General features: G+C 65.0%; 51 protein-coding genes, 1 tRNA gene and 7 pseudogenes (1 of these 59 only partly in view). 30 read left to right on the top strand and 29 right to left on the bottom strand.

The features are described from left to right. Positions 1-203 precede the first annotated feature (203 nt). Positions 204-479, bottom strand: coding sequence for a metal-sensitive transcriptional regulator (locus ALC15_RS20685; RefSeq protein WP_050402729.1), 276 nt, complete (start codon positions 477-479; stop codon positions 204-206). A 63-nt stretch (positions 480-542) separates the two neighbouring features. On the opposite strand from ALC15_RS20685, the pseudogene ALC15_RS20690 reads away from it, so the two are divergent. After that, a pseudogene (locus ALC15_RS20690) lies at positions 543-2,935 on the top strand (heavy metal translocating P-type ATPase). 56 nt (positions 2,936-2,991) lie between these two features. On the opposite strand, the gene ALC15_RS20695 reads toward ALC15_RS20690, so the two are convergent. From ALC15_RS20695 to trxB, 3 genes and pseudogenes are all read right to left on the bottom strand, one after another. Then, the gene (locus ALC15_RS20695) at positions 2,992-3,906 is read right to left on the bottom strand and encodes a 4-hydroxy-tetrahydrodipicolinate synthase family protein (protein WP_050628847.1); all 915 of its coding nucleotides are present in this window, start codon (positions 3,904-3,906) and stop codon (positions 2,992-2,994) included. A gap of 497 nt (positions 3,907-4,403) precedes the next feature. After that, positions 4,404-5,324: a LysR family transcriptional regulator gene (locus ALC15_RS20705; protein WP_028344089.1), complete on the bottom strand. Its 921-nt coding sequence runs from the start codon at positions 5,322-5,324 to the stop codon at positions 4,404-4,406. A gap of 2 nt (positions 5,325-5,326) precedes the next feature. After that, positions 5,327-6,290: pseudogene (trxB, locus tag ALC15_RS20710) on the bottom strand (thioredoxin-disulfide reductase). A 282-nt stretch (positions 6,291-6,572) separates the two neighbouring features. Here trxB and ALC15_RS20715 point away from each other — a divergent pair. Continuing rightward, complete coding sequence (locus ALC15_RS20715) at positions 6,573-7,052, top strand: Lrp/AsnC family transcriptional regulator (protein WP_050628849.1); 480 nt, start codon at positions 6,573-6,575, stop codon at positions 7,050-7,052. 274 nt (positions 7,053-7,326) lie between these two features. On the opposite strand, the gene ALC15_RS20720 is transcribed toward ALC15_RS20715, so the two are convergent. The 5 genes and pseudogenes from ALC15_RS20720 to ALC15_RS20740 form a co-directional block, all read right to left on the bottom strand. Then, entirely contained in the window at positions 7,327-7,722 is a 396-nt protein-coding gene (locus ALC15_RS20720) for a DoxX family protein (RefSeq protein WP_050628910.1), read from the bottom strand. A gap of 352 nt (positions 7,723-8,074) precedes the next feature. Then, positions 8,075-8,547 (bottom strand): annotated as a pseudogene (gene greA, locus ALC15_RS20725) (transcription elongation factor GreA). A gap of 197 nt (positions 8,548-8,744) precedes the next feature. Next, positions 8,745-12,209, bottom strand: a complete 3,465-nt coding sequence (gene carB, locus ALC15_RS20730; RefSeq protein ID WP_050628850.1) for a carbamoyl-phosphate synthase large subunit — start codon at positions 12,207-12,209, stop codon at positions 8,745-8,747. A 328-nt stretch (positions 12,210-12,537) separates the two neighbouring features. Continuing rightward, a tRNA-OTHER gene (locus ALC15_RS20735) sits at positions 12,538-12,613 on the bottom strand. Between the two features lie 77 nt (positions 12,614-12,690). Further along, positions 12,691-13,380 carry a class I SAM-dependent methyltransferase gene (locus ALC15_RS20740; RefSeq protein WP_128089543.1) on the bottom strand — a complete coding sequence of 230 codons (690 nt, stop codon included), beginning with the start codon at positions 13,378-13,380 and terminating at the stop codon, positions 12,691-12,693. A gap of 125 nt (positions 13,381-13,505) precedes the next feature. Here ALC15_RS20740 and ALC15_RS20745 point away from each other — a divergent pair, with 125 nt between their 5' ends. Further along, positions 13,506-14,045, top strand: a complete 540-nt coding sequence (locus tag ALC15_RS20745) for a Dps family protein (protein WP_050628851.1) — start codon at positions 13,506-13,508, stop codon at positions 14,043-14,045. Between the two features lie 99 nt (positions 14,046-14,144). Here ALC15_RS20745 and ALC15_RS20750 read toward each other — a convergent pair whose 3' ends face one another. From ALC15_RS20750 to ALC15_RS20760, 3 genes and pseudogenes are all read right to left on the bottom strand, one after another. Further along, on the bottom strand, positions 14,145-17,333 hold the full coding sequence (locus ALC15_RS20750) for an efflux RND transporter permease subunit (protein WP_050628852.1): 3,189 nt from the start codon (positions 17,331-17,333) through the stop codon (positions 14,145-14,147). Continuing rightward, positions 17,330-18,317: pseudogene (locus ALC15_RS20755) on the bottom strand (efflux RND transporter periplasmic adaptor subunit). Before ALC15_RS20755 ends, ALC15_RS20750 begins: the two are co-directional and overlap by 4 nt. A gap of 105 nt (positions 18,318-18,422) precedes the next feature. Further along, positions 18,423-18,731: an ArsR/SmtB family transcription factor gene (locus ALC15_RS20760; RefSeq protein ID WP_200914679.1), complete on the bottom strand. Its 309-nt coding sequence runs from the start codon at positions 18,729-18,731 to the stop codon at positions 18,423-18,425. 105 nt (positions 18,732-18,836) lie between these two features. Here ALC15_RS20760 and ALC15_RS20765 point away from each other — a divergent pair, with 105 nt between their 5' ends. From ALC15_RS20765 to ALC15_RS20780, 4 genes are read left to right on the top strand one after another with little or no spacing between them, the layout of a single operon-like run. Then, positions 18,837-20,123, top strand: coding sequence for an NAD(P)/FAD-dependent oxidoreductase (locus ALC15_RS20765; RefSeq protein ID WP_050628854.1), 1,287 nt, complete (start codon positions 18,837-18,839; stop codon positions 20,121-20,123). After that, positions 20,120-20,563 carry a thioredoxin TrxC gene (gene trxC / locus ALC15_RS20770; RefSeq protein WP_050628855.1) on the top strand — a complete coding sequence of 148 codons (444 nt, stop codon included), beginning with the start codon at positions 20,120-20,122 and terminating at the stop codon, positions 20,561-20,563. The genes ALC15_RS20765 and trxC overlap by 4 nt, the downstream gene beginning before the upstream one ends. Before the next feature lie 29 nt (positions 20,564-20,592). Further along, complete coding sequence (locus tag ALC15_RS20775) at positions 20,593-20,796, top strand: YgaP family membrane protein (protein ID WP_050628856.1); 204 nt, start codon at positions 20,593-20,595, stop codon at positions 20,794-20,796. Between the two features lie 15 nt (positions 20,797-20,811). Further along, the gene (locus tag ALC15_RS20780) at positions 20,812-21,201 is read left to right on the top strand and encodes a DUF302 domain-containing protein (protein ID WP_050628857.1); all 390 of its coding nucleotides are present in this window, start codon (positions 20,812-20,814) and stop codon (positions 21,199-21,201) included. Positions 21,202-21,354: 153 nt separating this feature from the next. On the opposite strand, the gene ALC15_RS20785 is transcribed toward ALC15_RS20780, so the two are convergent. The 4 genes from ALC15_RS20785 to carA form a co-directional block, all read right to left on the bottom strand. Next, positions 21,355-21,879 (bottom strand): hypothetical protein, encoded by a 525-nt coding sequence (locus tag ALC15_RS20785; protein ID WP_050628911.1) that lies wholly within the window; start codon positions 21,877-21,879, stop codon positions 21,355-21,357. A 70-nt stretch (positions 21,880-21,949) separates the two neighbouring features. Continuing rightward, complete coding sequence (locus tag ALC15_RS20790) at positions 21,950-23,050, bottom strand: mandelate racemase/muconate lactonizing enzyme family protein (RefSeq protein ID WP_050628858.1); 1,101 nt, start codon at positions 23,048-23,050, stop codon at positions 21,950-21,952. A 126-nt stretch (positions 23,051-23,176) separates the two neighbouring features. Next, on the bottom strand, positions 23,177-23,674 hold the full coding sequence (locus ALC15_RS20795) for a PaaI family thioesterase (RefSeq protein WP_050628859.1): 498 nt from the start codon (positions 23,672-23,674) through the stop codon (positions 23,177-23,179). Positions 23,675-23,820: 146 nt separating this feature from the next. Further along, on the bottom strand, positions 23,821-25,014 hold the full coding sequence (carA, locus tag ALC15_RS20800) for a glutamine-hydrolyzing carbamoyl-phosphate synthase small subunit (RefSeq protein ID WP_050628860.1): 1,194 nt from the start codon (positions 25,012-25,014) through the stop codon (positions 23,821-23,823). Positions 25,015-25,175: 161 nt separating this feature from the next. Between carA and ALC15_RS20805 the strand changes: the two genes are divergently transcribed. From ALC15_RS20805 to ALC15_RS20845, 9 genes are all read left to right on the top strand, one after another. Then, complete coding sequence (locus ALC15_RS20805) at positions 25,176-25,877, top strand: alpha/beta fold hydrolase (RefSeq protein WP_050628861.1); 702 nt, start codon at positions 25,176-25,178, stop codon at positions 25,875-25,877. A gap of 58 nt (positions 25,878-25,935) precedes the next feature. Then, positions 25,936-26,391, top strand: a complete 456-nt coding sequence (locus ALC15_RS20810) for a GatB/YqeY domain-containing protein (RefSeq protein WP_050628862.1) — start codon at positions 25,936-25,938, stop codon at positions 26,389-26,391. Positions 26,392-26,406: 15 nt separating this feature from the next. Then, complete coding sequence (locus ALC15_RS20815; protein WP_050628863.1) at positions 26,407-26,874, top strand: hypothetical protein; 468 nt, start codon at positions 26,407-26,409, stop codon at positions 26,872-26,874. A gap of 65 nt (positions 26,875-26,939) precedes the next feature. Continuing rightward, entirely contained in the window at positions 26,940-28,460 is a 1,521-nt protein-coding gene (locus ALC15_RS20820) for an FAD-dependent oxidoreductase (protein ID WP_050628864.1), read from the top strand. 57 nt (positions 28,461-28,517) lie between these two features. Next, positions 28,518-30,128, top strand: a complete 1,611-nt coding sequence (locus ALC15_RS20825; RefSeq protein WP_050628865.1) for an acyl-CoA synthetase — start codon at positions 28,518-28,520, stop codon at positions 30,126-30,128. 32 nt (positions 30,129-30,160) lie between these two features. Then, complete coding sequence (locus tag ALC15_RS20830; protein WP_050628866.1) at positions 30,161-30,631, top strand: MarR family winged helix-turn-helix transcriptional regulator; 471 nt, start codon at positions 30,161-30,163, stop codon at positions 30,629-30,631. Between the two features lie 83 nt (positions 30,632-30,714). After that, positions 30,715-31,083 carry a nuclear transport factor 2 family protein gene (locus ALC15_RS20835; RefSeq protein ID WP_050628867.1) on the top strand — a complete coding sequence of 123 codons (369 nt, stop codon included), beginning with the start codon at positions 30,715-30,717 and terminating at the stop codon, positions 31,081-31,083. 3 nt (positions 31,084-31,086) lie between these two features. Further along, entirely contained in the window at positions 31,087-31,521 is a 435-nt protein-coding gene (locus tag ALC15_RS20840) for a hypothetical protein (RefSeq protein WP_050628868.1), read from the top strand. Between the two features lie 99 nt (positions 31,522-31,620). Further along, positions 31,621-32,424: a DUF2189 domain-containing protein gene (locus ALC15_RS20845; RefSeq protein WP_050628869.1), complete on the top strand. Its 804-nt coding sequence runs from the start codon at positions 31,621-31,623 to the stop codon at positions 32,422-32,424. Positions 32,425-32,427: 3 nt separating this feature from the next. On the opposite strand, the gene ALC15_RS20850 is transcribed toward ALC15_RS20845, so the two are convergent. From ALC15_RS20850 to ALC15_RS20865, 4 genes are read right to left on the bottom strand one after another with little or no spacing between them, the layout of a single operon-like run. Then, positions 32,428-32,943, bottom strand: a complete 516-nt coding sequence (locus ALC15_RS20850) for an SRPBCC family protein (protein ID WP_050628912.1) — start codon at positions 32,941-32,943, stop codon at positions 32,428-32,430. Positions 32,944-32,975: 32 nt separating this feature from the next. Further along, on the bottom strand, positions 32,976-33,443 hold the full coding sequence (locus tag ALC15_RS20855; protein WP_050628870.1) for an SRPBCC family protein: 468 nt from the start codon (positions 33,441-33,443) through the stop codon (positions 32,976-32,978). Then, positions 33,436-33,900, bottom strand: a complete 465-nt coding sequence (locus ALC15_RS20860; protein WP_050628871.1) for an SRPBCC family protein — start codon at positions 33,898-33,900, stop codon at positions 33,436-33,438. The genes ALC15_RS20855 and ALC15_RS20860 overlap by 8 nt, the downstream gene beginning before the upstream one ends. Beyond that, positions 33,893-34,207: an ArsR/SmtB family transcription factor gene (locus ALC15_RS20865; protein ID WP_028343393.1), complete on the bottom strand. Its 315-nt coding sequence runs from the start codon at positions 34,205-34,207 to the stop codon at positions 33,893-33,895. Before ALC15_RS20865 ends, ALC15_RS20860 begins: the two co-directional genes overlap by 8 nt. Before the next feature lie 120 nt (positions 34,208-34,327). Here ALC15_RS20865 and ALC15_RS20870 point away from each other — a divergent pair, with 120 nt between their 5' ends. The 3 genes from ALC15_RS20870 to ALC15_RS20880 all read left to right on the top strand — a co-directional run bounded on the left by ALC15_RS20870 (position 34,328) and on the right by ALC15_RS20880 (position 37,157). After that, complete coding sequence (locus ALC15_RS20870) at positions 34,328-35,770, top strand: LVIVD repeat-containing protein (RefSeq protein WP_050628872.1); 1,443 nt, start codon at positions 34,328-34,330, stop codon at positions 35,768-35,770. Positions 35,771-35,778: 8 nt separating this feature from the next. Beyond that, complete coding sequence (locus ALC15_RS20875) at positions 35,779-36,312, top strand: hypothetical protein (protein ID WP_050628913.1); 534 nt, start codon at positions 35,779-35,781, stop codon at positions 36,310-36,312. A 227-nt stretch (positions 36,313-36,539) separates the two neighbouring features. Beyond that, entirely contained in the window at positions 36,540-37,157 is a 618-nt protein-coding gene (locus ALC15_RS20880) for a LysE family translocator (RefSeq protein WP_050426284.1), read from the top strand. Positions 37,158-37,247: 90 nt separating this feature from the next. On the opposite strand, the gene ALC15_RS20885 is transcribed toward ALC15_RS20880, so the two are convergent. The 3 genes from ALC15_RS20885 to ALC15_RS20895 are packed head-to-tail and all read right to left on the bottom strand — an operon-like array spanning position 37,248 to position 41,508. Beyond that, complete coding sequence (locus tag ALC15_RS20885; protein WP_050628873.1) at positions 37,248-38,171, bottom strand: FAD binding domain-containing protein; 924 nt, start codon at positions 38,169-38,171, stop codon at positions 37,248-37,250. After that, entirely contained in the window at positions 38,168-40,849 is a 2,682-nt protein-coding gene (locus ALC15_RS20890) for a molybdopterin-dependent oxidoreductase (RefSeq protein ID WP_050628874.1), read from the bottom strand. Before ALC15_RS20890 ends, ALC15_RS20885 begins: the two co-directional genes overlap by 4 nt. Beyond that, positions 40,846-41,508 (bottom strand): TetR/AcrR family transcriptional regulator, encoded by a 663-nt coding sequence (locus tag ALC15_RS20895; protein WP_050628875.1) that lies wholly within the window; start codon positions 41,506-41,508, stop codon positions 40,846-40,848. Before ALC15_RS20895 ends, ALC15_RS20890 begins: the two co-directional genes overlap by 4 nt. Before the next feature lie 170 nt (positions 41,509-41,678). On the opposite strand from ALC15_RS20895, the gene ALC15_RS20900 reads away from it, so the two are divergent. Together ALC15_RS20900 and ALC15_RS44850 are read left to right on the top strand one after the other, a co-directional pair. Next, positions 41,679-41,912 (top strand): DUF6894 family protein, encoded by a 234-nt coding sequence (locus tag ALC15_RS20900; RefSeq protein ID WP_050628876.1) that lies wholly within the window; start codon positions 41,679-41,681, stop codon positions 41,910-41,912. Positions 41,913-41,921: 9 nt separating this feature from the next. Then, a complete protein-coding gene (locus ALC15_RS44850) occupies positions 41,922-42,089 on the top strand; it encodes a hypothetical protein (RefSeq protein WP_167350157.1) in 168 nt (55 codons plus the stop codon). An 18-nt stretch (positions 42,090-42,107) separates the two neighbouring features. Here ALC15_RS44850 and ALC15_RS20905 read toward each other — a convergent pair whose 3' ends face one another. The 3 genes from ALC15_RS20905 to ALC15_RS46365 form a co-directional block, all read right to left on the bottom strand. After that, entirely contained in the window at positions 42,108-42,800 is a 693-nt protein-coding gene (locus ALC15_RS20905) for a response regulator transcription factor (RefSeq protein WP_244486178.1), read from the bottom strand. A 114-nt stretch (positions 42,801-42,914) separates the two neighbouring features. After that, on the bottom strand, positions 42,915-44,609 hold the full coding sequence (locus ALC15_RS20910; RefSeq protein ID WP_050628878.1) for a PAS domain-containing sensor histidine kinase: 1,695 nt from the start codon (positions 44,607-44,609) through the stop codon (positions 42,915-42,917). Then, entirely contained in the window at positions 44,606-45,190 is a 585-nt protein-coding gene (locus ALC15_RS46365; RefSeq protein ID WP_050628879.1) for an RrF2 family transcriptional regulator, read from the bottom strand. The genes ALC15_RS20910 and ALC15_RS46365 overlap by 4 nt, the downstream gene beginning before the upstream one ends. Positions 45,191-45,476: 286 nt before the next feature. On the opposite strand from ALC15_RS46365, the pseudogene ALC15_RS20920 reads away from it, so the two are divergent. The 5 genes and pseudogenes from ALC15_RS20920 (at position 45,477) to ALC15_RS20940 (ending at position 49,760) form a co-directional block, all read left to right on the top strand. Next, a pseudogene (locus ALC15_RS20920) lies at positions 45,477-46,423 on the top strand (helix-turn-helix transcriptional regulator). Positions 46,424-46,520: 97 nt separating this feature from the next. Beyond that, positions 46,521-46,856 carry a hypothetical protein gene (locus ALC15_RS20925; RefSeq protein ID WP_050628880.1) on the top strand — a complete coding sequence of 112 codons (336 nt, stop codon included), beginning with the start codon at positions 46,521-46,523 and terminating at the stop codon, positions 46,854-46,856. 106 nt (positions 46,857-46,962) lie between these two features. After that, positions 46,963-48,167 (top strand): annotated as a pseudogene (locus ALC15_RS20930) (NAD(P)/FAD-dependent oxidoreductase). 239 nt (positions 48,168-48,406) lie between these two features. After that, positions 48,407-49,570: a PepSY-associated TM helix domain-containing protein gene (locus tag ALC15_RS20935; RefSeq protein ID WP_050628881.1), complete on the top strand. Its 1,164-nt coding sequence runs from the start codon at positions 48,407-48,409 to the stop codon at positions 49,568-49,570. A 7-nt stretch (positions 49,571-49,577) separates the two neighbouring features. Continuing rightward, entirely contained in the window at positions 49,578-49,760 is a 183-nt protein-coding gene (locus ALC15_RS20940) for a hypothetical protein (protein WP_050628882.1), read from the top strand. A gap of 53 nt (positions 49,761-49,813) precedes the next feature. On the opposite strand, the gene ALC15_RS20945 is transcribed toward ALC15_RS20940, so the two are convergent. Continuing rightward, on the bottom strand, positions 49,814-51,589 hold the full coding sequence (locus ALC15_RS20945; protein ID WP_244486179.1) for an adenylate/guanylate cyclase domain-containing protein: 1,776 nt from the start codon (positions 51,587-51,589) through the stop codon (positions 49,814-49,816). Between the two features lie 96 nt (positions 51,590-51,685). Beyond that, positions 51,686-52,483, bottom strand: a complete 798-nt coding sequence (locus tag ALC15_RS20950; protein WP_050628884.1) for an N-formylglutamate amidohydrolase — start codon at positions 52,481-52,483, stop codon at positions 51,686-51,688. A gap of 104 nt (positions 52,484-52,587) precedes the next feature. On the opposite strand from ALC15_RS20950, the gene ALC15_RS20955 reads away from it, so the two are divergent. The 3 genes and pseudogenes from ALC15_RS20955 to ALC15_RS20965 all read left to right on the top strand — a co-directional run bounded on the left by ALC15_RS20955 (position 52,588) and on the right by ALC15_RS20965 (position 54,808). Further along, positions 52,588-53,490, top strand: coding sequence for a transglutaminase family protein (locus tag ALC15_RS20955; protein ID WP_050628914.1), 903 nt, complete (start codon positions 52,588-52,590; stop codon positions 53,488-53,490). Between the two features lie 2 nt (positions 53,491-53,492). Next, positions 53,493-54,305 carry a transglutaminase-like domain-containing protein gene (locus tag ALC15_RS20960; protein ID WP_050628885.1) on the top strand — a complete coding sequence of 271 codons (813 nt, stop codon included), beginning with the start codon at positions 53,493-53,495 and terminating at the stop codon, positions 54,303-54,305. A 105-nt stretch (positions 54,306-54,410) separates the two neighbouring features. Continuing rightward, a pseudogene (locus ALC15_RS20965) lies at positions 54,411-54,808 on the top strand (gamma-glutamylcyclotransferase family protein). 117 nt (positions 54,809-54,925) lie between these two features. Here the strand turns inward: ALC15_RS20965 and ALC15_RS20970 are convergent. Continuing rightward, positions 54,926-55,480, bottom strand: coding sequence for a chlorite dismutase family protein (locus ALC15_RS20970; RefSeq protein WP_050628886.1), 555 nt, complete (start codon positions 55,478-55,480; stop codon positions 54,926-54,928). A 167-nt stretch (positions 55,481-55,647) separates the two neighbouring features. Between ALC15_RS20970 and dnaG the strand changes: the two genes are divergently transcribed. Continuing rightward, positions 55,648-56,032, top strand: partial view of a DNA primase gene (gene dnaG / locus ALC15_RS20975; RefSeq protein ID WP_050628915.1) — the 5' end (the start) only. 1,628 nt of this gene lie beyond the right edge of the window; the window shows 385 of its 2,013 coding nt (coding positions 1-385); its start codon is at positions 55,648-55,650; its stop codon lies beyond the right edge, outside the window.

The following is a 56,032-nucleotide window of genomic DNA, read 5'->3' on the forward strand; positions in this document are numbered from 1 at the left end:
GCTCTCGTCTCCATCAGTAGCGGGTGAACTGAACCCTGCGTTGTTCCACGTCTCCCGGGCAAGCGCAGCGCGACCCGGGACCATAACCACAGGGCACAGTTCTTGCGCGACCTGTGGCCCCAGCTCGCTCTATCCTAACGTCCGGTAGTTATGGGTCCCTGCTTTCGCAGGGACGACACCGAGTATGCGGTAGCTCTGACGCGTCACCGATCCGCGCGGCCGATCACATCCATCAGCTCGGCGATCTTGCGCCGCTGGTCGGCCTTGTCGCCGGACGAGATCGCATGTTCGACGCAATGCGCCACGTGATCGCGCAGCACCTCTTCCTCGACGCGGCGCAGCGCCGCGCGCGCCGCGGCGATCTGCGTCACGACGTCGATGCAGTAGCGATCTTCCTCGACCATCGTGGCGAGCCCGCGGATCTGACCCTCGATCCGTTTGAGCCGTTTTAAACAGGATGTCTTGACCTCGTCTCTCATACGCCTCATATACCCCCCTAGGGTATGTAAATCAAGAGGCCGGATACGGCCGGGAAGAGTTTCGTGGCACAGGCAAAGCACGACCATTCGCACGCAGATCATCACCATCATGGCGCGGCCGCGCATTCCTGCTGCGGCGGCAAGCATGAGCACGACGCCGCGCCGGCCGAGGCGGCGTTCGCGATCGATCCGGTCTGCGGCATGAAGGTCAACCCGGCGACCGCCAAGCACCGCTTCAGCTACAACGGCGAGGAGTACCTGTTCTGCAGCGGCCGCTGCCGCGAGCGCTTCGAGGCCGAGCCGGAGAAATATCTCAAGCCGCGCGAGCCCGAGCCGCCAATGCCGGCCGGCACGATCTACACCTGCCCGATGCATCCCGAGGTGCGCCAGGTCGGTCCCGGTAGCTGCCCGATCTGCGGCATGGCGCTGGAGCCCGAGCAGGTCTCGCTCGACGACGGACCGGATCCCGAATTGATCGATATGACGCGCCGGTTCTGGATCGGCTTGACGTTGACGCTCCCGGTGTTCGTGCTCGAGATGGGCAGTCATCTCGGGCTGATGCATCTGGTGCCGCAATCCACCTCGAACTGGATCTCGTTCGTGCTGGCGACGCCGGTCGTGCTTTGGGCGGGCGCGCCGTTCTTCGTGCGCGGCTGGCAGTCGCTGGCCACCCGCAATCTCAACATGTTCACGCTGATCGCGATCGGCACCGGCGTCGCCTATGCCTACAGCGTGGTCGCCACGCTGGCGCCGCAGCTGTTCCCGCCGGCGTTCCGCGAGATGCATGGCGCGGTCGCGGTGTATTTCGAGGCCGCGGCGGTGATCACGGTACTGGTGCTGCTCGGTCAGGTCCTGGAGCTGCGCGCCCGCGCGCAGACCTCGGGCGCGATCCGCGCGCTGCTTGGGCTGGCGCCGAAGACCGCGCGGCGCATCACCGATCACGGCGACGAGGACATCGACATCGATGCGATCAAGGTCGCGATCGCCTGCGGGTACGCCCCGGCGAGAAGGTGCCGGTCGATGGCGTCGTGGTCGAGGGCCGCGCCGTCATCGACGAATCCATGGTGACGGGTGAATCGATGCCGGTCACGAAGGCGGAAGGCGCCAGCGTGATCGGCGGCACCGTCAACCAGAGCGGCGGCCTCGTGATGCGCGCCGAGAAGGTCGGCCGCGACACCATGCTGTCGCGCATCGTCGACATGGTGGCGAAGGCGCAGCGCTCACGCGCGCCGATCCAGCGGCTCGCCGATCGCGTCGCCGGCTGGTTCGTGCCGGCGGTGATCGCCGCGGCGGTGCTCGCCTTCATCGCCTGGACGGTGTTCGGGCCCGAACCGCGCCTCACCTTTGCGCTGGTCGCAGCCGTCACGGTGCTGATCATCGCCTGCCCCTGTGCGCTCGGATTGGCGACGCCGATGTCGATCATGGTCGGCGTCGGCCGAGGCGCGCATTCCGGCATCCTGATCCGCGACGCGCAGGCGCTGGAGCGGATGGAGGCGATCGACACGCTGGTCATCGACAAGACCGGCACGCTCACCGAAGGCAAGCCGAAGGTGGTGCGCATCATTGCCGCCGAAGGGTTTGACGAGGGCGACCTGCTGCGCCTTGCCGCCGGCGTCGAGCAGGGCAGCGAGCATCCGCTGGCGCAGGCGATCATCGCGGCAGCCAAGGAGCGCAAGCTCGCATCGTCGGCCGTCAGCAACTTTGCCTCGCCCTCCGGCAAGGGCGCGACCGGCACGGTCGAAGGCAGGCAGGTCGCGCTCGGCAATGCGGTACTGATGGCCGAACTGAAGATCGCGACGACAACGCTGGATCAGGCGGCCGAAGCCGCGCGGCGGGACGGCGCTACCGCGATCTATCTCGCGGTCGATGGCAGCATTGCCGGCGTGATCGCGATCGCCGATCCGGTCAAGCCATCGGCTGCGAATGCATTGCAGGCGCTGCGTGCAGAAGGCCTGCGCATCGTAATGCTGACCGGCGACAATGAGACCACCGCGCGCGCGGTAGCGAAAACGCTCGGCATCGACGAGGTCGAGGCCGGCGTGCTGCCGGAGCGCAAGAGCGAGGTCGTGCAGCGGCTGCGCGGCGAGGGCCGCACCGTCGCGATGGCCGGCGACGGCGTCAACGACGCGCCGGCGCTGGCCGCGGCCGATGTCGGCATCGCGATGGGCGGCGGCACCGACGTCGCGATCGAGAGCGCCGGCATCACGCTGCTCACCGGTGACCTGATGGGCCTGGTCCGCGCGCGGCGATTGTCGGTCTCGACCATGCGCAACATCCGCCAGAACCTGGCGTTCGCGTTCGCCTACAACGCCGCCGGCGTGCCGATCGCAGCCGGCGTGCTGTATCCGCTGTTCGGCATCCTGCTGTCGCCGATGCTCGGCGCAGCCGCAATGGCGCTGTCGTCGGTCAGCGTGATCGGCAACGCGCTGCGGCTGTCGCGGGTGAAGCTGGATTGAGCCGTCTTACCTCTTCCCGCAAGAGCGGGGCGAGGGACCAGAGCACGGCACAGCGGCTATGCCGGCAGCAGCAGCTGCGCGCGGCGCTCCATCTCGGCATCGAGCCAGGTTGCGAGATCCTCGCTCACCTCGACCATCGGCAGCCGCACCTCGGGGCTGTCGATCAGGCCCTGCCGCCACAGCCAATGCTTGGCCGGCGCGGGGCTGGGTTCCGCGAACAGCAGCCGGGTCAGCCCGACCACACTCTGCCAGGCCGCCAGTGCCGCGTCGCGCTTGCCCTGCCGCAGCAGCGTGCGGATCGACGCGAAGGTGTCGGTCTCCAGATGTGCGGACAACAGGATCGCGCCGTCGGCGCCGTCCGAGAGCGCATCGAATGTCTGCGCATCCTCGCCGGTCAGCACGCGGAAGCCGGCCGGCCGCCGGTTCAGGAAGTCGATCGACTGCGCGCGGTCGGCGCAGCAATCCTTCATGCCGGCGATGTTGGGATGTTCCGCGAGCGCCAGCAGCGTCTCGTTGGTGAGGTTCACCGCCGTGCGATAGGGAATGTTGTAGAGCACGATCGGCCACGACGCATGATCGGCGAGTGCGTTGAAATGCTGCACGAGACCGCGCTGCGAGGGCCTGATGTAATAGGGGCTTGCGATCAGATAGCCGTTGATCGGCCAGTCGGCGGTGTCATCCAGCGCTTCCTTCATCCTGGCGGTGGAAGCGCCGGACAGCCCGAGCACGACTGGCAGATGGCGGGAGCTGGCAGCGAGCTCGTCGAGCACGACACTGACCAGCCCCTCCAGCTCGTCGGTGCCGAGCGCCATGCCTTCACCGGAGGTTGCGCCGAGAATGAAGCCGTCGACGGGGCCGCCGGCATAGTGTCGCACCAGGCGGCGCAGCGACGTGGCGTCGAGTTCGCCGTCGCGGAACGGCGTGATCAAAGGCAGCCAGAGGCCCTGCAATTGCTGGTGTAGCTCAGTCATGTTCCATCTCCTCAGGGGACAAGCCGGAGACGGGACCAACAAAAAACCCCGTCCAAGCGGCGGGGTTTCGGGATCGTTGAATGCGAAGGTGATCTTATCGCGCGCGATCTCGTGTCCCCGGGAGGGGAGCTTTTTTCGACGAGAGAGCGGCGCACGAAGTCGTGATCATTCAACAATGATGCTGCGCTGCGAGGTTGTTGTCAATGCACATGCTGACCGTGACGTGCGGCACGATGGCTATGAAAAAAAGCCGGGCTCTGATGAGCCCGGCTTAAGGTATTGGCCACGTGAGGCCGACACAATCACCTTCCAAGAGGGATTACTGAACTTCCGCGCCACTGGAGGAGGGGGACATATGCGCGACGCGACCGCTCAGCGTGTAAACACTATGATCCCCATCGACGGCATGCAGCAACTATCCAGGCCGCATGTCAGTCATGCGGAGACCGGGGGCAGCGCGGATATCCCTATAAACCAGCCCCATAAGGCCGGCTTAATCAGGACGGCCAGCGCTGCGCCTTGCTGACCACGAAGTCGCGGAACACCTGCACCCGGGCCACTGTCTTCAGCTCTTCCGGATAGACGAAGTAGGTGTCGAGCGCGATCGAGTCGGACTCGCCGAACAGCTGCACGAGGTTGTTCTGTTCGACCAGATAGTCCGGCAACGCGGCGATGCCGAGGCCTTGCTGGCAGGCGCGCACCAACCCCAGGATGTTGTTGACCTTGAAGTAGGGCTCGCGCGGACCGGAGCCGTTGCGGCCGGCGTCGATCAGCCAGCTGCGGTTCTGCAGATGCGGCGGTACCTGCGAGTCGCCGAGCATGATGATGCGGTGCGAGTCGAGATCATCCAGCGTCCGCGGTGTGCCGAAGCGCTTGATGTATTCCGGCGAGCAATAGGCGTGGAAGCCGATCGAGAACAGCTTGCGCTGGATCAGGTCCGGCTGGGTCGGCTTGCGGGTGCGGATCGCAACGTCGGCCTCGCGCATCGACAGATCGAGGTCCTCGTCGGTGACGATCAGCGAGATCCGGATGTCCGGATAGAGCGCGGTGAACTCGTCGAGCCGCGGGATCAGCCAGTTGATGCCGAGCGCCGGTGGTGTCGTGATCTTGAGGTCGCCGCTCGGCCGCTCGCGGCTGTCGGTGAGCTTGGCGCGCGCCGCCTGCAACTGCATGAACACGTCATGCGCGGTGCGGAACAGGAGGTCGCCCTGCTCGGTGAGGATCAGGCCTCGGGCATGGCGGTGAAACAGCGAGACCGAGAGCTCCTGCTCCAGCGCGCTGACCTGGCGGGAGACCGCCGATTGCGACAGGCCAAGCTGCTCGCCGGCATGCGTGAAGCTGCCAGCTTCCGCCGCTGCGTGAAAGACCTTCAGCTTGTCCCAATCCATATCCGTAAATCCGTCGCGAGATCGTGCCATGATTATTCCGCCGCTGCGCGATCGCTCGCGCGAAGAGCCAGGAAGCGTTCGGCCTCGAGCGCAGCCATGCAGCCGAGGCCGGCGGCGGTGACCGCCTGCCGGAAGGTTTCGTCCGCCACGTCGCCGGCGGCGAACAGGCCGGGCACCGAGGTCGCCGTGGAGTTCGGCGCCACCTCGACATAGCCCGACGGTTTCAGCTTGATCTGGCCTTTGACGAGCTCCGTCGCCGGCGCATGGCCGATCGCGATGAAGACGCCGTCGGTCTTGAGGTCGGTCAGCGCGCCGGTCTTGACGTTCTTGAGCCGTACATGGGTGACCTTGTTCGGGTTCTCCGAGCCGCAGATCTCGTCAATCGCGGAGTCCCACACCACCTTGATCTTGGGATGCTTGAACAGCCGTTCCTGCAGGATGCGCTCGGCGCGGAAGTGATCGCGACGGTGCACGATGGTGACCTGGGAGGCATGATTGGTGAGGTACAGCGCTTCCTCGACCGCGGTGTTGCCGCCGCCGACCACCACGACCTCCTTGCCGCGGTAGAAGAAGCCGTCGCAGGTCGCGCAGGCCGAGACGCCGCCGCCCTGGAATTTCTCTTCCGACGGCAGCCCAAGCCAGCGCGCCTGGGCGCCGGTGGCGAGGATGACGGTTTCGGCGAGATACACATCACCGGAATCGCAGGTCAGGCGGAACGGCCGCTGCCCGAGTTCCAGTCTGTTGACGAGATCGGTGACGATCTTGGTGCCGACATGCGCCGCCTGCTTCTCCATCTGCTCCATCAGCCAGGGGCCCTGGATCACGTCGCAAAGCGGGATAGTTCTCGACGTCGGTGGTGATGGTGAGCTGCCCGCCCGGCTGAATGCCCTGGATCAGGATCGGTTCGAGCATCGCGCGCGCCGCGTAGATCGCTGCGGTGTAACCGGCGGGGCCGGACCCGATGATGACGACCTTGGCATGGGTAGGCGCGGGCATTTTGAGATCCCTCTCTTTTGGGGATTTTGATCAAGGACTTGTGCGGGAAGCGCCCCGGAAACGCGTCACGGCGGCGCCAAAAGTGTCAAATCCAAGTCTAGGATATCTGGGTAGCTATGCAAGATTTGCAATCCATGGCAGCGAATTTTCCCCGGAACTGAAGTCACATTCGCGAAATCATGCGCTGCACGCGCAATAAAATTGCGCAATGCTGGCTGGCTGCGCTATGAGAGTTGCCGGCAGACCTGCCAAACCTTCCAAACTCCAGGGAACCGTAGTCGCGTGTCGAAGAACCTTGACGAGATCGACCTCAAAATCCTCGCCGAGATCCAAGCCGATGGCCGAATCACCAATGTGGAACTCGCCAAACGCGTCGGGATCTCGCCGCCGCCCTGCCTGCGCAGGGTCCGGGCGCTGGAGGAGGAAGGCTACATCCAGGGATATCGCGGCCTGCTCGATCCGCGCCGCCTCGGCTACGACGTCACGGTGTTCGCCTCGGTGCATCTGTCGAGTCAGGCTGACGCTGATCTCCGCGCCTTCGAGAATTTCGTGCGCGCCGAGCCGCTCGTGCGGGAGTGCTGGATGCTGTCGGGCGAAGTCGATTTCATCCTCAAATGCGTCGCGCCCGACATGGCGACGTTCCAGGATTTCGTCACCCACCTGACCGCCGCGCCGCATGTGCGCAACGTCAGGACGTCGCTGGTGCTGCACAATTCGAAATACGAGGCCGCGGTGCCGCTGGGCGTGAAGGTGGCGAGCTGACGCGTACGCTCATCATCATTGCGAGCGAAGCGAAGCAATCCAACTGTCCATATTTGTGGAGAGATGGATTGCTTCGTCGCTGTCGCTCCTCGCAATGACGAACGAATCCGGCGACGTTTTTTTGATTGATCGTTTTCTCCCTCCCCCTGAAAGGGGGAGGGCGGGGTAGGGTCAAGCCACAGGCGAGAGCGCCGATGTGGAAGCAGATCCCCACCCGGTTTGCGCTTTCAGCACAAACGACCTCCCCTTTGCAAGGGGAGGTGAGATCGCGCTGCTACCTCTTCCCCATCGCTGCATCGACGCTGATCGGGCCCGGGCCCGAGGTCGCGAGATACAGGCAGGCAAAGCAGAGCGCGATTGCAAGACTGCCGTTGTTGAGCAGCGGATAGAAGCCTTTGGGGAAATGGCCGATGAAGTAGGCGAAGGCCATTTCGCCTGCCAGGATGAAGGCCACGATCCGCGAAAAGAGGCCGATCATCAGCAGCCCGCCCAGGATCAGTTCGAGCGTGCCGGCCGCGCCGATCAACGAGAACAGTTCGACTTTCTCGAACATCGTCCCGGGAGGGAATTTGAGAAGCTTGGCGACGCCAAACTGAAACAGCAGCAGTCCTGTGATGAACCGAAACAGGCTCAGCGCCACCGGTTGAAACCTGGAAAACATCTGGTCCATTGTCATTTACCCCCTGATTGACACGCTGGAACATTGCACGATGCAGAACCACACGGTGTTCGTCACCGGAGTGTGATGTCAACACCTTGCGTCTGGAATCATTCCTCGCGCGATTGCGGTTGCGAGAGAACACACCAGTGACACGGTGACGCGCTGCGATGCGTTTTGCGACGCAATCACCAGCCGAGCCGCAGTCCCCCGACATGATTATATTGCATAAACATGTCGTGGCCTCACTAGTATGCCGTGCCGCGGCTCTCCACTCACATTGCTGTCAGACGGGGGTGAAACGCAGGCACAAAAAAAGCCGCGTGCGATACGCGGCTTTTTTGCACCAGTCACATCGAAGTAACTACCGCCACTCGACCTTGGTGATCTCGTAGGCCTTGGCGCCGCCGGGCGCCATCACTTCGACGGTGGTGCCCTTCTTCTTGCCGATCAGCGCGCGCGCGAGCGGCGAGGTAATTGAGATGCGGCCCTTCTTGGCGTCGGCCTCGACCTCGCCGACGATCTGCCACACCGCTTTCTTCTCGGTGTCCTCGTCGATCAGCGTCACGGTCGCGCCGAACTTGATGGTGTCGCCGGACAGTTTCGAAATGTCGATGATGTCGCGCGCGCCAGCTTGTCCTCGAGCTCCGCGATGCGGCCCTCGTTGTGCGACTGCTCTTCCTTGGCGGCGTGATATTCGGCGTTCTCCGAGAGGTCGCCGTGCGAACGCGCTTCCGCAATGTGTTCGATGATGCGCGGACGATCCTCCGACTGGCGTCGCTTCAACTCGTCCGTCAGCGCGGCGTATCCGCCCGCGGTCATCGGAACCTTATCCATCATCTTCGTCCTTCATCGTGCGCGCCCGGCGGTCGTGCACGAATATCCAGTTCAGCTAACGCAGGAATCAGGACGCTAACGCGCCCGGAAGCCCAGTGATTTTCGGCCCCGCTAAGGGCCGTGACAACATCCAATCGCGCGGTGAGTTCCAGCCATTCGGCTAATTGACCGCTTCGGGCCTTTCGCCCGGGCAGCGGTCAGCTTTCGGAAAAGTAACTCTGAAGCGTGCGGACCTCAAGGTCCCCGTCCCGATAGGCCCGGATCCCCCGTGCGGCCGCCACCGCGCCTGAAAGAGTGGTGTAATATGGCACTTTATGCAAGAGGGCAGCCCGCCGCAGCGAACGGCTGTCGGCCAGCGCCTGCGGACCTTCGGTGGTATTGAAGACTAGCTGGACGTCGCCATTGGTGATGGCGTCGACGATGTGCGGACGGCCTTCGAGCACCTTGTTGACCTTTTCCGTCGGCACGCCGTTGTCGCTGAGATAGCGCTGCGTGCCCGAGGTGGCCATCACCTTGAAGCCGAGTGAGTGCAGCAGCCGCACCGCATCCGCGATGCGCATCTTGTCGTCGCCGCGCACCGAGACGAACACGGTGCCTTGCCGCGGCACGCGCGTGCCGCCGCCGAGCTGGCTCTTGGCGAACGCGACCTCGAAGGAGCGGTCGAGGCCCATCACTTCGCCGGTCGAACGCATCTCCGGTCCGAGCACGGTGTCGACGCCGGGGAAGCGCGCGAACGGGAACACCGATTCCTTCACGCCGACATGGCCGAGCTTCTTCTTCTTCAGCTTGAAGTCGGCGAGCTTTTCGCCGGCCATGATCCGCGCCGCGATCTTGGCGACCGGGGTGCCGATCACCTTGGCGACGAACGGCACGGTGCGGGACGCGCGCGGGTTGACCTCGAGCACGTAGATCTCGCCGTCCTTGATGGCGTATTGCACGTTCATCAGGCCGACCACGTCGAGGCCGAGCGCGAGCTCGCGGGTCTGCCGCTCCAGCTCCTCGATGGTGCTGGCATCGAGCGAATGCGGCGGCAGCGAGCACGCGGAGTCGCCGGAGTGGATGCCGGCTTCCTCGATGTGCTCCATGATGCCGACGACGAAGGTATCCTTGCCGTCGGACAGGCAGTCGACGTCGACCTCGGTCGCATCGGACAGATAGCGGTCGAACAGCAGCGGGTTCTTGCCGAGCACGGTGTTGATCTGCCCGGTCTTGTCGTTCGGGTAGCGTGCCTTGACGTCGGCCGGCACCAACTCGGGCAGGGTGCCCAGCAGGTAGTCGTTGAGCTGGGTCTCCTCGCGGATGATCTGCATCGCGCGGCCGCCGAGCACGTAGGACGGACGCACCACCAGCGGCAAGTCGAGATCGGCGGCGACCAGGCGGGCCTGCTCGACCGAATAGGCGATGCCGTTCTTCGGCTGCTTGAGACGCAGCTTGTCGAGCACGCGCTTGAAGCGGTCGCGGTCCTCGGCGAGGTCGATCGCGTCGGGCGAGGTGCCGAGGATCGGCACTTCGGCGGCTTCCAGCGCGCGGGCAAGCTTAAGCGGAGTCTGACCGCCGAACTGCACGATCACGCCGTGCAGCGTGCCGTTCTTGCGTTCGGTCGCGACGATCTCCAGCACGTCCTCGGCGGTGAGCGGCTCGAAATACAGCCGGTTGGCGGTATCGTAGTCGGTCGACACCGTCTCCGGATTGCAGTTGACCATGATGGTCTCGTAACCGGCGTCCTCGAGCGCGAAGCAGGCGTGGCAGCAGCAATAGTCGAACTCGATGCCCTGGCCGATGCGGTTCGGCCCACCGCCGAGGATGATCACCTTCTTGCGGTCCGACGGCGCGCTCTCGTCGGCCGGCTCGCCGACGAACGGCCGCTCATAGGTCGAATACATGTAGGCGGTCGGCGAAGCGAACTCGGCCGCGCAGGTGTCGATGCGCTTGAACACCGGGCGCACCCCGAGCGCATGGCGCTTGGCGGTGACGTCGGCTTCGGTGGTTTCGGTGAGCACGGCGAGGCGGGCATCGGAGAAGCCCATTGCCTTCAGCGTCCGCATGCCGAACGCATTCGGCGGCAGGCCGTTGCTGCGGACCTTGTCCTCCATCTCGACGATGGCGCGCATCTCCGCGAGGAACCAGGGGTCGATCTTGCAGGAGTTGAAGATCTCCTCGTCGGTCCAGCCGAGCCGCATCGCCTGTGCGACCTGCAGGATGCGGTTCGGCGTCGGCGTGCCGAGCGCGGCGCGGATCGCGTTCTTGTCGTCGCCGCGGCCGAGTCCTTCGATCTCGATTTCGTCGAGCCCGGTCAGGCCGGTCTCGAGCCCGCGCAGGGCCTTCTGCAGGCTTTCTTGGAAGGTGCGGCCGATCGCCATCACCTCGCCGACCGACTTCATCGACGTGGTCAGCGTGGAGGAGGCGCCGGGGAACTTCTCGAACGCGAAGCGCGGAATCTTGGTGACGACGTAATCGATGGTCGGCTCGAACGAGGCGGGGGTGGCGCCGCCGGTGATGTCGTTGGCGATCTCGTCCAGCGTGTAGCCGACCGCGAGCTTGGCTGCGACCTTGGCGATCGGAAAGCCGGTGGCTTTCGAAGCCAGCGCCGACGAGCGCGACACGCGCGGATTCATCTCGATCACGACCATGCGGCCGTCGACGGGATTGATGCCGAACTGGACGTTGGAGCCGCCGGTCTCGACCCCGATCTCGCGCAGCACCGCCAGCGAGGCGTCGCGCATCACCTGGTATTCCTTGTCGGTCAGGGTCAGGGCCGGTGCGATGGTGATGGAATCGCCGGTATGGACGCCCATCGGATCGAGATTCTCGATCGAGCAGATGATGATGCAATTGTCCTTTTTATCGCGCACCACCTCCATCTCGTACTCTTTCCAGCCGAGCACGCTTTCCTCGATCAGCACCTCGTTGGTCGGAGACGCATCGAGCCCGCGCTCGATGATGTCGAGGAATTCTTCCTTGTTGTAGGCGATGCCGCCGCCGGTGCCGCCCATGGTGAACGAGGGCCGGATGATCGCCGGCAGACCGATCTCGGACAGCGCCATCAGCGCCTCGCCGAAGGCGTGCTCCTGGTAGCGCTTGCGGCGGTCGTTCTCGCCGAGGGTCCACTGCCGCTCGAGTTCTTCCAGCGCCTCACCGGACAGCTTCTCGCGCTCGGCGAGGTATTTGTCGCGGTAGGTTTTCTTCAGTGCCGAGGCGTTGGCGAGCCGCGATTTCGGCGTCTCGAGCCCGATCTTGGTCATCGCCTCGCGGAACAGCTGGCGGTCCTCGGCCTTGTCGATGGCGTCAGCGGTGGCGCCGATCATCTCGACGTCGAACTTGTCGAGCGTGCCCTGACGGCGCAACGACAGCGCGCAATTCAGCGCGGTCTGGCCGCCCATGGTCGGCAGCAGCGCGAAGCCGCCCGAAATGACGTGGCGCTCCTTCTCGATGATCTTGCCGACGATCTCGGGTGTGATCGGTTCGATATAGGTGGCGTCCGCCAATTCCGGATCGGTCATGATGGTGGCCGGATTGGAATTGACGAGGACGACGCGATAACCCTCTTCCTTCAGTGCCTTCACCGCCTGCGTGCCGGAATAGTCGAATTCACAGGCCTGGCCGATCACGATGGGACCGGCGCCGATGATCAGGATGGTGGAGATGTCGGTTCTTTTGGGCATCAGCTCTCGCGGACTGGAATTTGGGCACAAAAAAAGGGCGCGCTTGCCGCGCGTCCCTCGAGCCATGCGCTACATTTTGCAGCGCCGGAAGCGCGATCCCTCGCGCGCGGGTGGTCTTTAGACCAGTTTCCGCACCCGCGAAACCCCCAAAAGTGCCCAATCAACTGCGATTCTGGGGGAAAATCCGCATTCGGCGTATGCTCGGTTGGGGGTACTCGGGGCGGAGGGGAATACTCGGTAAGGGCCCGGCTTCGCCCTACGGGCTACGCCGCGGCAGCCTTCGCTACCAAAGGGGTTGCCGAGTCGAAGCTGCGCGAGCAGCGAAGGCTGGAGGCCCGGCCTGGATTTGAACCAGGATAAACAGTGTTGCACCACTGCCGCGTCGACGCTTCCGCCACCGGGCCGAGCGGATCATTGCTGATTATTTCGGCGGCCGCCATGTTTACTTTTGGTTAACCCTAATTTTTCCCACAACCTCTGATCAGTGGTGGGCCACGAATGTCATCCGCCACGGATTGTGCCCGATGTTGCGCGAAGCGCGCTTGCCGGTGAAGCCCGCGGCGGCAAGCTTCTTGATCATCTCGTCCTCGCGATAGCGCTGCAGCCCGATCCGGGTGCGGAGCTGCCGGTAATCCGACAGCGCGGTCGAGGCTAGCCCGACCAGCGCATCGCGCAGGAAGCCGTGGGTTGCCGCAAAGCGCAGCAGCGCGATGACGTCCCTGGCCATGCCGACTTCGGGCCGCAGGATATCGCCGAGCACGAAACGGCCCGACGGCTTCAGCAGGCGGTGGATCACGTCGAATGCGGAATCGAGCTCCTGCGGCGTCATGTATTGCGCCACTGAGTTCATCACCACGAGGTCGATCGAGTCCGCCGCCATGTTCTTCAGTTCATCGAGCGAGCGGACGCGGATCCTGGTGTCGGCGGCAAAGCGTGCGACCAGCCGGCCGCGCACGCCGGGCGCAGGCTCCGCCAGATAGAGCTGCGCGCAGGCATTGGCGACCTTCACCGCCGACAGCGCCTCACCGCAGGCATAGTCCAGCACCACGGCGTCGGGCGAGGTGATGTATCCGATGATGTCGTTTGCGATGACCTGGAAATGCAGGTCGCGGTGTAGTCGGCTCGCATAAATCGTATGTGTGGAATCGTAATAGTCGATCCAATCATCCATCGCGCTTGGTATCCGGCAAAACGGGTTCCTGACGTCCAGGAACAGGTGGAGTGATGATGCGTTAGCGGTCCGGCGGCCAATGTTCAATGCGCCGAAATACGGGGTTCCTAACAGGAAGGTTTACCGTGAGCAAAGCCAAGAGTGACACCAGGACTGACAAGATCTCGCCCGACCTCGACACGCCGAGTGACCTGCCGCAGGCTGCGGTGGACACGATCTCGGCCTCGCTCAACACGCTTCTGGCCGACGCCTTTGCGCTCTACCTGAAGACCAAGAATTTCCATTGGCACGTCAGCGGCCGGCATTTCCATGATTACCATTTGTTGCTGGACGAGCAGTCGGACGCGATCTTCGCGACCACCGACCAGCTCGCCGAACGGGTGCGCAAGCTCGGCGGCGTGACGCTGAAGTCGATCGGCGACGTCGCCAAGCACCAGACCATCAAGGACAATGACGAGGACTATGTCCCGCCGCGCGAAATGCTGCGCGAACTGATGGAGGACAACAAGCACATCGCGGCTGCGATGCGCAAGGCGCACAAGCTCGCCGACGACCACGAGGATTCCGGCACGGCCGGCCTGCTCGAAACCTTCATCGATGAAACCGAGCGCCGCACCTGGTTCCTGTTCGAGGCCAGCCGCCAGGAAGGCAGCAACGCGGCCTAGCACGGCATCGTTGCCGCAGCGACAGTCGCGCCTTGCGAGGCCGAGCGGAAAGCAAGCGGTCTTCTAGGCCGAATTGCCCGCTTTCGCGGGCGTTCCGGCTTACGAGCGCAGTGCAGTGTAGATCGCCGGGATCACGAGCACCGTCAGCAGGGTCGACGACGCCAGGCCGAACAGCAGCGAGATCGCCAGCCCCTGGAAGATGGGGTCGAGCAGAATCGTCGCGGCCCCGATCATGGCCGCGAGTGCGGTCAGCAGGATCGGCTTGAAGCGAACCGCGCCGGCTTCGAGCACCACCTCGCGGAGCGACATGCCACTGCCGCTACTATGGCGAATGAAGTCGACGAGGAGGATCGAGTTTCGCACGATGATGCCTGCCAGGGCGATGAAGCCGATCATCGATGTCGCCGTGAACGGCGCACCCAGCAGCCAGTGCCCGATCAGGATGCCGATCAGCGTCAGCGGGATCGGCGTCAGGATCACGAGCGGCAGCCGGAAGCTGCCGAACTGCGCGACGACCAGCACATAGATGCCGAGAATGGCCGCGCCGAAGGCGGCACCCATGTCGCGGAACGTCACATAGGTGATTTCCCATTCGCCATCCCACAGCAAAGTGGGGCGCGACTCGTCGGTCGGCTGCCCGTGCAGGCGGATCGCGGGCTTCGGCAGATTGCCCCAATCGTGGGCATCGACGCGCTTGGCGACCTCCATCATGCCGTAAAGCGGCGCCTCGAAGCGGCCGGCGAGCTCGGCCATCACCATGTCGGCGAAGCGGCCATCCCTGCGGAAGATCACCGGCGTCCCTTGCTCGACCGTTGCCTTCACCACCTGACCAAGCTCGACGACCGTCTTGCTGCCAGGCAGCGTGTTGGCCGGCACGGGCGTCGAGGCCAGCGCCTCGTCCCAGGCCAGGCCACGTTTCGGCAGCCGCACTGCGATCTCGATCGGGTTGCGGTCCTCGCCGCGGTGCGAATAGCCGATCGAGGTGCCGCCGAACAGAGCTTGGATCGTATCGTAGACGTCGCGCTGCTCCACGCCGAAGAATTCCAGCCGATCCTGGTCGATCGACAGCCGCAGCCGCGGGCGCTTCTCGCCGATCGAATCGTCGATGTCGACGATGAACGGCACTTCGGCGAAGATCTGCTTCAACTCAGCCGTGACTGCGCGGCGCGTCGCGGCATCGGGACCGTAGATTTCGGCGAGCAGGGTTGCCAGCACCGGCGGCCCCGGCGGCACCTCGACGACCTTGATGCTGGTCCCCTTGGGCGCATCGACCGTCTTGAGCCGCTGTCGCAGTTCGAGCGCGATATCGTGGCTCGCCCGTTTGCGATCCCCACGCGCGGTCAGGTTGACCTGAAGCTCACCCAGTTCGGGCTTTTCGCGCAGATAGTAATGCCGCACCAGTCCGTTGAAATTGAACGGCGCGGAGGTGCCGGCGTAGGATTGCAGCGAGGTGGCCTCCGGCAATTGTTTCGCGATGTCGGCCGCGGCGAACAGCGTCCGCTCGGTGGCTTCCAGGCTTGCGCCCTCGGGCAGATCGACCATGACCGCGATCTCGGACTTGTTGTCGAACGGAAGCAGCTTGACGGTCACCGACTTGGTCGCGAACAGCGCCATCGACAGCAGCGTCGCCAGTCCGACGCCGAGCAGGAAGATCCAGGCCGCACGCTTGCTCCGGACCACCGGCGTCGCGAAGCGCCGGTACAGGCGGCCGAGCCGGCCTTCGTGGTGCGTGGCATGCGCACTGGCCACATCGTTTTTCGGCGCGAGCTTCAGCATCAGCCAGGGTGCGATCACCACCGCAACAAAGAACGAGAACAGCATGGCCGCCGACGCATTGGCCGGAATCGGGGCCATGTAAGGTCCCATGAGGCCGGATACGAACAGCATCGGCAGCAGGGCGGCGACGACCGTGAGAGTTGCGATGATGGTGGGATTTCCGACCTCGGCGACCGCCTCGATTGTTGCCTGCAGGCGCGACCGTCCGTCATGCATTGCCCAGTGGCGGGCGATGTTCTCGACGATCACGATCGCATCGTCGACCAGGATTCCGATCGAGAAGATCAGCGCGAACAGGCTGACCCGGTTGATGGTGTAGCCCATCAGGTTGGCGGCGAACATCGTCAGCAGGATCGTCGTCGGGATGACGACGAGGGTCACGACGGCTTCACGCCAGCCGATCGCGAGCGCGATGAGCACGACGATCGAGACGGTCGCGAGCCCGAGGTGGAACAGCAGCTCGTTGGCCTTTTCGTTGGCGGTCTCGCCGTAGTCCCGCGTCATCGTGACCTGAACATCGTCGGGGATGAGGTGCGCCTTCAGTTCGTCGAGCCGGCGGGCGATGTCGGTCGACACCACCACGGCGTTGGCGCCGGCGCGCTTGGCGAGCGCGAGGCTGACCGCCGGCACGCGCTGCCATTGCCCGGCGGCATCGCGCGCGTCGTTCCAGACGCGGTGTTCGACCGTGTTCGGACCGATCACCACGGACGCGACGTCCTTGACGTAGATCGGCCGTCCGTCCCGGGTCGCGATCAGAAGCAATCCGATGTCGGGAATCCCCGATAGCGTCTGGCCCGCGGCAACGTTGCGAACGGCGCCGGCATCGCGGACCTGCCCTGCCACGAACGAGCGGTTGGCTTCCTTTACCTTGGCGACCAGCTGCTGAAGCGTGACGCCAAACAGCGACAGTTTTTCCGGATCGGGCTCAACCCTGATTTGCTGCGCGGAACCGCCCGACACATAAGTGAGCCCGATGTTGTCGACCTTCACGAGTTCGGAGCGCAGCTTGTCGGCAAGCTCGAACAGATCCTTGTCGCTCCAGCGCCCGGCCGCCTCCGGCTTCGGCGACAGCGTCAGGACCGTTACCGCGACGTCGTTGATGCCCCGGCCGACGATCAGCGGCTCGGGGATGCCGACCGGGATATGGTCGAGATTGGCGCGGACCTTCTCGTGCACGCGCAGGATCGCGTCCTCGAACTTGGTGCCGACCAGAAATCGCGCGGTGACCATCACGCGGTCATCCTCGGTCTGGCTGTAGACATGCTCGACGCCGTCGATGCCCTTGACGATGGCCTCGAGCGGCTTGCTGACGAGCTCGACCGCGTCGGGGCCGCGCAAGCCGTCGGCGTTGACGCGGATGTCGACCATCGGCACGCTGATCTGCGGTTCCTCCTCGCGCGGGATCACCATGACGGCAATCAGGCCGACGGCGAGCGATGCAAGCAGGAACAGCGAGGTAAGCGGCGACGTCAGGGTCGCCCTGGTCAGCCGGCCGGACAGCCCGAGGTTCATGGCTGCACCAGCTGATCGCCGTCGCGCAGGCCCGACAGGATTTCGAGGCCGTCGGGAAGGGCGGGCGTCGGTACATCGCGGCCACGCTGCACCGGTACTTCAACGGTTCGGTCGCCCTGGCGAAGCTGGACATAATCGATCCCGAACCGCGTCCTGACATAACTTGCGGGGATCACGAAGGCCGGCCGCGTTCCGGCGGAGATCCACACCCTCAGGCGGTCGCCGACGAAATATTCGCCGAGACCCTCGACGGTGGCGTCGGCGATCACGCGTCCTTCCTCGATCTGCGGGTACACGAGGTCGATGACTCCGATCCGGGGAGCTTCCTCGCCAAGTTCCGCTGCATCCACACGAATCTTGTCGCCCGACTTCATGAATCGCGTGCCGCTCCGGCACGCGCAGCCGCAGCTTGAAGTGCTGCTGGGCGACCGTGACGACGGCATCGCCGGGCAGCACCACCGAACCAACGGTCACGAGCTTCTTCAACACCCGGCCATCGGACGGAGCCAGCACCCGGCCTTCGCTGAGCTGCTGGTTGACGACCGCGCGCTCGGCCGTCTTTGCGCGCAGCCCATTGTCGGCGACGTTCAATGCGGTCCGCGCCTCGTCCAGCTTGACGCGCGGCAGCGTGCCGCGCTCGACGAGCCCTTCGATGCGCGTGAAATCGATCTGCGCCTGGTTGGCCTGCGCCTGCAGCGCTTCGATCTGCGCGTCGAGCGATTTCATCTGCAACACGAGCTTTTCGTCGCCGATCGTCGCGATGACCTGGCCGGCCGCGACGCGATCGCCCTCCCGGACATTGAGCTCGACCACGGTGCCGCTGATGCGCCCGCGGGCGGGTGCCACGCTGATGCTCTCGACTGTCGCGAATACGGCCTTCTCGTCGGCCACGCGGTGCTGCGCAACCGTGAGCAGCTCTGCGCGAGCCGGCGCCAACGAAAGGACAAAGGCAGCGAGGGCCGCCGACAAGATCGCAAGTCGCATCGGGAATATCCGTCTGGTTGAAGCCACGGCGGTGCGCGGCTCATTTCTTATCTTCGCGCCGTCGCGGCGACGTTGATCCTGCTCAACGTATGACGGTCGCGGGGGTCATAATGTTCGTTTCCGTTTGATGTCCGCCGGAGCGCAGTAGGCTTCATAGAGCGCCTGCAGGACCTTCCGCGCGGGCTCGCTCGCGATCGAATAGAAGATCGTCTGTCCGTCGCGGCGAGCGGAGACCAGGCCATCCTTGCGTAGGAGCGCAAGATGCTGAGAGACCGTGGAGTCACGCAGATCGAGAAATTCGGCGAGCTCGCCGACCGATCGCTCGCCGTCGATCAGTTGGCAGATGATCAGCAGCCTGTGGCGGTTGGAAAGCGCCTTCAGCAGATTGCCGGCCTGGTCGGCCGCGCGTTCCATGATGTCGATATCGATATTCATAGTTGCGTATATACGAATATATGAATATATAGTCAACCATTATCGAATGGCCGGGACAGCCGGCGATGTTCAGAGGAGGTGCGCATGGCGGAAGTTGTCGTGATCGGAGCCGGCCTCAGCGGCACGCTGATGGCCTATGAATTATTGCCGCAGCTGGGCAGGGACGATCGCCTCAGTGTGATCTCGCAGGGGGCCGTCTATCACTTCGTCCCGTCGAACCCGTGGGTGGCGGTCGGCTGGCGCAAGCGCGAGGAGATCGAGATCGATCTCGAGGAGATCATGAAGCGCAAGAACATCCGCCTGCTGACGCAAGGCGCGAAGCGCGTTCATCCGGCGGAAAATCGCGTCGAGCTCGGCGACGGTACGTCGGTGAACTATGACTATCTCGTGGTCGCGACCGGGCCGGAGCTTGCCTTCGACGAGATTCCGGGGCTCGGGCCGCAAGGCAACACCCAGTCGATCTGCCATGTCGACCACGCGTCGCACGCAAGGGAGGCGTTCGAGCGGCTGGCCGCCAATCCCGGACCGGTGGTGATCGGCGCGGTGCAGGGCGCCTCGTGCTTCGGACCGGCCTACGAATTCCTGTTCATCCTTGAGACTGAGTTGCGGCGCCGCAAGCTGCGCGATCAGGTCCCGATGACCTTCGTCACGTCGGAGCCCTATATCGGCCATCTCGGCCTCGACGGCGTCGGCGATACCAAGGGCCTGCTCGAGAGCGAGATGCGCGGGAAGCACGTCAAGTGGATCACCAATGCCCGGGTCAAGGCGGTCGAGGCCGGCAAGATGATGGTCGAGGAAGTGGCTGAAGACGGCTCGGTTCGCAAGACCCACGAATTGCCGTTTGCCTATTCGATGATGCTGCCGGCGTTCCGCGGCGTCGAGGCGGTTCGCGGCATTGACAAGCTGACCAATCCGCGCGGCTTCGTCATCGTCGACAAGCATCAGCGCAATCCAGCCTTCCCCAACGTCTTCGCGGTCGGCGTCTGTGTGGCGATCGCGCCGGTCGGCACGACTGCCGTGCCGGTGGGCGTGCCGAAGACCGGCTTCATGATCGAGTCGATGGTGACGGCGGCGGCGATGAACATCGGCGCGCTGCTGAAGGGCAGGGCGCCGACGACACAGCCGACCTGGAACGCGATCTGCCTCGCCGACTTCGGCGATTCCGGCGTCGCCTTCCTGGCGCAGCCGCAGATCCCGCCGCGCAACGTCAACTGGTCCTCGAAGGGCGAGTGGGTGCATTACGCCAAGGTCGCATTCGAAAAATACTTTCTCCGCAAGATGCGGCGCGGCGAGAGCGAGCCGTTCTATGAGCGGTTCGTGCTCGACAAGCTCAACATCGCCAAGATCAAGGAGGTCCGTACCGGGACATGAGCGAGACGTCTCAGATCGTGTGTGGACATTGCGGGCGGACCAACCGTCTGCCGGCCGGGCGTGCCGCGGATGGCGCGCGCTGTGGCTCCTGCCATCAGCCGATGTTCACCGGCCATCCGATCGAGGTCGACGAGGAGGGCTTTACGCGCCAACTGGCGAACAGCGACGTTCCTCTGCTGGTCGACGTCTGGGCTCCGTGGTGCGGTCCGTGCCGCGCCATGGCGCCGATGTTTGAACGTGCGGCTCAACAGCTCGAGCCGAGGGTACGGCTGCTCAAGCTCAACTCCGATCGCGCCGCCGCGACCTCGTCTCGCCTCAACATCACGGGAATTCCGACGCTGCTGCTGATGCGCCGCGGCCACGAGATCGCACGTCATTCCGGGGTGATGGATGCACGCAGCATCGTTGCCTGGACCGAGGCCGGCCTCGGCCGTTCCTGATGCCACTGAAACCGAAGAGGAGTTTTGCCATGAATATCGACAAGGCCGTTCTAGCCTTCGCGGGGAGCGTCGTTCTGCTCGGCCTCGCGCTCGGCACCTACGTCAACGCCTATTGGTACCTGCTGACGGCCTTTGCCGGGCTGAACATGATCCAGGCGTCTTTCACCGGGTTCTGCCCTGCGGCGATGGTGTTCAAGAGGCTAGGATTGCGCGGCGGATGCGCGTTCAGCTAACTTCCGGAGAGAGCGATGACATACCACTTCTCGAAAACGGTCGACATGCCGTTCGATGCGGCCGTTGCGGCCACGACGGCCGCGCTGAAGAACAACGGCTTCGGCGTGCTCACGCAGATCGACGTCAAGGACACCCTCAACAAGAAGATCGGCGCCGAATTCCGCCCGTATCTGATCCTGGGGGCGTGCAACCCGAAGCTCGCCTACGAAGCGCTTACGCTGGAGGACAAGATCGGCACCATGCTGCCCTGCAACGTGGTGGTCCAGCAGCACGAAGGCGGCAAGGTCGAGATTTCGGCGGTCGACCCCGTGGCTTCGATGAGTGCGATCGAGAACCGCAAGCTCGGTGCGGTTGCCGACAAGGTTCGCGGCCTCCTGCAGCAAGTCGTTGCTGAAATCGCCTGAGGCAGTCGCAGCGGATCGCGAAGCGGCGCCAATTTATTTCGCGATCGGCGACAAGATATGGCGATCGCTGGCTGCAGGGCTGGGTGGGAATGCCGCGCATTCCGGCGCGGCGTATGCAGCCCTACACGTGAGCGAAACCCGTTGATCCGTACGTCAGGCGCGTTTCCATAGCCGCAGCAGCGGCCCGTCCCTGCCCAGCACCGGGTCGGTCGCGGGCACCGCGACCAGCGGGATCGTCCTCAGTGCGCGCGCGTGGTTCTCGGGCGTCGGCCGTTGCAGGTCCATCGGCGGGCCCGGCGGATAGGCGCCGACCACGCTGAAATCGCTGCTCGCGGACAGGCATTGATGCCCGGTGCCGGCCGGCAGGATCGCGACGTCACCGGCTGCGATCTCCAGCGCACGGCCATGCGCGCCGCCGAACTGCACGCGTGCGCTGCCGCGCGCGACGCCCAGCACCTCGTGCACGGTGGCGTGGTAATGCGCAAAGTCGTAGACGCCGTTGCGCCAGATCGCGCCCCAGCCATTGCTGCCGAACAACTGCTCGATCGTAGCCTCAGGATTGCTGCCGACGCCGACCGCGCCTTTGTAGAGCAGGAACGGCATCGGATTGTTCGGTACCAGGCCGTCGTCCTGAAAGACGAAGGTCTGGGGTTCGGCATCGGGACTCACGACCGGCATGGCGGCCTCCAGCGTTGCGCGCGGCGGCGATATCATGACCGACAAGCCGTCGGCCCGGAAGCCGTTCCCGCTAGATCTTGAACTTCAACACCTCGTCCTTGAATCTGAGCCCGTGCCCCGGCCGCTCTGGCGCGGTGATCATGCCGTTGGCGATCTCCGGCGGATCGACCCAGAGGTCGTCGATCAGCGCCATGTTCTCGCACCAGATGCCGTTCGGGATCGAGGCGAGAAGATGCACGTTGAGTTCGGGGAACAGATGCGGCGCGATGGTGATGCCGAACGTGTCCGCCAGCGTCGCGATCTTGCGCAGGTCGGTCATGCCGCCGCGCATCGGGTCGGGTTGCAGGATCGGCAGGCATGGATTGAGGAAGAACAGCCGCAGATCGTAGCGCGTGAAATGCGTCTCGCCGCCGACGACGCGCATGTCCAGCGCCGCCGCGATGCGCTGATAGCCGGCGAAATCATCGGCCGGTACCGGCTCCTCGAGCCAGTAGATATCGTACCTCTCGAACTTGCGTCCCATCTCGATCGCGAGATCGGCGCTCCAGCCCATGTTGACGTCGATCATGATGTCGATGTCGGGCCCGAGCGCCTCGCGCATGCGGCGCACATTGTCGAGGTCCTGCGCCGGGGTGTGAACGTGCGCGACCTGCATCTTGATCGCCTTGTAGCCCTGCTTGACGAAATGCAGTGCCTTCTCGATCATCCCGTCGCCGCCGGCGCCACGGAAGCAGCCGGAACCATAGACCGGGATTTCCGAGCGATAGTGCCCCCACAGCCGATGCAGCGGCAGGCCGGCGCGTTTTCCCAGCGCATCCCACAGCGCGATGTCGAGCGCCGACATCGCCATCGCGGCGATGCCGCCGCGGCCATAGGTCATCGTCGCGGTCCACAGATCGCGCCAGATCGCCTCGATCGCGCTGGCGTCCTTGCCGATGACGCGCGGGATGATGCACTCGTCGAGGCAGGCCGCGATCGACTGCATCGCCGGGCGGAACACGAACAGATAGCCCATGCCGGTAATGCCGCCTGACGTCTCGACATCGCAGATCAGGATGTCGCGCGTCGCGCCGAGCGCTGCGCCCTTCAGCCAGGGATCGTCGGCCCAGGGCAGCCGCAGCATCGTCACGCGGATGTCGCGGATGGTCATGTCGGAACTGGCTGATTTCATCGGGGTTTCCCTTATCCAGGCCGGATCATGTTGCCTGATCTCGGATAAGGGAAACTCAATCACAGAGTGCAGGCGGCGATCCAGCGCGCTTCGTCATGCCTCCAATGCGTGAAGACGCGATTGCGTTCAGGTATTCTTGGGAAGCTCGAACACCAGGCAAGTGGTCGTAGCATGCGCGATCAGCTTGCCCTTGCCGTCGGTGATGCGGGCTTCGGCGGTTGCAACCCGGCGGCCGGCGTTGAGGACCTGGCCCTCGGTGCGGATCGTGCCGGTGTCCTGGCTCATGCCGCGGACGAAGGAGATCTTGAATTCCAGCGTGGTGTAGCCGAACCCCTGTGGCAGCGTGGTCTGCACCGCAAGCCCCATCGCGGAATCCAAGAGGATCGCGGCGTAGCCGCCATGCACCGACCCGATCGGATTGTAGTGGCGCAGGCCCGGGATGCTGTGCATCACCACACGCCCGGTCTCGGCGGTGCAGTCGAACGGTTCGACATTCTCCATGATCGGCGGTTCCGGCAGGGCACGGGCGAAGATGCCGCGCACGAAGTCGAGCCCCGGCATCGACGCCATCACCTCCATCGAGGAGACACCGTAGGTGGGCTTCGGGGTGGCGCTGTCGCTCATGTCGGGCAATCCTGCTGCGTGATGATCGTCATCTTATGACGAGTAGCTTGGCAGCGTCCGCTCAGGCAAGGCGTGACAAAAGATCATGCCCGGACCTGATGGTCCGGGCATGGGGCATCTTGAAGGACTACGCCGAAGGCTGCGGGTTACGCGGCCTGCTTCTTCTGCCGCATCAGATCGGCAAAGCGCTGGAACAAATAGTGCGAGTCGCGCGGGCCGGGCGAGGCCTCGGGGTGATACTGCACCGAGAACACCGGCTTGCCCTCGAGCGAGATGCCGCAATTGGAGCCGTCGAACAGCGAGATATGGGTCTGGGTCGCGCCCTTGGGCAGCGTCGCCTGGTCGACCGCAAAGCCATGGTTCATCGAGGTGATCTCGACCTTGCCGGTGGTCTCGTCCTTGACCGGATGATTGGCGCCGTGGTGACCCTGATGCATCTTCATGGTCCTGGCGCCGACGGCGAGGCCGAGCATCTGGTGGCCGAGGCAGATGCCGAAGGTCGGCGTCCCCGAGGCGATCACCTTCTGGATCACGGGCACGGCATATTTGCCGGTCGCGGCGGGATCGCCGGGGCCGTTCGACAGGAACACGCCGTCCGGCTTCATCGCCAGGATGTCCTCGGCCGCCGTCGTTGCCGGCACCACGGTCACCTTGGCGCCGACGCCGGCGAGCAGGCGCAGGATGTTGCGCTTGATGCCGTAGTCGATCGCGACCACGTTGAATTCCGGCGCGGTCTGCTGGCCGAAACCCTTGCCCCACGCCCACGGCGTCTCGTCCCAGGTAAAGCGCTGGCCGGAGGTGACCATCGGCACCAGGTCCATGCCCTCGAGGCCGGGCCATTCGCGGGCCTCTTCCTTCAGGCCGTGCAGGTCGAACTCGCCGGTCTTGGAATGCGCGATCACCGCATTGGGCATGCCCTTGGAGCGGATCAGCGCGGTCAGCGCGCGGGTGTCGATCCCGGACAGGCCGATGATGCCGCGCGCCTTCAACCACTGGTCGAGGTGCCGGGTGGCCCGGTAGTTCGAGGGATCGGTAATCGCCGAGCGCAGGATCACGCCGCGCGCGCCGGGCGTCGCGGCCATGTTCACCGTCTCGATGTCTTCCTCGTTGGTGCCGACATTGCCGATATGCGGGAAAGTGAAGGTGATGATCTGGCCGGCATAGGACGGATCGGTGAGGATCTCCTCATAGCCGGTCATCGCCGTGTTGAAGCAGACCTCGCCGACGGCGTGGCCTTCCGCGCCGAGACCGAAGCCTTCCAGCACGGTACCATCGGCGAGCACAAGGAGCGCGGTCGGTTTGTGGTCCGGCCAGGCGGGAGCGTTTTCGGATGTTGTCATGAGCCCTTTAAATAGAGGCCGCACGCTGCGGCGTCAAAGCGAAAGGGCGCGGATTCACACGGCAATCCCGGCCGATTTGACAGGCAGGAACGGCCTTTTAATCTAAAGTTCCCTGAAGCGGCCGTTTGCTTGCCGAAAATGACCCGGTCCGGAGCTCCCGCATGGACAACACGATGCCGATCCTGCTCGTCCCGGGCCTCATCTGCTCACCGCGAATCTTTACCCCGGTCATCCCGGCGCTGTGGCGGTGCGGGCCGGTCACGGTCGCCAACCACGTCAGGGACGACAATATGGGGGCGATCGCCCGCCGCATCCTGGCCGAGGCGCCGCCGCGCTTTGCCCTAGCCGGGCATTCGATGGGCGGCTACATCGCCTTTGAGATCATGCGGCAGGCGCCCGAGCGGGTCGCGAAGCTGGCGCTGATGAGCACCCAGGCGCGGGCCGACACGCCGGAGGCGACCGCGCGCCGCCGCGGCATGATCGAGCGCGCCCGGGGCGGGCAATATCGGGACGTGGTCGACGAGCTGTTTCCGGGCTTCGTGCATCCGTCGCGGCAGGGCGATCCGGGCCTGCGCCGGACTGTTTATGACATGAGCGAGGATGTCGGTGCGGAGGCCTTCATCCGCCAGCAGAATGCGGTGCTCAGCCGGCCGGATTCGCGGCCGAGCATGGCCTGGATCAAGTGCCCGACCCTGGTGCTGACGTCGGATACCGACAACACCGTGCCGAATTCGCTGTCGGACGAGATGGCCAACGGCATTCCCGGGGCCAAGCTCGTCGTGATCCCCAATTGCGGTCACCTGCTGCAGCTGGAGCAGCCGCAGGCCTGCGCCGATGCGCTGGTTGAGTGGTTGCGGAACTAGGTTGTTCTGCCACCGTAAACTGCCTACATGAGGGGATTACTGGTTCAAGGATACAGAGATGCTGCGCGACGAGATCAACACTGCGGTCAAGGAAGCGATGAAGGCGAAGGACGAGCGCAAGCTCTCCACGCTGCGCATGGTCAATTCGACCATCAAGAACGCCGACATCGACGCGCGCGGGCAGGGCAAGCCGCCACTCTCCGATGCCGATCTGCTCGGCCTGTTGCAGAAGATGATCAAGCAGCGCCAGGAGTCGGTCGAGCTCTACGACAAGGGCGGCCGCGCCGAGCTCGCCGACCAGGAGCGCGCGGAGATCGCGGTGATCTCGGCCTATCTGCCGAAGCAGATGTCCGACGACGATGTGAAGGCCGCGATCTCGGCCATCATCGCCGAGACCGGTGCCGCCGGGATCAAGGACATGGGCAAGGTGATCGGCGCCTTGAAGGCGAAATACGCCGGCCAGATGGATTTCGGCAAGGCCAGCGGCCTGGTGAAGGCGGCACTCGCGGGTTAACGACGGAGGCTTCCGATGTTTCGTGTCGCCGCGGACAGCCTGGAAGCCTATCTCGCCTTTGATCCCGCGCGGACCGCGGATCTCGAGCAGGTCCATGCGGTGATGCGCAAGGCCGCGCCGTCGCTGAAGCGGCACTTTCATGCCGGCACGCCCGCCGGCGAGGCCGGCATGCGCATGAACATGATCGGTTACGGTCAGTTTCGCTACGCGATCAAGTCCGGCAAGACGGCGGCCTGGCCGGTGATCGGGGTGGCGCTGCAGAAGAACTACATCAGCATCTACGTCGCGGTGACCCGCGGCGGCAAGCCGTTGGTGTCCTGCTACGCCGGGAAGCTCGGCGAATTGCGCGCGGGCGGCAACAATTTCAGCTTCGAGGCGTTTGTTGATCTGAAGGCGCCCGCCGTCGCGGCGCTGTTCGCCGAGGCCGCCGATATCTTCAAGGTGGATCAGGAGAACCCGGTCCGCTACATGCAGGGAAGCTGATAGCGACAAAGTCCCCGTGAAAGCGGTGCCTCGTTGCGAAGTTCTGGATAAACTGGAGACAGGCCATGGCCGACCAGCAAGCTCCTTCCGGTCCGGATCTGACACAAGGCGTGGGCCTCTCCGACTTTCCGGGCGCGATGCTGCTCGGCCATGTCGGCGACGAGGCGGTCCTGCTGGTGCGCTCGGGGGCGGATATCTTCGCCATCGACGCGCATTGCAGCCATTACCACGGACCGCTCGCCGACGGCCTGTTGGAGGGCGAGACCGTCCATTGCCCCTGGCATCACGCCTGCTTCGACATTCGCACCGGCGAAGCGACCGCCGCGCCCGCCTTCAATGCGCTCGCCATCTGGAAGGTCGAGCGGGAGGGCGATCGCATCATCGTGCGCGAGAAGCGTGCGCAGCCGAAACCCCGCATCAATGGCGTGGTCGATGCGCCCAGCAGGATCGTGATTGTCGGCGGCGGCGCGGCAGGCTTTGCCGCGGCCGAGATGCTGCGACGGCAGGACTATCGCGGCAGCATCGTCATGCTCAGCAGCGAGACCGCACCGCCCGTGGACCGGCCGAACCTGTCAAAGGACTTCCTCGCCGGCAGCGCGCCGGAAGACTGGCTGCCGCTGAAGCCGGACGATTTCTATGCTGACACGGCGATCGACCTGAAGCTTGCGACCGAGGTCAAGTCGATCGACACCGGCCGCCGCGACGTCGTGCTCGCCGGCGGCGAAACGCTCGCTTACGACCGGCTGCTGCTGGCGACCGGCGCGGAGCCGGTGCGGCTGCCGATCCCGGGCGCCGACCAGCCGCACGTTCACGTGTTGCGCAGTCTCGACGATTGCCGGGCGATCATCGCCTCGGCCAGCGGCGCACGCCGTGCAGTCGTGATCGGTGCAAGCTTCATCGGGCTCGAGGTCGCGGCGTCGCTGCGCGCACGGGAGATCGAGGTTCACGTGGTCGGGCTGGAAGCGCGCCCGATGGAGCGCGTGCTCGGGCCCGACATGGGCGATTTCGTCCGCGCCCTGCACGAGGAGCATGGCGTCGTCTTCCACCTCGGAGACACGGTGACCGCGATCGACGGCAAGCACGCGCAGCTGAAGAGCGGGCCCGTGCTCGATGCCGATCTCGTCGTGGTCGGTGTCGGCGTGAAGCCGCGGCTGGCGCTGGCGGAAGCGGCCGGGCTCGCGATCGATCGTGGCGTGACGGTGGACGCCCATCTCGAGACCAGCGCTCCCGGCGTCTATGCGGCCGGCGATATCGCGCGCTGGCCCGATCCGCACAGCGGCCAGAACATCCGGGTCGAGCACTGGGTGGTCGCCGAGCGCCAGGGCCAGACCGCCGCGCGGAATATGCTGGGCCAGCGCGAGGTCTTCGATGCGGTGCCGTTCTTCTGGAGCAAGCATTACGACGTGCCGATCAACTATGTCGGCCACGCCGAGCAGTGGGACGAGATCGCGGTGGACGGCAGCATCGCCGGCAGGGATTGCGTGCTCCGCTACAAGCGCGGCGGGCGCGTGCTGGCGGTCGCGTCGATCTATCGCGACCTCGACAGCCTCAAGGCCGAAGTTGCAATGGAGCGGAAGGCGGCCTGACCGCTTTCTCCTCAAGGAAGGGTTTGTGGTCCGGCGGCAATGCTCTAATCTGCGGCCATGCTTCAGGAAGCCAAAACCTACGACGAGCTCTATCGCAACTTCCGCTGGGACGTCCCCGCGCGCTTCAACATGGCGACCGCGTGTTGCGATCGTCATGCTGATGGCACCGGCCGGCTGGCGCTGATCTATGTCGACGAGGATGGCGCTATCACGCGTACCTCGTTCGACGAGGTCGCGGACGCCTCGCGCCGCTTCGCCAATGTGCTGATCGCCGACGGCCTGATGCGCGGCGATCGCGTCGCGGTGTTCCTGTCGCAATCGCTCGAATTGCCGGTCGCGCATCTCGCCGCGTTCCGGGCAGGGATGATTTCGATCCCGCTGTTCGCGTTGTTCGGCGAGGACGCGCTCGAATTCCGCCTGTCGAACTCGGCGGCGAAAGCCGTGATCACCGATCAGGCCGGCTGGGAGAAGATCGCAAAGATCCGCGATCGTCTGCCCGAGCTAAAGAGCATCTACATCGTCGGCGAAGAAACGCCGCCCGGAACCAAATCGTTCTGGAGCGCGATCACTTCGGCGTCGCCGGAATTCACCACGGTCGACACCTCCGCCGACGATCCCGCGCTGATCATCTACACCTCGGGCACCACGGGCAATCCGAAGGGCGCGCTGCATGCGCAGCGCGTCGTGCTCGGCCATCTGCCGAATGTCGAGATGTGCCACAACTTCCTGCCCAGGCCGGGCGACCTGATGTGGACGCCCGCCGACTGGGCCTGGATCGGCGGCCTGATCAACGGCCTGTTCGCGTTCTGGTACCACGGCATCCCGATGGTCGGTCACCGCGCCCGCAAGTTCGAGCCGCAGGCGGCGATGCAGATGATGGCCGAGCTCGGTATCCGCAACGTGTTCCTGCCGCCGACCGCGCTGAAGCTGATGCGGCAGGCCGGCGTGAAGAATTCCGGCGTCAGGCTGCGCAGCATCTTCACCGGCGGCGAGTCGCTCGGCGGCGAATTGCTCGGCTGGGTACGCGAGACCTTCGGCATCGACGCCCATGAGGTGTTCGGCCAGACCGAATGCAATCTCGTGATCGGCTCTAACTCCAATTTGTTTCCGATCCGCCCGGGCTCGATGGGCCGCGCGACGCCGGGCTTCGATGTTCGGATCGTCAACGACAAGGGCGAGGAATTACCGCGCGGGCAGCGCGGCATCATCGGCGTGCGCCAGCCGTGCCCCTGCACCATGATCGAATACTGGCGCAATCCCGAGGCTACCGCGAAGAAATATGCCGGCGAATTCCTGTTGACCGGCGATCTCGGCGTGCAGGATGCGGACGGCTATTTCTGGTACGTCAGCCGCGAGGACGATGTCATCACCACGGCCGGCTATCGGGTCGGTCCGTCCGAGATCGAGCACACGCTGATGAAGCATCCGGCGGTCGCGATGTCGGCGGTGGTCGGCATTCCCGATCCGATCCGCACCGAATCGATCAAGGCCTGGATCGTGCTACGCCCGGGCTATGCCGCGAGTGACGCGCTGGCGCGCGAGATCCAGGAGTTCGTCAAGGTGCAACTCGCCGCCCACGAATATCCGCGCTTCGTGCAGTTTGCCGACAGCCTGCCGATGACCGCCACCGGCAAGGTGCTGAGGCGCGAGCTGCGGGCGCTGGGCTAGATTCCTTCCGGCAAGTTCGTCACGATAGATACATGCAAAAAACCGCCTCCCAGGTCCCGGGCCTGCATCGCGCCTCGCTTAGGAAACTCCACGAACTGGATGCGGCGCTGGAGCTGATGTATTACGGCTGGCGCGGGATGACGCTATCGGCCGATCAATATCTCGACACGGTTGGCCTGTCGCGTCCGCACCATCGCATTCTCTACGTTGTTGCCCGGCGGCCCGACATCTCGATCGGCTCGTTGATCGAGGTGCTCGGCATCTCCAAGCAAGCCTTGAACCGGCCGCTCGCATTGTTGCTGGAGCGCAAGCTCGTGGCGGCGAAGCGTTCGCCCGAGCAGCATCGTTCCAAATTGCTGCGCCTGACGGCAGCAGGGCAAAAAATCGAACAGACCGCGTCCAGCCACGAGCGGAAGGTCCTCCGTGACGCCTTCGATCGCGTCGGCGCGCCCGGCGCCGCCGCGTGGATGGCGGTCATGGAAGCGATCGCCGACAACAACTAGCTGCATCCTCATGTCAACATGGTTGACGTTAGGATGGCGCCATGGCAATCTTCCTGCGGTTACGCCGCAGGGAGGGCGGCAGCATGGGCGAGCAGATCATGGATCGTGAAGCGGCTGGACGTTTCGTCGAGGCATGGTGCGCCAACTGGTGCAACGTCGATATCGATGCCGTCGTCGCGCACTTTGCCGAGGATGCGGAGATGCGCAGCCCGTTGGCGCTGAAATTGACCGACGCCCCTGTGGTCGCCGGGGTCGAGAACATCCGCGCCTACTGGCGCAAGGCCTATGGAAGCATCGGGAGCGCCGACCTCAAGATCCTGAACTGGAGCTGGGACGAAACGATCGCGCGGCTGACGGTGTGGTGGCAATTGGGCGACACGCGTGCCAGCGAGTTCATGGATTTCGACGCCGCCGGCCGTGTGGTGCGCAGCGAAGCCTTCTACGGAAAATAGCCGATGCGATTTTCGAGTTTTGTCCTGCTGCTCAATGCACTCTGGTTCTGCGCCGCATTCGTCCAGTTCAGCATCGCCCAGCGCAACACGCTGAAGATCCTGGTCCCGCGCGAGGAGCGCGGAAATCCGATTGCGCCGACTTTATCGGCCAGCGTCGCGTTTCTCGGCGGGATCAACCTGCCGATCGGTCTGCTATCGCTGTATTTGCTGCTGGCAAGGCCGCCGTTCTTTCAGGCGGCGGAGGCGCAGCTTGCCTTGTTCCTGTTCTTCGCGGCGTGTCACTTCAGCCAGTTCGCCTACAATCTGCCCGTCGTGATGCGCGGCGGACGCGTCGGGGTCGCCTACTGGCCGGTCTTGAAGGGGCCGATGCTGCGGATCTTCGTCATCGACGCAACTCTGTTCGTCGCCAATCTCGCCGTCGCCCTCCTGCTCGCGTAGCAATTCAGCCCGCGGCACCTGTCGGAGTATTGATCCGCGTCAATGCGGCTCGCGCGATCACCTGCATCGATGTGCACTCAATCATTCGCGGCAGGGTTGATGTCCGTCTCTGGCAAGTTCGATCCGGTGGTGCGCAGGATCCGCGTGGCTGATATCGCGGAAGCGCTTGGCCAGGGGCTGCGCGACTTCCAGGCAGTCCCGCTCTACGGTTTGATGTTCGGCGCCATCTACATGCTCGGCGGCAACGCGATCCTGCTGTGCCTGACGGCGCTCGGCATGGTCTATCTGGCCTATCCGTTGGCCGCGGGTTTTGCGTTGATCGGCCCGTTCGTCGCGATCGGGCTGTACGAGATCAGCAGGCGTCGCGAAACGGGTGAGCCGATCACGCTCAGCGCGATCTGGTCGAAGCTGCGCTCGCGCGGCGAAATCGGCTGGATGGCGTTCGTCACGCTGTTCGTCTTCATCATCTGGATGTACCAGGTGAGGCTGTTGATCGCCCTGATCCTTGGGCTCAGCGCCTCCTTTGCCAGCCTTCACGACTTTCTGACCGTGGTGCTGACCACCAATGAGGGTCTGTTGTTCCTCGCCATCGGCAATGCGGAAGGCGCGGCGTTGTCGCTGATCCTGTTCTCGCTGACGGTGATATCGTTCCCGCTGCTGCTGGATCGCGAGGTCGACTTCGTCACCGCGATGATCACGAGCGTGCGCGCGGTGGTGACGAGCCCGCTACCCATGATCGGATGGGCCGCGGTGATCGTCGCGCTGCTGATCGTCTCGGTGGTCCCGTATTTCCTCGGACTTCTCGTGACGATACCCGTGCTGGGCCACACCACCTGGCATCTCTACCGCCGCATCGTGGTCCCGGTCGGCTCCCTTGCGGATCCGATCCTGCGCAGGGAGTGAACCTCAGGTCGGCATCGGAATCCCCAATTCCTTCAGTGCCGCCATCATGCGCTGCGGAGGCTGCATCGGGATCACCATCGCCTTGCCGGTCTCCAGCATGCTCTTCAGGCTGGAGAGGATCGCCGGCCAGCCGGCGCGGCCGCCGGACAGGATGTCGTCGCTGATCGGGCGGTCATGCGATTGCAGCAAGGTCAGCTTGACGCCGTCGCCGGCCGGCTCGATCTCCCAGGTGACGAGTGTCGGCCCGAGCTTCTCGACGAGCTGCGGCCAGTTGACGTTGAAGGTCACGGTCAGCCGCCGCAGGGGATCGCACTCGATCACCTCGCCGGAGATGTGCACGGCGCCGTCCGGCGTGCGCACGATGTAGGCGCCGCCGAGGCGAAGATCGACCTCGACCGCGTTGCCGGAGAAGTACTGCAGGCTGAACTCGGCGTCCGTCAACGCTTGCCACACCTTCTCCGGGGTGGAAGCGATGTAGATCGCGTAGACGATCGCCGGTTTGAATGTCTCGATGTTCATGTCCGCACGTGTCCTTCGATAGATCTTCATTGTCATTCGAAGCCGTCGATTCCGAGCGCGGCCGGCGGGATCGCGACCGCCTTGCCGGTTTCGAGCAGGCTCTTGAGAGCGGACAGGATCGCAGGCCAGCCCCTGGAAATGCCGTCGAGCAGCTTGCTGCCGACACCGAAGCCCTCATGGGTCACGGTCAGCTTCACGATCTTGCCGAACGGCTCGAGCGTGAACACGACCTTGGTTGCCGGCTCCTTGCGCAACTCGGGGTCGGCCTCGTGCTTGAACGTGTAGGAAAGGCGCCGCGGCCGGTCGGCCTCGAGGATCTCGCCGGTGTCGGTGGTCTTGCCGCTCATCACCAGCGCGAGCGGCGAGCCGACCTTCCAGTCCGATTGCAGCTCGGTGTCGAACCAGTACTGCCGCGTGAACGTGCTTGAGGTCAGCGCATCCCACAGCTGCTCCGGCGTGGTCTCGATGTAGGTGACGTAGGTGAATTCGGGCTTAGGCATGGTAGGGCTCCCTGGCGCCGCTCGTGAGCAGTTCGGCCGGCAGTTCGCGCCCGGTCTCCAGGAAGCTCTTCAGGCTCGCGATCACCATCGGCCACCCGCCGGAGATGTCGCGCAGCGTCTTCGGGCCGAGATTGTCGTGCGTCATGGTCAGCTTGACGACGCCGCCGTGTGGCTCGATGTCGAAGGTCACGCGCGAGACCTGCTCGCGCTCGACGCCTTCCTTCACCACGTCCCAGCTGTAAGCCAGCCTCTTGGGTGGATCGGCGATCAGCACCTCGCCCTGCACGGCGCGGCGGCCGTCCTTGCTGAGATGATGCGGCGAGCCGACCTTCCAATCGGAGGTGGCGCGATAGCCGAACCAGAAGCGTTCGGTGAACTCGCTCGATGTCAGCGCGTGCCACAGCTTCTCGGCCGTGGTCTCGATATAGGTGACGTAGACGTAGTCCGGTTTACTCATCACGCTTCTCCAATTGTCGCTTCAATTCGCTGAGCGCGGCGAGCTTGCCGCGCTCGAACTTCCTGATCCACCGCTCGCCGATCTGATGGATCGGAACCGGGTTGAGATAATGCAGCTTCTCGCGACCATGCTTGATCGTGGTGACGAGGTTTGCCTCCTCGAGAATCACAAGGTGCTTGGTGACGGCCTGACGCGTCATGTCGAGCCCATCGCAGAGCTCGCCGAGCGTCTGCCCGTTCTGATCGTGAAGCCGGTCAAGCAGCGTCCGCCGTGAGGCATCCGCGAGCGCTTTGAAGACTTCATCCATGGGTTGGATAATAGGCAACCAAATGGTTGCATGTCAAGAGCGTGTGTTTTGGCATCGATATCGCCGTGCTAGCGTCACGCGCAGCCAACGCAGATTGGCAGGGAACTCGGGGTGGTGCGCATGGGTGGTCGCGTTACGGCGGTTTGCTGCACATTCTTTCTCGCTCTGTTCGCACATGGTGCGAGCGCCCAGCAGAAGATCGGCGATCCGCCAGAAGCCTCCAACATGAGGCTGGTTGGAACCAACGATCTGCAGGCGCGCAGCGCCTATCAGCCGACCATCCATCACCAGGGCGATCGCTGGATCGCCTATATCGGCCACCACGGCGGCACCGACGACATGCCCGATCCGGTCAACCCGATGACCGGCAGGCCCGAACCAAATGGCACCTCGATCGTCGACGTCACCGATCCCGCGCATCCGAAGTACTTGCGACACATCCCGGGCCAGGAGGGCAAGTACGAATCCGGCGGCGCGCAGATGGTGCGGGTCTGCAACGGCAAAGACCTGCCGAAGGGCGATCGCAACGCGGTCTACATGCTGCGCACCTTCGGCAGCGAGGCGCATGAGATCTGGAACGTGGCCGACCCCGCCAATCCCGTGCTGCTCGCCCGGATCGGTGACGGGCTAAAGGACACGCACAAGAATTTCTGGGAGTGCAACACCGGCATCGCCTACCTGGTTTCGGGCGCGCCGGATTGGCGCACCCGTCGCATGACGCAAATCTATGATCTCTCCGATCCCGCACATCCCGTGAAGATCAGGGATTTCGGTCTACCCGGGCAGGAGCCGGGCGCGATCGGCGCGGTGCCGACCGAACTGCACGGCCCGATCTCGACCGAGCCGCAGGGCAACCGGGTCTATTTCGGCTACGGCACCAACAAGGGCGGCTTCCTGCAGATCGTCGATCGCGAGAAGCTTCTGAACGGGCCGAAGGACCCGACGCCGGACAATCTGAAATTCCCGGAGATCGCACGGATGCCGCTGTCGGCGATGAACGGCGCGCACACGGTGTTCCCGATGCCTGGCATGCCGATCGCGGAATTCGCGCACGACAAGGACGGCAAGACCCGCGACATCGTGATGATCGTGGACGAGGCGATCCAGAATGAATGCGGCGAAGCGCGGCAGATGGTGTGGTTCGCCGACGTCACCACCGAGGCGCAGCCGATGATGATCTCGAGCTACACCGTACCGGAAGCCTCCGGCGGGTTCTGCGAGCGCGGCGGCCGGTTCGGCTCGCATTCGTCGAACGAGAGCATGGCGCCGGTCTATTACAAGAAGCTCGCCTTCATCGCTTTCTTCAACGCCGGTGTCCGCGCGCTCGACATCCGCGATCCCTATCACCCCAAAGAGGTCGGCTACTTCATTCCCGCAATCACCGCGGCGACCGACAAGCGCTGCGTCACCATAGACGGCAAGGCGCGCTGCAAGGTCGCGATCCAAACCAACAATGTCGAGACTGACGATCGCGGCTACATCTATGCGGTCGACCGCGCCAATACCGGCCTGCACATCCTCGAACTGACCGGCGCGGCACGCGCCATCGCCGGTCTGCCGTGAGCTTTTTCATGACGCGCTCGTGGCCGCTCATCGTGGCGATGTTCCTGGCGCTCGGCGGCCTCTCGGCCGTGGCCGGTTACGAGATGGCGCCGCCGCGGGCCGCGCATTGGCGCGAGATCGCCTGGCCGTTCCCGCGCGACGGTTGGCCCGCCGGCCGCGCCTTCCGTTGCGGCTCCACGGAGTGCGGCACCGAGGTCGAGGTCTATCTCAGGCCGAAGCTCGGCTTCTGCAACTGCGACAGCGGCGTCGCCGATGACGATGAGGTCGACCGCGTCGCCGATGTCGACATGATCAGCCCGCGGTTTGTGCCGCGCAAGGCGGGCGACGCTGTGCGGGTGGCGGACATGCCGGGACGGATCAGGGCCTATGATCTCGATGGCCACCGCACCGCGATCGGCATCGCGGTGTCGCATCGCTGCGATCTGATGGCGGTGGCGGCGCAGGGGAGTGGTGATGCCGCGCGGGTCCAGCAAACGACGTTGAAGTTTCTGGAGGGGCGAGAGATCAGAACGTGGATGGCCGCGGCCATGGAAGGGCGTTGAGCGCCGCGCTCCCATTCACCTCGCCCCGCCTGCGGGGAGAGGCATAGGCCGCCTTCGGCGGCCGTCCCAAAGAACGCCGAAGCGAAGCTTCGGCTGTGTCGCATCGTCGGATGCGATCCGGGTGAGGGGGACAGGTTCAACCCGCAAGAGCGGGGCGAGGGAGCAGAGATGTTTCCTTGTCGGCTGCTCGCGTGCATAATGGCAGCAAAGAACCAGAAGAGCCCCCCATGTCCCTGCAAGCCTATTTCGCCTTCGTCGCCGCCTGCATCGCGCTGGCGCTGTTGCCCGGTCCGATCGTCACGATGGTGATCGCCAACGGGCTGCGCTACGGCACGCGCGCTGCGCTCACCAACGTGCTGGGCGCGCAGGTCGGGCTTGCGATCGTGATCGGCATCGTCGCGGTCGGCCTGACCTCGCTGATGGCGACCATGGGCTATTGGTTCAACTGGGTGCGCTTTGCCGGCGCCGCTTACCTGGTCTGGCTCGGCATCAAGCTGATCCGCTCGCCGGTCGAGGGCGTAGGCACCGACGACAAGCCGCCGCCGCCGCGCGGCGGCTTCTTCCTGCAGGGCTTTCTGGTGCTGCTCTCGAACCCGAAGGTGCTGGTGTTCTTCGGCGCGTTCATTCCGCAGTTCATGGATATGGACAAGCCGCATCTGCCGCAAGTGGCGCTGCTCGGCGTCACCTTCATGGCGACCGCGGTGCTGACCGATGCCGCCTACGCGCTGGCCGCCGGCCGCGCCCGAAAGTTCTTCTCCAAGGAGCGGACGCGACTGATGTCGCGCATCTCAGGCGGCTTCATGATCGGCGGCGGCATCTGGCTGGCGCTGACCCGGGCGCGGTGAGAGTCTGCGCGCCCTCTGCTTCACCTCTCCCCGTAAGAACGGGGCGAGGGAGCGCAGCGCCGTCGCTCTCCGACCTGGTCGCATCACGCGCTACGTCGCGATCCGCTCCATTACGTCGCGCACCAGGCCGGTTAGCAGCTCGAGCTTGTAGCCGGTCATCGGCAGCGGCTTGGCTCCCGATGTTGCCAGCTCGGCGGCTTGTGCGATGGTCGCGGCAGTGGCCGGCTTTCCCTCCAGCGCAGTCGCGCATGCGGTGAGCTGCAGCGGCACCGGCGCGATGCCGCCGACGGCGATGTGGACCTCTCGGAATGTGCCGCCTGATATCACCGCCCGCGCGCAGACCTCGACCAGCGGCCATTCCGCATAGGAGCGGCTGATGGCGCGCTTGTAGTGCGCGCACTCGCCGGCGAGCGGGGCAGGGAGCTCGATCTGCTCGATCCGTTCGCCCGGCGCAAGCAGATTGTCGGCCGCGCCGTTGCTGCCGTCGCCGAGCAGGTCGGTGATCGACAATCCGCTGCGCCGGTCGGTGGTAACCTTTGCGCCATAGGCCATCAGCGCCATCGCCATCGTCGACGGATGCGGCGCCACGCACGGACCGAGATCGAACGCGACGTGATAGAGGTGGTTGCCCGATCGCGCCGGGCAGTCGGCGCCGCCTTTCTTGAGGCAGGCGATCTGCGGATTGCGGTAGTACCAGCAGCGCGAGCGCTGCGCGAGGTTACCGCCGAGCGTCGCCATGTGCCGTATCTGCGGCGTGGCGAGCCCCAGTGCGGCAGCCGTGATGCCGGGATAGGCTTGGGCGAGCCGCGCGTCCGATGCGATCGCCGCGATCGCGGTCAGCGCGCCGACCCGCGCCGAGCCGTCCGCATTCCACGCGACCCCGATCGTCTCGGGACTGGCGGTGAGATCGATCACCTCTCCGCACGACAGGCCGCTGCGGCGGCGCTCCGACAGGTCGGTGCCGGCGGCACGGAATTCGGGGGCGGTCATTGCCGGTGCAGTTGCGGCGCTCATGCGGCGGTCCTCCCCTTCAGCGCGGCGACGATGCGGTCGGGCCGGATCGGAATCTCGGTGAGGCGGACGCCGATCGCATCGTGGATCGCGTTGGCGACCGCGGCAGAGGTCGGCACCGTCGAGGCCTCGCCGATGCCGACGCTGTTGCCGAGCACATGGTCGAAGCCGGCTTCGTCGAAATGCACATCGATCTCCGGCGTGTCGGCGATCCCCGGGATGCGATAGTCCTCCATCCCCGCGGTCAGCACGTCGCCGGTCTTCGGATCGAGCTCGCGCGCTTCGTAGAGCGCGTAGCCGAGGCCCTGGATCACAGCGCCGCAGGCCTGGCTGCGCGCCAGCGCGGGAGAAGCGATCTTGCCGACCGCGATGCCGGTGTGGACGTTGAGCACGCGGACATGGCCGAGCCAGGTGTCGACCTCGACCTCGATCACCTGCACCGAGCTCGGCACGCCGGCGCCGACCGCGATGTTGGAGAAGCGGCGCATCATCCAGCCGAACACCATGCCCATCAGGCCGACCTCGCGCAGCGGCGAGCGGATGCCGGGCGCGGTGTTCTTGCCGTCCTCGCCGCGCGTCTCGACGACGGCGATATCGGGCGAGCGCGCGATCAGCTCGCGCCAGGGCGCGTTCGAGCCGGGCGCAGGCTTTCGTGTCGCCTGTTCGAGGATTTGAGCCTTCAGTTTCCGCACCGCCTGCAAGGTCGGCGGCATCACCGAGGCGGTGACGCGGCTGCCGCCGGAGCCGGGCCCTTCGGGCAGCGAGGAATCGCCGATCCGCACATCGATGTCAGACGGTTCGAGATCGAACTCGCGCGCGATGGTGTCGGCCAGCACGCTGCGGGTGCCGGTGCCGATGTCCTGCGTCGCGGTGCTGGCGACGATGCGGCCGGCCTTGACCGCGACCTCGACCTTCACATTGGGCTGCCAGAGATAGAGCCAGTAGCCGGTGGCGACGCCGATGCCGCGGCGATAGCGGCCGGTCTGTGCCGGTTTGCGATTGCGCCAGATATCGAGCCCGGAGGCCCAGTCGTAGAGCCGCTGGCGGTTGGGATCGGGATCCCAGCGCTTGCGCAGGGCGATCGGATCGACCTTGAGCCGCTGCGCGGCCTCGTCGATCGATTGCTCCACCGCGAAGGCCATCGGCGGCCCGCCGGGGCCACGGAAGGCGGCGCCGGGCGGCAGATTGCTGATGACGTCGAAATCCGACAGGTCCTTTGCCTCGGCCGGATAGATCAGCCGTGCCAGGCCGGCGATGGTCGAATTGGTCGCGGCGCCCGTATCGGCATGCGCAGTGACGGAGAGCGCCTTCAGGCCGCCCTGGTCGGACGGCAGCAGCGCGACCTTCAGCTCCGCGGCCGGCCGATAGCCGGCGACCGAGAGCTCCTCCTGCCGGTCGTAGGCAACGCGCACCGGCGCCTTCGCCTCGCGCGCCAGCTCGATCGCAGCAATCGTCTCCGTGCCGAGGCTCGCCTTCGATCCGAAGCCGCCGCCGACGTGATCGGCGATGACACGGACCTTGTCGTGATCGAGCTTGTAGCGCTTGGCGATCTGCTCCTTCAGGTGAAACACCTGCTGGGTCGAGGCGTGCAGCGTCAGCCGGTCGCCGTCGAAGCGCGCCACCGCGGCATGGGGTTCGAGGCAGACATGCTGCTGCGTGGCGGTGCGGAAGGTGGCTTCGACCAGGAGCTTGTTATTGGCCTGGCGTGCCTCGTCGACCCAGCTGCGCGCCTTCTTGGCGCGGGTCGAGAACACCGCGGTCGGGCCGCGGATGTTCTGCTTCCACGGCGCCGGGCCGCCGGCCGCCTCCGAGACGTTGCCGGCCCGCTTGCGGCTCGCCTTGTCGAACACCACTGGCGCGCCGTCCTTGCGTCCGGCGTCGAGCCCGACCACCGCCGGCAGCTTGTCGTAGGTCAGCTTGATCGCAGCGAGCGCGGCCAGCGCCGTCTTGCGGTCCTTTGCCGCGACCGCCGCGATCGGCTCCCCGACATAGCGCACGACCTTGTCGTCGCCGAGCAGCGACACCGCGGTGACGCCCGCGAGCGCGCGCGCCGGAGCCAGATCGAGCGCGGCGATGCGCGCATGCGCCTCGCGCGAGCGCAGGATCAGGCCTTCGAGCTGGCCGTCATGGTTGATGTCGACGGTGTATTTCGCCGCGCCCGTCACCTTGTCGCGCGCCTCGATGCGGGGCGCTGCGACATGGTCGCCGTCAAAGCGGCCGGCGCAGGCATCCGCGACCGCGCGGAAAATCCCGTCATAGGCGCCGCAGCGGCAGAGATGGCCGGACAGCGCCGCGCCGATCTCCTCGCGCGAGGGCACCGCCGTTCCCCTGGTCGCGCGCCATTGGTCGCAGAACGCGGTCGCCTCAACGATGAAGCCCGGCGTGCAGAAGCCGCATTGCAGGGCGTCATGCGCCATGAACGCCTTCTGCACCGGATGCAGCCCTGCGGCGCCGATGCCCTCCACCGTCGTCACCGACTTGCCGGCCGCGGCCTGCGCCGGCATCAGGCAGCTTGCGACCGGCGCGCCGTCGACCAGCACCGTGCAGGCGCCGCAGACGCCGGCGCCGCACACCAGCTTGGTGCCGGTGAGCTTGAGCTGGTCGCGCACGATGTCGATCAGCAGCGCATCGGGATCATCGGGCAGGGATTCGACGCGGCCGTTGACGGTCGTCGTGGTCATGACTGTCCTCCAGTTGTCCTGCGTGTCGGCTTCTTTGCGGGCGCCGCCTTCTTGGTGGGCGGCTTCTCGGATTTCGGTACGACGCCCGCGCAGAGCGTTCGCACCATGATCGCCATGTCCTTCAGGAACGCGTCCGCCGGCTGCATTGCCGGGTACTGCGATTTCGCTGCGTACATCGACATCTCGACCAGCCGGCCGAATTCGGCCGGCGACAGGTCTTGCGGCAGCGCGAGCTGCTGCCGGCGCACGTTCCGCGCGATCGTCGCGACCATCCGCTCCGCATATCGCGCCGCATAGGTCTGGTAGAGGTCGCGGGCGTGCACGAGGTGTTCGGAATACAGTTCCTCGAGATGCGGCGAGCCATCCAGCGATCCGATCATGGTCGACATCCGCGCGGTCATGCCCGCGGCAAGGATGTCGCCGAGATTGCCGCCCGCCGTCTCGGCTTCGGCCACGGCTGCCTCCTCGGCAGCGATCGCGGATTCATGGATGCGCTCGATCACGGCGCGGAACAGCGCTTCCTTGGATTCGAAATGATGATAGAGCGCCTGCCGCGTCAGGCCGGCCGCCTCGGCGACCTGCTCGATCGAGGAGCGGCGAAAGCCGTGCCGGCGGAACACCAGCATGGTGGCATCGAGGATGCGGGTCTTCGGTCCCATTTGACGAATTTGACAAATATAGGAGAATTGTCAAATCGCGATTTGGTGAGGCGGCCCGCCGCGGCGCCCGCACCCGTGTGAGCCGCGTCACGGATCGTCCCGCCCGGCCTGCGTAAAGCTTCGTCATGCAAGGGCGAGCCCGATCGCCCGGCGCTTGCGAGGATACGGACATGACACAGGTCTATTTCCATTGCTCGAATACGCGCGGCGTGCTGATGGATCGCCGCGGCACCTCGGTCGACAACCTCTCCGAGGCCTGCGAGGCCGCGACCCGCATGATGCGCTCGCTGGTCGCGACGGTCAGTCTGGAAGACTGGCGCGACTGGGCCGTGCATGTCAGCGACGAGGCCGGCGAGGAGATCGTCATCCTGCCGTTCGCCTTCGTTCTCGGCAAACCGCACTGAGAGGCAGCCATGCCGTCATTGCTGCCTCTCTGCCGCCGCCTGAACGCGATCGCGACCGGCTGGCAGAATCTGATCGCGCGAATTCGCGATCCCTACCGCCCCGAGCTCCACTACATGCGCGGGCCGGGCCCCAAATGGCGCGCCAAGCACGCCGTTCACGCCGCGGCAGCCGGCTGAACGCGGCCCCGATCCTGGCTAGGCCGAGCAGGTCTCGCGCATCGGGGCCGGCAGGGATTCCCAGATGCGAACCAGATCGCCGATCGAGCTCGCCTGCATCTTGCGCATCACGTTGGCGCGGTGCAGCTTTACTGTCACTTCGCTGATGCCGAGATCGAAGGCGATCTGCTTGTTCGCACGGCCGCGCGCAACCTCGTAGAGCACCCGGCGTTCGCGCGGAGAAAGCGATTCCAGCCGTCGGACCGTGCGTTCGGCGGCCCGGGCATCGGCGCGTTGCGCGAGATCCTTCCTGATCCCGGCGGTCACCGCATCCAGCAGGGTTTGATCGCGCACCGGCTTGGTCAGAAAGTCGACGGCGCCGGCCTTCATGGCCTGGACCGTCATCGGGATGTCGCCGTGGCCGGTCAGGAACACGATCGGCTTGCGCTTGCCGTTCGCTGCGAGTTGGTGCTGCAGATCGAGACCGCTCGATCCCGGCATCCGAACGTCGAGAATCAGGCACCCGGGCCTCTCCCATACGCTTGCCGCGAACAGTTCTTGCGGCGAGGCAAAGCAGGCGCACTCCATGCCGGCCGACAACATCAGTTCCTGCACGCCTTCGCGAACCGCCGGATCGTCGTCCACGATGATGACAAGCGGCCGCTCGGCCTCGTCGTTTGGCCGCATCCGACCCGAATCGGGGTTCTGCGACGTCTCGAGTTCATGTGTCATATCTTCCTCCTCATCGGACTAGCGCCACGCGCCAGTTCCCCGATTAGAACAGTTGCTCCGGCATCTTTGGGTCGTCACCAACGACGGCGATGACCGACGTTCGATGCGCGGTCATCACACTGCGACGGCCTCGTCGGCCTCCACCGGCAATGTGAACGTGAACGTTGTCTCGCCGGCAGGGCCGGTCTCCGTCCACAGCCGGCCGCCATGGGTTTCGACAATGGAGCGGCAGATTGCGAGCCCCATTCCCATGCCGTCCGTCTTCGTCGTTACGAACGGCTCGAATATCCGGTCCGGCGATTCCACCCCGGGACCGCGATCGCTGATCTCGATCCGCACGCTGCCGCCGGATCTGCGCGCGCGGATGGCAAGCGGCTTGGCGTCTCCGAGGCCCTCCATGGCCTCGATCGCATTGCGTATGAGATTGATCAAGACCTGCTGGATCTGGATCCGGTCGCAGACCACGGCGGGCAGGGCGGCCTCGATCTGCATCGCGACGCTGACGCGGCTCTGCCGTGCGGCGTCGATCATCAGATCACGTGCTTCCGCGATGATCTCGCCGAGCGTCGCGCGTCGCTTCTCTTGCGTCGATTGTTTGAACAGTGCGCGAATGCGGCTGACCACGTCCGCGGCTGCATTGGCGTCGCGAATGATGCGCGTAACGATCAGTTGCGCGCGTTCGACATTCGGCGCATCCGCGGCCAGCCACCGTTGGCAGGCGTGCGAATTGGCGACGATGGCGGCGAGAGGCTGATTGACCTCGTGGGCGATCGAAGCGGAGAGCTCCGCCAGGCTGGCCGCCTGGCTTGCGCGTCCCAGGGTGTCCCGGGTTCGCCGCAGATCGTCCTGCGCCTGGACTTGATCTTCGATATCGAGACAGACGCCGTACCATTGCACCACGACACCTTCAGCATTGCGCATCGGCGCAGCGCGTGCCTCCACCCAGCGATGCACGCCGTCCGAGCGACGAAGCCGATGTTTCAACGAGAACGGCTCGCCGCTCACCATCGAACCGCGAACCGCGTCGGTGACGACGACGGCGTCATCCGGATGCACGATGATCTTGATCGTCGCTGCGAGCCGTCCAGCGTCGAGATGACTCAATTGGTCAATCGACAGCCCCGTGAATTGCGCCATTCGCTTGTTGAAGTAGGTGGGTTCGCCGTCCGGGGCCAGGCTCCAGATGAGGCCGGGTACCGAATCGACCAGTCGGGACAGTTGCTGTTCGCGTTCGAGCAGGGCTGCCTCGGCCTGCTTCTCGTCGTCGACATCGATGGTGGTGCCGTACCAGGCGGCAATCCGCCCGTCCTGATCGCGTTCGGGCGATGCGAAATTGCGGAACCAGCGATAGACGCCGTCCGCCATCGCAATGCGATGCTCCAGATCATAGTGATCGCCGGTCGCGAGGCTGTGCTGCCAGGCTGCCACGAGCCGATCATAGTCATCGGGATGAGCGAGGTTTCTGACGCCGAAGGCGTCCCGTCCAAGCGGCGACAGGTCCTTCTTGGAGAGCCCCGTGAGGGTCCTGATACGGCGGCTCATATAGAGAAATTTGCCGCGGGCATCGGTCGACCATGCGAGCGCCGGCATGCTTTCGATGATGCGCAGTGCCTGCTCGGCCTTGTCTGTGCGCTTCGTCCGCCGGCGCCCGGACCAGATGCAGCAGATGCCGACTAGAATGCAACAGCACGCCGCGACGGCAGCCCAGAGGCCGGTCAGCCCAAGCGCCGACCCAGCCAGCAGCAGTCCGACACCGCAACCCGACAGGGCGAAGCCGAAATCCTCAGCGAAACGCGACGTGCCCGTCATCGGCCGCTCTCCCGCTTCGACCTGCGCGGTCGTCGCTTCGGCGACTTGTTGGGACCGTCGGTCGGGTCGGATCTTCGGGGGCGATCCTTGACGCGGTCGCTGATCCAGTCCTGGACGTCCCCGAAGAACGCTGCGGGTGCGGTACGCCCGAAACGCTGCGCAACGTCGGCGAGGGTCTGTTCGGCCAGGGCGTCGCGCATGGCCTTCTCCGCGCGAAGCATTACGGCGTGAACGGCGCACGTTCCCTTCGCGGCCCATGTCGGCGGTCTTGCGCCGAACAGCTGACATCGCAAGCGGACATCCTGGCAGTCGAACAGCGGCTTATCGCCCTCGATGGCATCGACGATGTCCAGGAAGCTGATCTGTTTCGGCGCCTTCGCGAGCACATATCCGCCTCTGGCGCCTTCGGATGCCCTTACGATGCCGGCCTTCTCCAGCTTCGGAAATATCTTGGCGACGAAGCTCGGCGAAATGCCCTGCAATTCGGCGAGGTCACGGCTGCTCAACGGCTTGTCGCCGGAGCCGACCAGCCACAGCAGGCAATGGATGCCGTATTCGACGCTCACGGTGACGTGTGCCATGACGCGGACTATATCAGTCCGAGTTTTGCCATGCAATACGCGGATAGCATTTGTCCGAGTTATGCGGATCCACGACGCCGTGATGGCGGCGATGCGTCGATGCCGCCCTAAGCTGCTGAAGCGGCAACGTATTCCGGCGCATGCGTTGGCGTTCCCTCGGCGTGCGGGGCCCAGTCGACCTAACCCTCGGTACAGGCAACCTATCCTCGCGCACGGTATCGGCGGTTTGACGAACGTGGCAGTCGCTTCGATCGAAATTTCCTGCTCCGAAGACGAGCCCGATACCATGACCGAGCTGCTGTTGCGTGATGTCTCAGAGAGTTTGCCGCCTTCGTCCGAGGCGCGTCAGGCCAAGCAGCCGAGTACCGAGCATCGTGCCGCCGATGTGGAGATGGCGCGCGTGCTCGGCACCACTCCGTTTCGCATGGCCTTGGATGCCGCCGGTGGCGGGATCGCCCACTGGAAACACGAGCCGCTGCACGACGTCGTCGAGCCCATGAGCCACCACGTGATCATGGCCTACAATGGTACGATGCAGCGCATGGAGCGCCGGTCGGGACGGTCGGTCGCAATCGGCACGTTTCGTCCCGGGGTCCTGATCATCATACCCGAGGGATCAAGCTCCCGATGGGATATTCCGAAACCCGTTGACGTCGTTCAGCTCTATCTTCCCCGGACGACGCTCGCGCGCGTCGCCGACGAGGCCGACGTCCCATCGACTGATCTGCTAGAGCGGACGGCGCATCCGGACCCCATTACGTCCCGATTGCTGTTGAGCGCGGCGGATGCGCTGCAGGGCAACGAGGCCCTCGATACGTTGTTCAGGCAGCAACTGACGGATCTTCTGGCCACGCGGCTGCTGGCGGCCCACACCGGCGCGCCGGCGCCGGTCCGGTCGGTTGGCGGCGGCTGGCGCCGCAGGCGCTGCGCCGTGCCATCGAGCGGTTGCGCTCGGACGGCGAGGCCGACGTCTCGCTCGCGGCATTGGCAACGGATGTCGGCCTATCGCGCTTTCACTTCTGCCGCGCCTTCAAGGAAAGCACCGGGCTCTCGCCGCATGCTTGGCTGCGCCAGCACCGGCTCGAGCAGGCCATGAACATGCTGCGCGACACCGATGCATCCGTCGTCTCAGTCGCCGCGGCACTCGGTTACGGCTCGCAGACCTCATTTGCCGCCGCGTTCCGGAAGCTGACCGGTGAGACCCCGAGCGATTGGCGGCGGCGGCTGCGGTAGCCGCAATCGCTCTTCAGGTCAGGCAATCGCTCTTGGGCGCTCACAAGCCCCATTCGCTAGATCACCGTGGCGCCCATGCGAACAACGGAGACAAGCGATGGTTTGGAAGGATTTCGGCAGTTCTCTTGCAATCACGCGCCGACGGCGGATTGTGGCGACTGCGCTCATGTACGGGCTGACGCTGACCGTTCGCTTGACGTCGACAACGAGTGCAGACACGGATGCTTCGGCACAGGCGTTTCAGGGTGCCAATCCCATCACGTCGGTCATGATCAACGACAACGCCCCGATCGTTGACGGGGACTGGCTCGCGGCCGCGGTCCAACCGATCGCCTTCCGCCGCGGCGGATCGCTCGCCTCTGACGCGTGTCGTCCAGCTTGCGAGACGGCCGCTCCAACGTCGTTCGTGTCGGGCTGCGCCGAGCGTCGCTAGGCGGTCGCCGCATTGCCTCACCCCATTCGCGCCGAGATCGCCGCAAGACCCATCAGCGGCGGCGACGCGCGGACATCAGAGACTGCCAACCCAAAGGAGATATTATATGCGACTGGTTATCGTCGGAGCCGGCTTTGCCGGCATGTATGCCGCACTATCTGCAGCCCGCCTGCGCGACATCCAGGGCGTATCGCCCGAGGAACTCGAGATCGCGCTGGTCGCGCCGCAGCCGACCCTCGTGGTCCGCCCGCGGCTCTACGAGCCGATGCCGGAAACGCTCACCGCGCCGCTGCTCGACATCTTCAACGCGATCGACGTCGTCTATGTGCAGGGCAGCGCCGAGGCGATCGACACCAAGGCGCGCACCGTGCAGATCGTCACCGCCAGGGACGCGCGCAAGACGCTGCCCTACGACCGGTTGGTGGTGGCGACCGGGAGCCGGCTGTTTCGTCCGAACGTGCCGGGCCTTGCCGAGCACGGCTTCAGCGTCGACAGCCTCGAGGACGCGGTCGCGCTCGACCGGCATCTGCACGGCCTCGCCAGGCAGCCGGCCTCGGCAGCGCGCGACACCGTCGTCGTTGCCGGCGGCGGCTTCACCGGCATCGAGGCGGCGACCGAGATGCCGGCGCGCCTGCGGGACATCCTCGGCAAGGACGCGAAGCCCCGCGTCGTCATCGTCGATCGCGGCGCTGCGATCGCGCATGACATGAGTGCGGATGCACGCCCGGTCATCGAGGACGCGATGCGCAAGCTCGGGGTCGAGGGCCGGTTCGGCGCCGGCGTCGCCGAGATCAGCAAGTCCGGCGTCACGCTCTCCAATGGCGAGCATATCGAGGCCGCGACCGTGGTGTGGTCGGCCGGCCTTCGCGCCGCGCCGCTGACCCAGCAGGTCCCTGCCGAGCGCGACAATTTCGGCCGGCTGCTGGTCGATCGCGAGCTGCGCGTGCCGTCGGTTGCAGGCGTGTTCGCCACCGGCGATGCGGCGCGGGCCGCGTGCGACGACGTCGGCAACTATGCGCTGATGTCGTGCCAGCACGCGACGCGGATGGGCGCCTTCGCCGGCAACAATGCCGCGGCCGAGCTGCTCGGCGTCCCGACCAGGCCGTATCATCAGAAGGTCTACGTCACCTGCCTCGACCTCGGCGAGGCCGGCGCGCTGTTCACCCGCGGCTGGGAACGCAAGGTCGAACTGGTCGCGACGTCGCCAAGAAGACCAAGCGGGAGATCAACACCGTCTGGATCTATCCGCCGCGCGCCGAGCGGGCGGCAGCGCTCGCAGCCGCCGATCCGGAGCGCGTCGTCGATCTCTGAGGCTGGTTGGTCGATGGCCGCGCCTTGCACAGGGCGCGGCCATCGATTCAGTTTAGAACCATCCTAACGACAGCGCCGAAAGACGGGACGCATCGTCGCAGGTCGCGGCGGCCTTCGTTGCGCGATCGCAACACGATCAATGATAAGCCCGTTACTGGATGAGTTCTAATCGACGCGCTGCTGCGCGCATCCGACATCGTGTTAGGCAAGAATGGAGACTCCGGAATTAGGTAGCGACGTTGACTGCGACGACCAAATCCCTGCGGCGATGGGGCGCCGTCCACAAATGGACCAGCCTGATCTGCACATTGTTCATGCTGCTGCTGTGCATCACCGGCCTGCCGTTGATCTTCCATGATGAGATCGACGATCTCCTGCACAGTTCGGTCAAGCCGGCCGAAATGCCGGCCGGCACGCCGCCGGCCAATCTCGACCATCTGCTCGCCAACGCGCTCGCGCAGGCGCCGGGCAAGGTACCGCACTTTCTGATCTGGGATCGCGACGAGCCCGGCGCGATATGGGTCAGCGTCGGCCCGACGATCGACGCCGATCCGGTCAACAACCTCTTGATCCGGATGGACACGCATAGCGGCGCCTATCTCGATTCCCCCGATGTGACCGGCCGCTTCACCTACATCATGCTGAAGCTGCACACCGACATGTTCGCGGGGCTACCCGGCAAGCTGTTCCTCGGCTTGATGGGCATCCTGTTCTGCGTCGCGATCGTTTCCGGCATCGTGGTCTACGCGCCGTCGATGCGGAAGCTGCGCTTCGGCGCCTACCGTGCGCAGCGCACCCGCGTCGTGCGCTGGCTCGACGTGCACAATCTCGCCGGCATCCTGCTGGTCGCCTGGACGCTGGTGGTGGGCTTCACCGGCGTCATCAACACCTGGGCGGACCTCGTGCTCAAGATGTGGCAGTTCGGCCAGCTCGCCGAGATGACCGCGCAGTACAAGGACCGCCCGGTGCCGTCGAAGCTGACCTCGCTGAACGGCGCGGTCGAGGTGGCGAGGCATACGGTGCCCGGCATGACGCCGAGCTTCGTCGCATTCCCGGGGACCCTGTTCAGCAGCAAGAGCCACTATGCGGTGTTCCTGCACGGCGATACGCCATTGACCTCGCGGCTCCTGAAGCCCGCGTTGATCGATGCGGAGACCGGCACGCTGACCGACAGCCGCGACATGCCCTGGTATGTGTCGACATTGTACATCTCGCAGCCGCTGCATTTCGGCGACTATGGCGGCATGCCGCTCAAGATCGTCTGGGCGCTGCTCGACATCCTCACCATCTTCATCCTCGTCACCGGCGTGTATTTGTGGATGCGCCGGCGCAAGGCGGGCGTGAGCCAAGAGCGCGCCATCGCCAACGCCGGCGCGATCGACAAGCCCGCGTTCACCGCGTGACGTCAGCATGGTCGCACATCGCTCATTGACCCAGATCTTCGTCGCCCCGCTCGTGATCGCAATCGTGAGCACGGTGGGCTTGATCAGCGCGCTGGTCGGTGACGGCTGGTGGGATGCCGTCTCATGGGCGGCGCTCGGCCTGCCGGTGCTGCTCTATCTCGTGTTCATCTGGCGCCGCCGGCCGAATTGAGCCAAGCACGCCCCCGATCGCGGCTCGAGGATACTTGCCGGAGTGACGGAGCCTCACTCCGGAAGCCCCGCCATCCGCAAGGGAGTGACCAATGCGTCCAGGTCGTCTTGCCGGCGATACGGAAGCAGCCGCGCCCAGCGCGCCAGGGTGAAATTGGGATGGCCCCCCAGCAAGTCGGCCGCGGCGGCGCGCGCTTCGTCCTGCCGGCCGAGATTCCAGAGCGTCGCTATGAGCGTCGATTGCGCGGTCAGCCAGAGCGGCCGCTGTTTCAATACGTGGGAGGCAATCTCGTGCGCCACCGTGAAATCGCCGAGATGGAATCTTGCTCGCGCTTCGTCGACCATGGATTCATTGCGCTCGATCGGACTGAGCCGCTGGGCGTGCTCTTCATAGACGACGGCCTTTCGGAAATTGCCAGCATAGCCGTGATACATGCCAGCCATGTGATGGGCATCGGAGCTGCTGGGAGCGAGGCTGATCGCCGTTTCTCCTGCCGCCACGGCCTCGTCATGGCGGCGTTGAAAGGTGCGAACATAGCCGATGACCAGGTATGCTTCGCCGAAGCTGGTGTCGGCGGCGAGCGCCCGATCGGCGCAGTCCAGCGCGGCCTGATACGTTTCATTTTCGGCTTTCGTCCAACCGAAGCGCGCTTGATCGGTCAGAGTGAGGCCCAACAGATAGAGTGCCGGCATAAAGGCGGGGTTGATCTCCAGCGCTTGCTCAAAAAGCTTCCGGGCTTGTGCGTGGGTTTGCCTTGAGAAATTGACGTAGAGTGCGCGTCCCTTCAAAACATACTCATAAGCCAGTGGACTGCCGGAGCGTTTTCTCCATATCCGTGCGCGTTCGCCGACCGTCAACTGGACTTCAAGTGCTTCGACGATCTCTTGCGTAATTCGATCCTGAAGATCGAACACGTCGTCCAGGTCTCCGTCAAAGCGATCCGCCCAGAGGTGGCCGCCGTCGCGACCATCGATCAACTGCGCCGTCAACCTGACGCGATTGCCGATCTTTCGAACGCTTCCTTCCAGCAGATACCGAGCGCCCAGTATCTGGCCGATCTCGCGAATGTCCCTGTTCTGCCCTTTGAACGCGAAGCTCGAGTTGCGAGCGATCACCATCAATTCCTGAATCTTTGACAGGGTCGTGAGGACGTCTTCCGCAATCCCGTCCGCGAAATACTCCTGCTCGCTGTCGCCGCTCATGTTCTGAAACGGCAATACCGCGATAGACGGTTTTCCGGAGGATGGGCGGAGATGGTGCGACTCCGCGGCAGCCGGATGACGCTCAGGCGAAGTTCCGGCGCCGATCTTCATTCGCCAGGCGCGGACCGGCTCGGCGATGTTTTTCAGGTTCTGCTGGCCCATGTCTTCGAAAGTTGCTTCGACCTTGCTCCGGACTTGCCGGTAGGCGTCGTCGGACAGGCATATGCCGCCCGGGTCGGCAATGCTCTCGAGCCGAGCGGCGATATTGACGCCATCGCCGAAGATGTCGCCGCTGTCGATGATGATGTCTCCGACGTGAATGCCGATGCGAAACTCGATCCGCTGCTGTGGCGCTGCGGAGGCGTTCTGCTCCGCCATTCTGCTCTGAACCTCCGCGGAGCTGCGCACGGCATCGACGGCACTACCGAATTCGACCAGCATGCCGTCGCCGGTCGTCTTGACGATGCGGCCTCGATGAGCGGCGATCGTCGGGTCGATGAGCTCCTTTCTGATGGCCTTGAGCCGGGCGAGCGTGCCTTCCTCGTCAATTCCCATCAGACGACTGTAGCCGGCGACATCCGCCGCCAACACTGCTGCCAGTCGCCTTTCCACTCGCTCGGGTGCCACGGAACTGTCCTAGCAGGAAGTTCAAGCCAGGGGATTAAAGCACGCCGGGTTGCCTCCGGGCTAGGGGCGCCGCGCCCTGACCGGCCGTTCGAAACGCTAGATCAGCGCTTCGGCGCGCAGCGTCGTCTCGATCTCGCCGAGGACGCGCGCCAGCCGCTCGGCCCATGCGGTCTCGCCGGCCTGGTCGGAGATCAGGTCCTGACGGATCTCGATGCCCGAATTCATCAGGCCGCGCTTCTCGCCATGCACCGGGATCGTGTAGTCGGTCTCGTCGCTGACCGCGTAGGGCTCGTTGTCGCCGACCACGAGATCGCCCTCGGCGCGCAGATGCTTCAGCAGCAGCGGCGGCAGAGCCTTGTCGTGGTGATACAGCGTGCCGATGTGCCAGGGACGTGCGATGCCGGCATAGACCGGCGTGAAGCTGTGCAGCGACACCAGCACGGTCGGCATGCCCTGTCGCGCACGTTCGTCGATGATGTCGTCGATGCGCTGGTGATAGGGATCGAAGATCTGCGCGCGGCGTATCTCGGCGGCCTCGCGTGACAGGCCTTCATTGCCCGGAACGGTGGTGGCTTCGCTGATCAGCGGGACCGAGCTTGCGACATGCGGCGGCCGGTTGCAGTCGATCACCAGCCGCGAGTAGCGTTGCGCGATCAGGTGCGCGCCGAGCAGGTCGGAGAGCTGCGTGGCGACGCCGGCGATGCCGATGTCCCAGGCGATGTGCCGGACCAGCTCGCTTTCGGGCAGGCCGAGATCGCCGAGCGGGGAGGGAATCAGCCTGCCGTAATGATCGCAGGTGAATAGGAACGGCGAGCGGCCGGCCGCATTACGTTCAAGAACCGGTGAAACATCGGTGCTTGCGAGCAGAAACGATGGACCGCCGCCGTCATTCAAGGGCTTTTTTCCTCAACTTTGCCTATTCAAGCGGCATGCTGGTTTGGAATCGAGCAGCTTTCTCTATAGATTATGCGGCCCGAAATCACGATGATTGTTTGAAGATGCCGCTCCTGACTATTCATCACAAGACCGTTTATCGCTACGCGCGCCCGGTGGCGTTCGGCGAACACCGCATCATGCTGCGCCCCCGCGACGGCCATGATCTGCGCGTCCTCGACGGTGCGCTTGTGATCAATCCGCAGCCGATGTCGCTGCGCTGGATTCACGACGTGTTCGGCAACAGCGTCGCGATCGCGGCCTTCGACGAGCGCGCCGATACGCTGTCCTTTGTCTCGACCGCGACGGTGGAGCACAATCCCGCCGACAGGTTCGCACTGACGCCGGACGACCCTGCGTACTTCTATCCGTTCCTCTACGACGACGAGGAATTCCCCGATCTGCAGCAATTCATCACGCCGCAATATGGCGACCCGAACGGCGAGCTGTCGGCCTGGGCGCGGCGCTTCCTCGATGTCGAGGCGCCGACGCTGACCTTCAAGATTCTCAGCGACATGACCCACGGCATCCGCGAGGCGTTCAGCTACCGCAAGCGGTACGAGCAGGGCACCCAGCATCCGCTCGACACGCTGCGCACGCAGTCCGGCACCTGCCGCGACTACGCGCTGTTCATGATCGAGGCGCTGCGCCGGCTCGGCATCGCCGCGCGCTTCGTCTCCGGCTATCTCGCGATGCCTCCGGGCAGCGCGCATGGCTATGTCGGCGGCGGCTCGACCCACGCCTGGGTGCAGGTCTATCTGCCGAGCGCGGGCTGGATCGAGTTCGATCCGACCAACGGCATCGTCGGCACGCGCGATCTGATCCGCGTTGCGGTGGCGCGCGATCCGCGCCAGGCGATCCCGCTGCATGGCGTCTATCTCGGCGCTGCGGATGCCTTTCTGGCGATGGACGTCGACATCAAGGTCGTCTCCGTCGGCGAGAGCGTGGCGGAGCGGGAGACGGTCTGACGATGCAGATCAAGGTCGGCTTCGAGATCACCTACACGGCGCCGCAGCCGACCCCGATGGTGATCATGCTGTCGATCCATCCGTCGCGCTACGCCGACGTCGTCGGCACCGAGCGCATTGCGACCGAGCCGGATGTCCCGATCGGTCTCTATCGCGACGGCTTTGGCAATGTCTGCGGGCGGCTCGTTGCCCCCAGCGGCGGCGTCACTTTCCATGGCAGTGCGCTGGTGCGCGATTCCGGATTGCCTGATGTCGTCAACCCGGCGGCGCAGCAGCTCCCGGTCGAGCAACTGCCCGACGACATGCTGCTCTACCTGATGCCGAGCCGCTATTGCGAGACCGACAAGCTGACCGACATCGCCTGGTCGCTGTTCGGCAACACACAGCCCGGCTGGGCGCGGGTGCAGGCGATCACCGATTTCGTGCATCACCATGTGACATTCGGCTATCAGCACGCCCATCACATGAAGTCGGCGCATGATGTCTATGAGAGCCGCGCCGGTGTCTGCCGCGACTTCGCGCATCTGGCGCTGACGTTCTGCCGCTGCATGGGCATTCCGGCGCGCTATTGCACCGGCTATCTCGGCGACATCGGGGTGCCGCCGGATCCGGCGCCGATGGATTTCTCCGGCTGGTTCGAGGTCTATCTGTCGGGCCAGTGGTACACCTTCGACGCCCGCCACAATACGCCGCGGATCGGCCGCATCCTGATGGCGACCGGCCGCGACGCCGCCGACGTCGCGCTCACCACGAGCTTCGGCCGCATGACGCTGGCGAAGTTCGTGGTGGTGACGGATGAGGTGGTGGCGGCTTGAGCTGTTTTCCCCGTCATTGCGAGGAACGTTAGCGACGAAGCAATCCATGTCTCCGCACGCTGCGCAATGGATTGCTTCGCTTCGCTTGCAATGACATAGAGAGCCATGACTTCCGATCTCCTCTTCGTCTACGGCACGCTGATGCGCGGCTTCGACCATCCGATGGCGAAGCTGCTCGCGGGCAATGCGGAATTCCTCGGGCCGGCGCAGTGCCGCGGCCGGCTCTACCTCGTGAAGCATTATCCGGGCCTCGTCGTGTCGGACGATCCCGCCGATATCGTGCACGGCGAACTGTTCCGCCTGCGCGAGCGCGAGGCGATGCTGCGCGAATTCGACATGTACGAGCCTGCGGCGAGGGCTTCCCGCAACCGACCGAATATCTCCGCGAGATGCTGAAGGTCACGCTTGCCGACGGCAGCGTGAGCGAGGCGTGGACCTATCTCTACAACTGGCCGGTCACCGAGCTGCCGCGGATCGCGTCAGGAAAATTCTTGGAGCACTAGCGAGTGTGGAGATCGGGCGGCATCGGAACCGCGTCCCCTCTCCCGCTTGCGGGGGAGGGCTAGGGTGGGGGCTGCAGCGCGATCGATTCAATACAGCATGACAGCGCGCGGCGCGCTTCACACTTCCCGCTCGACGCGAATGTCGACCTCGCGCTCGACAAAGCTCCATTCCTCGGTCGCGCGCAGCATGGCGACCAGTTCGTCGAACAGGCTGGCATGCTCGGGGGCGAATTCGAACCAGGTCAGGAAGTCGAAGGGCATGCCGAGGTCGCGGGCGTGAAACAACTGGCGGGCGATTGCCGGCAGGTATTTCAAGGTCCCGGCGATGTGGTGCGACTTGTCCTCGAAGATCGCCCGCCGCTCCTCCTGGGTCAGCTCCCACCACGCCGCGGATTTCCGGATCGGGATCAGCGCTGCGTGCGTCGCCTCGCTGCGGCCGAGCGCGGCCTGCACGGCGGCAAGCTTCTCGCGCTCTTCCTTCTCGGTGTAGCGCAGATGGCTGGCGACGCCGGCAAGCCGCCAGGAGGTCTGCGCCGGCAGCAGCGGCAGCGCGATCGAGTCGCTCGCAACGATCGACAGCGCCGCGACCTTCGGCAGCGTCTCGCCCTTCACCCGCGTGATGGACGTTACCTGCCAACCGCCGCTCTGACCGCCTCTGAATGTCGTGAACATAGCGCTATCCAATCCCGGAACCGGGGAGGGGGCAAGCTCGCTGCGTGGGCTCTCCACTGTCATTCGGGGTGGCCCGGGGTGTGGATAACGGGTGAAGGCCGACAAACTTGATGGGTTTGGGGCTTCGTCACTATATCGATGTCCGATTGAAGCCGAACCCGAGCCAGATGCGTTTCACGCCCCAATTCCTCGAAGAGCTGCGCGCCCGGCTTCCGGTCTCGGAAGTCGTGGGCAAGCGCGTCAAGCTGAAGAAGGCGGGGCGGGAGTGGAAGGGGCTGTCGCCGTTCCAGCAGGAGAAGACGCCCTCGTTCACGGTCAACGACCAGAAGGGCTTCTACCACGACTTCTCCTCCGGCCAGCATGGCAACATCTTCGACTTCGTGATGCAGACCGAGGGCGTCACCTTCCCGGAGGCCGTCGAGCGCCTGGCGTCGATGGCGGGCATGGCGATCCCGGCGGCGAGCCCGGATGCGGCGCGGCACGAGCAGCGCCGCCGCACCCTGCACGACGTGATGGAACTCGCGACCAAGTTCTTCGCCGACACGCTGGCCT

Source organism: Bradyrhizobium viridifuturi (assembly GCF_001238275.1).
Lineage (GTDB): Bacteria > Pseudomonadota > Alphaproteobacteria > Rhizobiales > Xanthobacteraceae > Bradyrhizobium > Bradyrhizobium viridifuturi.

What these genes read in the sequence shown, in the direction of transcription:
- ALC15_RS20685 (WP_050402729.1), bottom strand. Translation starts at nt 479, where the DNA reads ATGAGAGACGAGGTCAAGACATCCTGTTTAAAACGGCTCAAACGGATC.
- ALC15_RS20695 (WP_050628847.1), bottom strand. Translation starts at nt 3,906, where the DNA reads ATGACTGAGCTACACCAGCAATTGCAGGGCCTCTGGCTGCCTTTGATC.
- ALC15_RS20705 (WP_028344089.1), bottom strand. Translation starts at nt 5,324, where the DNA reads ATGGCACGATCTCGCGACGGATTTACGGATATGGATTGGGACAAGCTG.
- ALC15_RS20720 (WP_050628910.1), bottom strand. Translation starts at nt 7,722, where the DNA reads ATGGACCAGATGTTTTCCAGGTTTCAACCGGTGGCGCTGAGCCTGTTT.
- carB (WP_050628850.1), bottom strand. Translation starts at nt 12,209, where the DNA reads ATGCCCAAAAGAACCGACATCTCCACCATCCTGATCATCGGCGCCGGT.
- ALC15_RS20740 (WP_128089543.1), bottom strand. Translation starts at nt 13,380, where the DNA reads ATGGATGATTGGATCGACTATTACGATTCCACACATACGATTTATGCG.
- ALC15_RS20750 (WP_050628852.1), bottom strand. Translation starts at nt 17,333, where the DNA reads ATGAACCTCGGGCTGTCCGGCCGGCTGACCAGGGCGACCCTGACGTCG.
- ALC15_RS20760 (WP_200914679.1), bottom strand. Translation starts at nt 18,731, where the DNA reads ATGGAACGCGCGGCCGACCAGGCCGGCAATCTGCTGAAGGCGCTTTCC.
- ALC15_RS20765 (WP_050628854.1), top strand. Translation starts at nt 18,837, where the DNA reads ATGGCGGAAGTTGTCGTGATCGGAGCCGGCCTCAGCGGCACGCTGATG.
- trxC (WP_050628855.1), top strand. Translation starts at nt 20,120, where the DNA reads ATGAGCGAGACGTCTCAGATCGTGTGTGGACATTGCGGGCGGACCAAC.
- ALC15_RS20775 (WP_050628856.1), top strand. Translation starts at nt 20,593, where the DNA reads ATGAATATCGACAAGGCCGTTCTAGCCTTCGCGGGGAGCGTCGTTCTG.
- ALC15_RS20780 (WP_050628857.1), top strand. Translation starts at nt 20,812, where the DNA reads ATGACATACCACTTCTCGAAAACGGTCGACATGCCGTTCGATGCGGCC.
- ALC15_RS20785 (WP_050628911.1), bottom strand. Translation starts at nt 21,879, where the DNA reads ATGCCGGTCGTGAGTCCCGATGCCGAACCCCAGACCTTCGTCTTTCAG.
- ALC15_RS20790 (WP_050628858.1), bottom strand. Translation starts at nt 23,050, where the DNA reads ATGAAATCAGCCAGTTCCGACATGACCATCCGCGACATCCGCGTGACG.
- ALC15_RS20795 (WP_050628859.1), bottom strand. Translation starts at nt 23,674, where the DNA reads ATGAGCGACAGCGCCACCCCGAAGCCCACCTACGGTGTCTCCTCGATG.
- carA (WP_050628860.1), bottom strand. Translation starts at nt 25,014, where the DNA reads ATGACAACATCCGAAAACGCTCCCGCCTGGCCGGACCACAAACCGACC.
- ALC15_RS20805 (WP_050628861.1), top strand. Translation starts at nt 25,176, where the DNA reads ATGGACAACACGATGCCGATCCTGCTCGTCCCGGGCCTCATCTGCTCA.
- ALC15_RS20810 (WP_050628862.1), top strand. Translation starts at nt 25,936, where the DNA reads ATGCTGCGCGACGAGATCAACACTGCGGTCAAGGAAGCGATGAAGGCG.
- ALC15_RS20815 (WP_050628863.1), top strand. Translation starts at nt 26,407, where the DNA reads ATGTTTCGTGTCGCCGCGGACAGCCTGGAAGCCTATCTCGCCTTTGAT.
- ALC15_RS20820 (WP_050628864.1), top strand. Translation starts at nt 26,940, where the DNA reads ATGGCCGACCAGCAAGCTCCTTCCGGTCCGGATCTGACACAAGGCGTG.
- ALC15_RS20825 (WP_050628865.1), top strand. Translation starts at nt 28,518, where the DNA reads ATGCTTCAGGAAGCCAAAACCTACGACGAGCTCTATCGCAACTTCCGC.
- ALC15_RS20830 (WP_050628866.1), top strand. Translation starts at nt 30,161, where the DNA reads ATGCAAAAAACCGCCTCCCAGGTCCCGGGCCTGCATCGCGCCTCGCTT.
- ALC15_RS20835 (WP_050628867.1), top strand. Translation starts at nt 30,715, where the DNA reads ATGGGCGAGCAGATCATGGATCGTGAAGCGGCTGGACGTTTCGTCGAG.
- ALC15_RS20840 (WP_050628868.1), top strand. Translation starts at nt 31,087, where the DNA reads ATGCGATTTTCGAGTTTTGTCCTGCTGCTCAATGCACTCTGGTTCTGC.
- ALC15_RS20845 (WP_050628869.1), top strand. Translation starts at nt 31,621, where the DNA reads ATGTCCGTCTCTGGCAAGTTCGATCCGGTGGTGCGCAGGATCCGCGTG.
- ALC15_RS20850 (WP_050628912.1), bottom strand. Translation starts at nt 32,943, where the DNA reads ATGAACATCGAGACATTCAAACCGGCGATCGTCTACGCGATCTACATC.
- ALC15_RS20855 (WP_050628870.1), bottom strand. Translation starts at nt 33,443, where the DNA reads ATGCCTAAGCCCGAATTCACCTACGTCACCTACATCGAGACCACGCCG.
- ALC15_RS20860 (WP_050628871.1), bottom strand. Translation starts at nt 33,900, where the DNA reads ATGAGTAAACCGGACTACGTCTACGTCACCTATATCGAGACCACGGCC.
- ALC15_RS20865 (WP_028343393.1), bottom strand. Translation starts at nt 34,207, where the DNA reads ATGGATGAAGTCTTCAAAGCGCTCGCGGATGCCTCACGGCGGACGCTG.
- ALC15_RS20870 (WP_050628872.1), top strand. Translation starts at nt 34,328, where the DNA reads ATGGGTGGTCGCGTTACGGCGGTTTGCTGCACATTCTTTCTCGCTCTG.
- ALC15_RS20875 (WP_050628913.1), top strand. Translation starts at nt 35,779, where the DNA reads ATGACGCGCTCGTGGCCGCTCATCGTGGCGATGTTCCTGGCGCTCGGC.
- ALC15_RS20880 (WP_050426284.1), top strand. Translation starts at nt 36,540, where the DNA reads ATGTCCCTGCAAGCCTATTTCGCCTTCGTCGCCGCCTGCATCGCGCTG.
- ALC15_RS20885 (WP_050628873.1), bottom strand. Translation starts at nt 38,171, where the DNA reads ATGAGCGCCGCAACTGCACCGGCAATGACCGCCCCCGAATTCCGTGCC.
- ALC15_RS20890 (WP_050628874.1), bottom strand. Translation starts at nt 40,849, where the DNA reads ATGACCACGACGACCGTCAACGGCCGCGTCGAATCCCTGCCCGATGAT.
- ALC15_RS20895 (WP_050628875.1), bottom strand. Translation starts at nt 41,508, where the DNA reads ATGGGACCGAAGACCCGCATCCTCGATGCCACCATGCTGGTGTTCCGC.
- ALC15_RS20900 (WP_050628876.1), top strand. Translation starts at nt 41,679, where the DNA reads ATGACACAGGTCTATTTCCATTGCTCGAATACGCGCGGCGTGCTGATG.
- ALC15_RS44850 (WP_167350157.1), top strand. Translation starts at nt 41,922, where the DNA reads ATGCCGTCATTGCTGCCTCTCTGCCGCCGCCTGAACGCGATCGCGACC.
- ALC15_RS20905 (WP_244486178.1), bottom strand. Translation starts at nt 42,800, where the DNA reads ATGACACATGAACTCGAGACGTCGCAGAACCCCGATTCGGGTCGGATG.
- ALC15_RS20910 (WP_050628878.1), bottom strand. Translation starts at nt 44,609, where the DNA reads ATGACGGGCACGTCGCGTTTCGCTGAGGATTTCGGCTTCGCCCTGTCG.
- ALC15_RS46365 (WP_050628879.1), bottom strand. Translation starts at nt 45,190, where the DNA reads ATGGCACACGTCACCGTGAGCGTCGAATACGGCATCCATTGCCTGCTG.
- ALC15_RS20925 (WP_050628880.1), top strand. Translation starts at nt 46,521, where the DNA reads ATGGTTTGGAAGGATTTCGGCAGTTCTCTTGCAATCACGCGCCGACGG.
- ALC15_RS20940 (WP_050628882.1), top strand. Translation starts at nt 49,578, where the DNA reads ATGGTCGCACATCGCTCATTGACCCAGATCTTCGTCGCCCCGCTCGTG.
- ALC15_RS20955 (WP_050628914.1), top strand. Translation starts at nt 52,588, where the DNA reads ATGCCGCTCCTGACTATTCATCACAAGACCGTTTATCGCTACGCGCGC.
- ALC15_RS20960 (WP_050628885.1), top strand. Translation starts at nt 53,493, where the DNA reads ATGCAGATCAAGGTCGGCTTCGAGATCACCTACACGGCGCCGCAGCCG.
- ALC15_RS20970 (WP_050628886.1), bottom strand. Translation starts at nt 55,480, where the DNA reads ATGTTCACGACATTCAGAGGCGGTCAGAGCGGCGGTTGGCAGGTAACG.